This window comes from Streptomyces sp. NPDC059248 (assembly GCF_042753905.1).
Lineage (GTDB): Bacteria > Actinomycetota > Actinomycetes > Streptomycetales > Streptomycetaceae > Streptomyces.
Genome location: NZ_JBHYZV010000065.1, coordinates 1 through 46,696 on the forward strand (window position 1 = coordinate 1; position 46,696 = coordinate 46,696).

Annotated in this window: 44 protein-coding genes, 1 tRNA gene and 1 pseudogene; 20 read left to right on the top strand and 26 right to left on the bottom strand. The window is 71.5% G+C overall.

Annotated features, from left to right (window positions below; genetic code table 11):
• The first annotated feature begins 129 nt into the window (after nt 1-129).
• Complete coding sequence (locus tag ACFXG1_RS24745; RefSeq protein WP_384711696.1) at nt 130-969, top strand: EI24 domain-containing protein; 840 nt, start codon at nt 130-132, stop codon at nt 967-969.
• Between the two features lie 69 nt (nt 970-1,038).
• Here the strand turns inward: ACFXG1_RS24745 and ACFXG1_RS24750 are convergent, their stop codons facing one another.
• The 3 genes from ACFXG1_RS24750 to ACFXG1_RS24760 all read right to left on the bottom strand — a co-directional run bounded on the left by ACFXG1_RS24750 (nt 1,039) and on the right by ACFXG1_RS24760 (nt 4,222).
• Nucleotides 1,039-1,752 (bottom strand): carbon-nitrogen hydrolase family protein, encoded by a 714-nt coding sequence (locus ACFXG1_RS24750; RefSeq protein WP_384711693.1) that lies wholly within the window; start codon nt 1,750-1,752, stop codon nt 1,039-1,041.
• A gap of 14 nt (nt 1,753-1,766) precedes the next feature.
• Nucleotides 1,767-3,050, bottom strand: coding sequence for a pyroglutamyl peptidase (locus tag ACFXG1_RS24755; RefSeq protein WP_384711704.1), 1,284 nt, complete (start codon nt 3,048-3,050; stop codon nt 1,767-1,769).
• Nucleotides 3,051-3,262: 212 nt separating this feature from the next.
• Nucleotides 3,263-4,222 (bottom strand): SGNH/GDSL hydrolase family protein, encoded by a 960-nt coding sequence (locus ACFXG1_RS24760; RefSeq protein WP_384744581.1) that lies wholly within the window; start codon nt 4,220-4,222, stop codon nt 3,263-3,265.
• A gap of 290 nt (nt 4,223-4,512) precedes the next feature.
• Here ACFXG1_RS24760 and ACFXG1_RS24765 point away from each other — a divergent pair, with 290 nt between their 5' ends.
• Entirely contained in the window at nt 4,513-5,007 is a 495-nt protein-coding gene (locus tag ACFXG1_RS24765) for a DUF3145 domain-containing protein (protein WP_384711687.1), read from the top strand.
• Between the two features lie 223 nt (nt 5,008-5,230).
• Here the strand turns inward: ACFXG1_RS24765 and fabF are convergent, their stop codons facing one another.
• The 5 genes from fabF to ACFXG1_RS24790 form a co-directional block, all read right to left on the bottom strand.
• Nucleotides 5,231-6,496, bottom strand: coding sequence for a beta-ketoacyl-ACP synthase II (gene fabF, locus ACFXG1_RS24770; protein WP_384711684.1), 1,266 nt, complete (start codon nt 6,494-6,496; stop codon nt 5,231-5,233).
• Between the two features lie 91 nt (nt 6,497-6,587).
• On the bottom strand, nt 6,588-6,836 hold the full coding sequence (locus tag ACFXG1_RS24775) for an acyl carrier protein (RefSeq protein ID WP_384711681.1): 249 nt from the start codon (nt 6,834-6,836) through the stop codon (nt 6,588-6,590).
• A 126-nt stretch (nt 6,837-6,962) separates the two neighbouring features.
• Nucleotides 6,963-7,967, bottom strand: a complete 1,005-nt coding sequence (locus ACFXG1_RS24780) for a ketoacyl-ACP synthase III (RefSeq protein ID WP_384711678.1) — start codon at nt 7,965-7,967, stop codon at nt 6,963-6,965.
• Between the two features lie 34 nt (nt 7,968-8,001).
• A complete protein-coding gene (locus ACFXG1_RS24785; protein ID WP_384711701.1) occupies nt 8,002-8,925 on the bottom strand; it encodes an ACP S-malonyltransferase in 924 nt (307 codons plus the stop codon).
• Between the two features lie 89 nt (nt 8,926-9,014).
• Nucleotides 9,015-10,199, bottom strand: coding sequence for a PucR family transcriptional regulator (locus ACFXG1_RS24790; protein ID WP_384744584.1), 1,185 nt, complete (start codon nt 10,197-10,199; stop codon nt 9,015-9,017).
• A gap of 83 nt (nt 10,200-10,282) precedes the next feature.
• Here ACFXG1_RS24790 and ACFXG1_RS24795 point away from each other — a divergent pair, with 83 nt between their 5' ends.
• Nucleotides 10,283-10,954: a pirin family protein gene (locus ACFXG1_RS24795; RefSeq protein ID WP_384711672.1), complete on the top strand. Its 672-nt coding sequence runs from the start codon at nt 10,283-10,285 to the stop codon at nt 10,952-10,954.
• A gap of 58 nt (nt 10,955-11,012) precedes the next feature.
• On the opposite strand, the gene ACFXG1_RS24800 is transcribed toward ACFXG1_RS24795, so the two are convergent.
• The 7 genes from ACFXG1_RS24800 to ACFXG1_RS24830 form a co-directional block, all read right to left on the bottom strand.
• Entirely contained in the window at nt 11,013-11,831 is an 819-nt protein-coding gene (locus ACFXG1_RS24800; protein WP_384711669.1) for a serine hydrolase domain-containing protein, read from the bottom strand.
• A gap of 47 nt (nt 11,832-11,878) precedes the next feature.
• On the bottom strand, nt 11,879-13,093 hold the full coding sequence (locus ACFXG1_RS24805; protein ID WP_384744586.1) for an acyltransferase: 1,215 nt from the start codon (nt 13,091-13,093) through the stop codon (nt 11,879-11,881).
• Nucleotides 13,090-14,142: an alpha/beta hydrolase gene (locus ACFXG1_RS24810; protein WP_384744588.1), complete on the bottom strand. Its 1,053-nt coding sequence runs from the start codon at nt 14,140-14,142 to the stop codon at nt 13,090-13,092. Before ACFXG1_RS24810 ends, ACFXG1_RS24805 begins: the two co-directional genes overlap by 4 nt.
• A 246-nt stretch (nt 14,143-14,388) precedes the next feature.
• Entirely contained in the window at nt 14,389-15,066 is a 678-nt protein-coding gene (locus tag ACFXG1_RS24815) for a response regulator (RefSeq protein WP_384719330.1), read from the bottom strand.
• Complete coding sequence (locus tag ACFXG1_RS24820) at nt 15,063-16,370, bottom strand: sensor histidine kinase (protein WP_384719332.1); 1,308 nt, start codon at nt 16,368-16,370, stop codon at nt 15,063-15,065. The genes ACFXG1_RS24815 and ACFXG1_RS24820 overlap by 4 nt, the downstream gene beginning before the upstream one ends.
• A 120-nt stretch (nt 16,371-16,490) precedes the next feature.
• Nucleotides 16,491-17,354 (bottom strand): DUF4429 domain-containing protein, encoded by an 864-nt coding sequence (locus tag ACFXG1_RS24825; RefSeq protein ID WP_384719334.1) that lies wholly within the window; start codon nt 17,352-17,354, stop codon nt 16,491-16,493.
• A 443-nt stretch (nt 17,355-17,797) separates the two neighbouring features.
• A complete protein-coding gene (locus tag ACFXG1_RS24830; protein WP_384716387.1) occupies nt 17,798-18,442 on the bottom strand; it encodes a TetR family transcriptional regulator in 645 nt (214 codons plus the stop codon).
• 283 nt (nt 18,443-18,725) lie between these two features.
• Between ACFXG1_RS24830 and ACFXG1_RS24835 the strand changes: the two are divergent.
• A pseudogene (locus tag ACFXG1_RS24835) lies at nt 18,726-20,376 on the top strand (MFS transporter); the annotation flags it as partial.
• A gap of 268 nt (nt 20,377-20,644) precedes the next feature.
• Here the strand turns inward: ACFXG1_RS24835 and aceE are convergent.
• Nucleotides 20,645-23,392: a pyruvate dehydrogenase (acetyl-transferring), homodimeric type gene (aceE, locus tag ACFXG1_RS24840; RefSeq protein WP_384720051.1), complete on the bottom strand. Its 2,748-nt coding sequence runs from the start codon at nt 23,390-23,392 to the stop codon at nt 20,645-20,647.
• A gap of 526 nt (nt 23,393-23,918) precedes the next feature.
• On the opposite strand from aceE, the gene ACFXG1_RS24845 reads away from it, so the two are divergent.
• From ACFXG1_RS24845 to ACFXG1_RS24870, 6 genes are all read left to right on the top strand, one after another.
• Nucleotides 23,919-24,341: a DUF3052 domain-containing protein gene (locus tag ACFXG1_RS24845; RefSeq protein ID WP_384720049.1), complete on the top strand. Its 423-nt coding sequence runs from the start codon at nt 23,919-23,921 to the stop codon at nt 24,339-24,341.
• Between the two features lie 312 nt (nt 24,342-24,653).
• On the top strand, nt 24,654-25,112 hold the full coding sequence (locus ACFXG1_RS24850) for a peroxiredoxin (RefSeq protein WP_384715644.1): 459 nt from the start codon (nt 24,654-24,656) through the stop codon (nt 25,110-25,112).
• A 137-nt stretch (nt 25,113-25,249) separates the two neighbouring features.
• A complete protein-coding gene (locus ACFXG1_RS24855; RefSeq protein WP_384715647.1) occupies nt 25,250-25,825 on the top strand; it encodes a TerD family protein in 576 nt (191 codons plus the stop codon).
• Nucleotides 25,826-25,987: 162 nt separating this feature from the next.
• On the top strand, nt 25,988-26,563 hold the full coding sequence (locus tag ACFXG1_RS24860) for a TerD family protein (RefSeq protein ID WP_384715650.1): 576 nt from the start codon (nt 25,988-25,990) through the stop codon (nt 26,561-26,563).
• Between the two features lie 109 nt (nt 26,564-26,672).
• Nucleotides 26,673-27,803 (top strand): DUF475 domain-containing protein, encoded by a 1,131-nt coding sequence (locus ACFXG1_RS24865; protein ID WP_384715653.1) that lies wholly within the window; start codon nt 26,673-26,675, stop codon nt 27,801-27,803.
• A 176-nt stretch (nt 27,804-27,979) separates the two neighbouring features.
• Nucleotides 27,980-28,717 (top strand): Tellurium resistance, encoded by a 738-nt coding sequence (locus ACFXG1_RS24870; protein WP_384715656.1) that lies wholly within the window; start codon nt 27,980-27,982, stop codon nt 28,715-28,717.
• Nucleotides 28,718-28,779: 62 nt separating this feature from the next.
• On the opposite strand, the gene ACFXG1_RS24875 is transcribed toward ACFXG1_RS24870, so the two are convergent.
• Nucleotides 28,780-29,610, bottom strand: coding sequence for a TerD family protein (locus ACFXG1_RS24875; RefSeq protein WP_384715659.1), 831 nt, complete (start codon nt 29,608-29,610; stop codon nt 28,780-28,782).
• Nucleotides 29,611-29,822: 212 nt separating this feature from the next.
• On the opposite strand from ACFXG1_RS24875, the gene ACFXG1_RS24880 reads away from it, so the two are divergent.
• The 3 genes from ACFXG1_RS24880 (at nt 29,823) to ACFXG1_RS24890 (ending at nt 34,497) form a co-directional block, all read left to right on the top strand.
• Nucleotides 29,823-30,998: an HpcH/HpaI aldolase/citrate lyase family protein gene (locus ACFXG1_RS24880; protein ID WP_384715662.1), complete on the top strand. Its 1,176-nt coding sequence runs from the start codon at nt 29,823-29,825 to the stop codon at nt 30,996-30,998.
• Nucleotides 30,999-31,117: 119 nt separating this feature from the next.
• Nucleotides 31,118-33,685, top strand: a complete 2,568-nt coding sequence (locus tag ACFXG1_RS24885; protein ID WP_384744604.1) for a phosphoribosyltransferase — start codon at nt 31,118-31,120, stop codon at nt 33,683-33,685.
• A complete protein-coding gene (locus ACFXG1_RS24890; protein WP_384722542.1) occupies nt 33,682-34,497 on the top strand; it encodes an HAD family hydrolase in 816 nt (271 codons plus the stop codon). The genes ACFXG1_RS24885 and ACFXG1_RS24890 overlap by 4 nt, the downstream gene beginning before the upstream one ends.
• A gap of 89 nt (nt 34,498-34,586) precedes the next feature.
• On the opposite strand, the gene ACFXG1_RS24895 is transcribed toward ACFXG1_RS24890, so the two are convergent.
• Nucleotides 34,587-35,234 carry a DedA family protein gene (locus tag ACFXG1_RS24895; RefSeq protein WP_384723384.1) on the bottom strand — a complete coding sequence of 216 codons (648 nt, stop codon included), beginning with the start codon at nt 35,232-35,234 and terminating at the stop codon, nt 34,587-34,589.
• A 373-nt stretch (nt 35,235-35,607) separates the two neighbouring features.
• Here ACFXG1_RS24895 and ACFXG1_RS24900 point away from each other — a divergent pair, with 373 nt between their 5' ends.
• Both ACFXG1_RS24900 and ACFXG1_RS24905 read left to right on the top strand, forming a co-directional pair.
• The gene (locus ACFXG1_RS24900) at nt 35,608-36,693 is read left to right on the top strand and encodes a sensor histidine kinase (protein ID WP_384744594.1); all 1,086 of its coding nucleotides are present in this window, start codon (nt 35,608-35,610) and stop codon (nt 36,691-36,693) included.
• Complete coding sequence (locus ACFXG1_RS24905; protein WP_384713521.1) at nt 36,684-37,328, top strand: response regulator; 645 nt, start codon at nt 36,684-36,686, stop codon at nt 37,326-37,328. The genes ACFXG1_RS24900 and ACFXG1_RS24905 overlap by 10 nt, the downstream gene beginning before the upstream one ends.
• Before the next feature lie 15 nt (nt 37,329-37,343).
• On the opposite strand, the gene ACFXG1_RS24910 is transcribed toward ACFXG1_RS24905, so the two are convergent.
• The 4 genes from ACFXG1_RS24910 to ACFXG1_RS24925 all read right to left on the bottom strand — a co-directional run bounded on the left by ACFXG1_RS24910 (nt 37,344) and on the right by ACFXG1_RS24925 (nt 40,503).
• On the bottom strand, nt 37,344-37,562 hold the full coding sequence (locus tag ACFXG1_RS24910) for a zinc ribbon domain-containing protein (RefSeq protein WP_384713518.1): 219 nt from the start codon (nt 37,560-37,562) through the stop codon (nt 37,344-37,346).
• Nucleotides 37,563-37,592: 30 nt separating this feature from the next.
• Entirely contained in the window at nt 37,593-38,195 is a 603-nt protein-coding gene (locus tag ACFXG1_RS24915) for a DUF4383 domain-containing protein (protein WP_384713515.1), read from the bottom strand.
• A gap of 103 nt (nt 38,196-38,298) precedes the next feature.
• Nucleotides 38,299-39,663 (bottom strand): hypothetical protein, encoded by a 1,365-nt coding sequence (locus ACFXG1_RS24920; RefSeq protein WP_384713512.1) that lies wholly within the window; start codon nt 39,661-39,663, stop codon nt 38,299-38,301.
• A 75-nt stretch (nt 39,664-39,738) separates the two neighbouring features.
• Nucleotides 39,739-40,503 (bottom strand): DUF4097 domain-containing protein, encoded by a 765-nt coding sequence (locus tag ACFXG1_RS24925; RefSeq protein ID WP_384713509.1) that lies wholly within the window; start codon nt 40,501-40,503, stop codon nt 39,739-39,741.
• A 167-nt stretch (nt 40,504-40,670) separates the two neighbouring features.
• Here ACFXG1_RS24925 and ACFXG1_RS24930 point away from each other — a divergent pair.
• Nucleotides 40,671-40,742 (top strand) — tRNA-Val (locus ACFXG1_RS24930).
• A 157-nt stretch (nt 40,743-40,899) separates the two neighbouring features.
• Here ACFXG1_RS24930 and ACFXG1_RS24935 read toward each other — a convergent pair.
• Together ACFXG1_RS24935 and ACFXG1_RS24940 are read right to left on the bottom strand one after the other, a co-directional pair.
• Nucleotides 40,900-41,277 carry a hypothetical protein gene (locus tag ACFXG1_RS24935; protein WP_384713506.1) on the bottom strand — a complete coding sequence of 126 codons (378 nt, stop codon included), beginning with the start codon at nt 41,275-41,277 and terminating at the stop codon, nt 40,900-40,902.
• Between the two features lie 6 nt (nt 41,278-41,283).
• Complete coding sequence (locus ACFXG1_RS24940) at nt 41,284-41,757, bottom strand: DUF6232 family protein (RefSeq protein WP_384713503.1); 474 nt, start codon at nt 41,755-41,757, stop codon at nt 41,284-41,286.
• Between the two features lie 774 nt (nt 41,758-42,531).
• Between ACFXG1_RS24940 and ACFXG1_RS24945 the strand changes: the two genes are divergently transcribed.
• Both ACFXG1_RS24945 and ACFXG1_RS24950 read left to right on the top strand, forming a co-directional pair.
• On the top strand, nt 42,532-42,963 hold the full coding sequence (locus ACFXG1_RS24945; RefSeq protein WP_384713500.1) for a protein phosphatase: 432 nt from the start codon (nt 42,532-42,534) through the stop codon (nt 42,961-42,963).
• A 53-nt stretch (nt 42,964-43,016) separates the two neighbouring features.
• A complete protein-coding gene (locus ACFXG1_RS24950) occupies nt 43,017-43,232 on the top strand; it encodes a DUF2277 domain-containing protein (RefSeq protein WP_384713498.1) in 216 nt (71 codons plus the stop codon).
• Here the strand turns inward: ACFXG1_RS24950 and ACFXG1_RS24955 are convergent.
• Both ACFXG1_RS24955 and ACFXG1_RS24960 read right to left on the bottom strand, forming a co-directional pair.
• Nucleotides 43,216-43,863, bottom strand: coding sequence for a DedA family protein (locus ACFXG1_RS24955; protein WP_384713495.1), 648 nt, complete (start codon nt 43,861-43,863; stop codon nt 43,216-43,218). The genes ACFXG1_RS24950 and ACFXG1_RS24955 overlap by 17 nt on opposite strands.
• Before the next feature lie 421 nt (nt 43,864-44,284).
• A complete protein-coding gene (locus ACFXG1_RS24960) occupies nt 44,285-44,749 on the bottom strand; it encodes a DoxX family protein (RefSeq protein WP_384744599.1) in 465 nt (154 codons plus the stop codon).
• A gap of 275 nt (nt 44,750-45,024) precedes the next feature.
• Here ACFXG1_RS24960 and ACFXG1_RS24965 point away from each other — a divergent pair, with 275 nt between their 5' ends.
• Together ACFXG1_RS24965 and ACFXG1_RS24970 are read left to right on the top strand one after the other, a co-directional pair.
• Nucleotides 45,025-45,786, top strand: coding sequence for an ABC transporter permease (locus tag ACFXG1_RS24965; protein ID WP_384713489.1), 762 nt, complete (start codon nt 45,025-45,027; stop codon nt 45,784-45,786).
• 288 nt (nt 45,787-46,074) lie between these two features.
• Nucleotides 46,075-46,659 (top strand): TMEM165/GDT1 family protein, encoded by a 585-nt coding sequence (locus ACFXG1_RS24970; RefSeq protein WP_384744601.1) that lies wholly within the window; start codon nt 46,075-46,077, stop codon nt 46,657-46,659.
• Nucleotides 46,660-46,696: the final 37 nt, after the last annotated feature.

Here is a 46,696-nt window from a genome sequence, read left to right on the forward strand (position 1 = left end):
CTGGAAGGAGAGCGCGCGCAGGCCGCGAGGAACGAGCGGTCGAGCACGGTCGACTGAAGAACACGGCTGAAGCGCCCCGGAGGCGAACCGAGCCCTCAAAAAAAGGGGCGGCCGGATAGGGTCACGGCCATGAACGATCTCGGCAAGGGCTTCGGCTATCTGATGAAAGGCCAGCGCTGGGTCGCGACCCGCGGCCGCTGGCTCGGACTGGGGCTGCTCCCCGGTCTGGTGACCATGGTCCTCTATTTCGGGGCTCTCGTCGGTCTCTTCTTCGGCGCGGACGACTTCGTTGCCTGGGTTTCGCCGTTCGCCGACGACTGGTCGTCGCCTTGGCTGGGGATCTTCCGCGGCACTCTGACGGCGCTGACTTTCGGGTTCGGTCTCTTCCTCGCCGTGATCACCTTCACCGCCGTGACCCTGCTGGTCGGGCAGCCGTTCTACGAGTCGCTGTCCGAGGAGGTCGACCGGAGCGAAGGCGGTGCGGTCCCCGAGTCCGGCAACTCGTTCTGGGGCGATCTGTGGATCTCCGCCCGGGATTCGGTACGGATCCTGATCCGGGTCGCGTTCTACGGTGTCATCCTCTTCGCCCTCGGTTTCATTCCCGTCCTCGGGCAGACCGTCGTCCCCGTCCTCGGGTTCTGCGTTTCCGGTTTCTTCCTGGCGGAGGAGCTGACCGCCGTGGCCCTTCAGCGCCGGGGCATGGTGCTGAGGGACCGGTTGACGCTGCTGCGCGGTCGGCGGATGCTGACCCTCGGCTTCGGCGTACCGCTCACTCTGGCGTTCCTGGTGCCGTTCGTCGCGGTGTTCCTGATGCCGGGCGCGGTGGCGGGCGCGACGCTGATGGCCCGCGACTTGGCACCGCTGCCGGACCCCGGTGACGTGTCACCGGAAGCGGCGGACGCGGCCGTACCGGAGGGGAACGCGGACCCCGTCCCGTATCACCCGCAGGGACGGAACCCGTACGCCTGACGCGACAACGGTCGCCGCGCCCGGCGGACGACGAGTCCGTCGGGCGCACCGGCACCGGAACCGGCAGCGTCACACCGGCAGCTCGGCCACCACCACACCCGCCGCCGTGTCCGCCCCGGCCAGCCGGACGCCGTCCGGGCCCCAGATGGCGCTCCCGCCCCGGCAGTCGCCGCAGTCGTTCATGCCGAGGGTGTTGGCCAGTACCACATACAGCCCGTTCTCCCGGGCCCGTACCGGATACACCGCGTCGAACGAGTCATTGCCCGACTCCAGGACCGAACTCGCCAGATACACCGCCGCGCCCGACTCCCGGGCCCGCGACGCGACCTCGGGGAAGCGGTTGTCGTAACACGTGGCCAGGGCGAACCGGACGCCGTCGAGGACGAAGGCGCCGTCCGCCGTGCCCACCGCGAACAACTCCTCCTCCACACCGTGCAGATGCCGCTTGTCGTAGCGGCCCAGCGGCGTCCCGTCCGGGCCGACGACCAGCGATGTGATCGCCGGCCGCCCGGCCGCCGTCCGTACGAAACCGTTGACCACGGCCGCCGTCCCGGTCTCCCGGCACGCGTCGCGCACCGGGCCGAGCCGGATGTCGTCCTCGTCGAGGACCGACGAAGGATCCCGGGCGAGCAGATCGAGGTGGTAGCCGGTCGTCGCGGTCTCGGGGAGGACGACGAGCCGGGCGCCGCGCCCCGCGCCCGTACGGATCAGCTCGGCGACGGTCCCGACATTGGCCGTCACATCGCCGGGTACGGGCGCGAACTGGGCTGCCGCTATCTTCATACGGTCATCATCGCTCAGCGCTCCTTACCGGCTGCCACCCGCACGATCTCCGTGACCTGCGCGATGATGTCCAGCCGGTTCCGGACGAACTGCGGGTCGGTCAGTTCGGTGGTGTTGCCCGTGCCGAACGCGAGTACCGGGGTGTGCACATGGCCGCCCGGAGTGGTCAGGCCCAGCCGGTCGCGCAGCAGGGTGGCCCGGTAGGCGATCTCGTTGGACAGGTAGTTGCCGCCGCCGCCCGCACGGGCCGTGGACCCCGGGGTCGGTCCGTCCGGCCGGTCGACGGGCGTGGTGCCGCCCGCCGGGATCTCCGTCACCGAGGTGTTGTCGTACACCGGGAAACGGCCCGTGGGCGCCGCCGTGATCGCGGCCACGGGCAGTGTCGACGAGGTCCACTGCGGCTGGGGTGCCGGGCCGCTCACCGGGACCGTCTCCAGGCGGGACACGTTGTCGTTGTCGCCGAAGCCGCCGCGCCAGGCGCCGTTGGTCCGCTCGATGTCGAAGCGGCCGGGCCGGCCCTGGCTCACCGTGGTGAACAGGTCCACCTTCGACAGATGGGGCCGCAGGGTCCGCTCGACCGTACCGTCGGCGAAATCGGCCCAGCGGACCGGGAAGACGGCGGTTTCGATCCGCGCCCTTCCCTCCGCCGTCTCGATCACCTTGCCGTCGAGGGCGAGGGCCGTGGCGCCCGAGGGGTTGCTGATCCGGATGTCCCGGTCGAGCGTGAAGGGGTCGAACCCGGTGAGCAGGATCCGCTTGACGTCACCGTCGCGCCGGTCGTGCTTCTTCCCGCCCGGCAGCCGGATCGAGTCCTGGCCGCGCGACGACCGCTCCAGCCGGTCGAGCAGCCGGGCGCGCTCCGTGTCGCAGAGGTCGAACGACGGCTGCCACAGACGGAGTTCGCGGACGAGCGCCAGTCGCGCCCAGTACAGCGGACGGTCGTCGTCCCGGGTCAGATCGCCCACGAGCGGCCCCCGGCCCTGCGCCCGGTCCACGGCCCGCTCCCACAGTGCCGCGCCGTGCCGGGCGACGGCCTTCTCCGCGCGATGGTACGAGTCCGCCCCGGCCAGGGCCCGGGCGAGGGCGGGCGCCGCCGTGTCGAAGCCGGAGCGCCGCAGGATCTCCCGCGGCACGGCCCGGTCCAGCCGCGCCTCCTCGACCGTGGCCGGCGCAGGCGCGGCCGAGGGTACGCCCCCGGCCGCCGGGGCCGGGGGAGCGGCCTGGGCGGGCACGGTCAGGGCGACGGAGACCACCACGGCGGTGGCGGCGGTGACCAGGGAGGGGAGGCGCACGGACATCGCGGATATCGAGGACACGGGGGTGATCCTTCCGTTGGACGGGTGGCGGAAGTATCACCTCGGGCCGGTCCCCCTGGCTACGTGATCGTTTTCAGCCACCGGCACGCCACGGCCGCGGCGCCCGGCCATGGCTCCCGGCTCCCGGCCACGGACCCCGCCCCGGGCCGCCACCCCTCCGCCGGGCGCCGGAGGGTCCGGCGCCCGGCCCGGGGTCACTTCGGTACGGACGCCGCCGTGATGTTCCGGTAGGCGATCTCCGCGAGTGCGCTCTGGCCGTCCTTGCTCGGATGGAACCAGTCCCACCGGCTGAGCAGCTCGCCGTCGAAGCGGTACGAGTACACGGCGCCCCCGTCGTAACGGCACCGCTGGTCCTTGCCGCAGACGTCCTTCAGGACCGCGTTGTACTCCTCCACCCGCCGCTGCACCCGGTCGCGGCGCTCCGTGGCCTCCGGGCCCAGGTCCTGGGAGTCCCCGAGCATCGACGAGCAGATGCCGAGCTTCCAGATCTGACGGCCGATCGGGTCTTTCCGCCCGGTCTCCCAGAGCCGCTTGAGGTTCGGCACGCTCGATACGTACACCTGGCTCTTGGGCGAGGTCCGGCGCAGTTCGCGCAGCGCGCCCGTGAACGACGCCCGGAAGTCCGCCACCGGTGTCATCCGGTCGGCGGAATCGCTGCACGCGTCGTTCGCGCCGACCATGACCGTCACCAATTCGGGCTTACGGGCCGCCGCCCGGGTCATCTGGGCCGAGAGGTCTTCGGCCTCGGCGCCCGTCTTCGCGTAGTTCCAGGTCCGCTCGGACACCCCGGCCGCGTTGCCGAGCAGCCGCATCGCCAGGCTCCGTACCTCGGTGTCGGTTCCGGTCGCCCAGGACGACTCCGGACAGTCCGCGAGCACCACACAGGCGTTGAAACTGCGGGTGATGGAGTCGCCCACGGCCGCGATCGAGCCGGGGCTGCGGTCCCAGACGAACTCCGGGGCCTTCCTGGCCGGGGCCGCCTTGCTCTGCGTCTCCGACGAGCCCTCGCAGCCGGTGGCGGCGAGCGTGAGCGCGAGTATCGCGGCGGTCCCGGCGGCGACGCGCCGAGCGCGCGCGCCGCGCCGCCCGCGCCGCTCGGGGGCCGCGGTTCCCCCGCCCCCGGAGCCGGGTCCTCCGGCGTCTGTGATCGTCATGGCTCTCGTATCCGGGTGTTGGTCGCGCATCCCGGTGTCCCCTCCGTGTCGATGCCCCCGAGGTCCTGCCGAGTGAAAGCTTGGTGCGTACAGCCCGCCGGACCGACATTACGTCACCCCGTGGGCACCCACTCACGGTAGCTTTTTCCCCGTCGGTCCAGAGGCATCGTGCCCATAGGCTCCGGTAAATTACATCACGTCACATGCTGTCCCTTTTGTGGAGATTCACTCCTGATGATGTTTACTGAGAGCGCTGGGAAGGCGATCCTCGTCCCACACTGGAGGTCCCGGTGACGACACGCGGCGTTCTCTACGTCCACTCCGCTCCGCGCGCGCTCTGTCCGCACGTCGAATGGGCGGTCGCGGGTGTACTCGGTGTACGGGTACAGCTCGACTGGATCCGGCAGCCCGCGTCCCCGGGCACCTGGAGAGCCGAGCTCTCCTGGCGGGGCGAGGTCGGCACCGCCTCCAAACTGGCGTCCGCGCTCCGCGGCTGGCACCTCCTCCGCTTCGAGGTGACGGCCGAGCCCTGCGCCACCGCCGAAGGCGAGCGCTACAGCGCCACCCCCGACCTGGGCATCTTCCACGCCGTCACCGGCATCCACGGGGACATCCTCATCCCCGAGGACCGGCTGCGCGCGGCCATGGTCCGCTCCGCCGGGGGCGAGACCGATCTGGAGGCCGAGCTGTCGAAGCTGCTGGGCAAGCCCTGGGACGACGAGCTGGAGTCCTTCCGCCACGCGGGCGAGGGCGCCCCGGTCCGCTGGCTCCACCAGGTGGTCTGACCCGGGACGCGACGTGGCTGGTCGTGGGGTTCCGCCCTCTTGGGGTTCGACATTGACAACCGGGCAGCGGCGGAGTTCCAGGGGCGCGGGGAACTGCGCGACCAGCCACTGACGGCCCGCAGTCGGGTACGGCCGGACCGATCGCCTTCTGTTCCGTGCAAACGAGAAAGCTCGTACACCCTTTCAGGGTGTACGAGCCTTTGACTCTTCGAGAAACCTCGCGTCACGCCGAGCGGAACGCCAGCACCACGTTGTGGCCGCCGAACCCGAACGAGTTGTTGATGGCCGCGATCGTGCCGGCCGGCAGCGCCCGCGCCGCGCCGCGGACGACGTCCGCGTCGACCTCCGGGTCCAGCTCGTCGATGTTGATCGTCGGCGGGGCCGTCCGGTGGTACAGCGCCAGCACCGTCGCCACGGTCTCGATACCGCCCGCGCCGCCCAGCAGATGACCCGTCATCGACTTGGTCGCCGAGACGGCCACATGGTCGAGGTCGTCCCCGAGGACCTGGCGCAGCGCCTTCACCTCGGCGACGTCACCCAGCGGGGTGGAGGTGGCGTGCGCGTTGAGGTGTGCGATCTGCTCCGGCTTGAGGTCCGTCGTCGCCAGCAGCGCCCGCATCGCCGCGGCGATGCCCCGGCCCGTGGGCTCGGGCTGGGCGATGTGGTGGCTGTCGGCGGAGAGGCCCTGGCCGAGCACCTCGCAGTAGATCTTCTTCGCGCCGCGCCGGGCGGCGTGCTCGGCGGACTCCAGGATCACGACGCCCGCGCCCTCGCCGAGGACGAAGCCGTCGCGGGCGGTGTCGTACGGCCGCGACGCCTTCTCGGGCTCGTCGTTGTTCTTGGACATCGCCATCATGTTGGCGAAGGCGGCCACGGGCAGCGGGTGGATCGCCGCCTCGGTGCCGCCGGCGACGACGACGTCGGCCCGGCCGGTACGGATCATCTCGACCGCGTAGCCGATCGCCTCCGCGCCCGAGGCGCAGGCCGAGACCGGGGTGTGCACTCCGGCCCTGGCGTTGACCTCCAGGCCCACATTGGCGGACGGGCTGTTGGGCATGAGCATGGGCACCGTGTGCGGGGAGACCCGCCGCGGGCCCTTCTCCTTCAGTACGTCGTACTGGTCGAGCAGGGTGGTGACACCGCCGATACCGGAGGCGATGACCGTGCCGAGACGGTCCGGGTCGAGACCCGTCTCGTCACCGGCGGGGGCCTCGTAGCCCGCGTCCGCCCATGCCTCCCGGGCCGCGATCAGCGCGAACTGCGCCGAGCGGTCCAGTCGGCGGGCCAGCGGCCTGGGCAGGACCTCCGAGGGGTCCACCGCCGCGGTGGCGGCGATCCGTACCGACAGCTCGCCGAAGAGCTCGGGGTCGAGCGCCTTGGCTCCGGAGCGCCCGGAGACCAGGCCTTCCCAGGTCGATGCGCTGTCGCCACCCAACGGTGTGGTTGCGCCGATACCGGTGACGACCACGGTGCGATTGGTCGAGTTCATCGGAATTCTTTCTCCACGTGTAGGGGGTGCTGAATGTCCCGGCGCCACCGGACAGGTGGCGACAAGCGCGCCCGAACCTGAGGCTGGTCGATCAGCCCTGGTGGTCGAGGATGTACTTCGCGGCGTCGCCGACCGTCTTGAGGTTCTTGACGTCGTCGTCGGGGATCTTGACGTCGAAGCGCTCCTCGGCGGCGACGACGACCTCGACCATCGAGAGCGAGTCGACGTCCAGGTCGTCGGTGAAGGACTTGTCCAGCTGGACGTCCTCGACCGGGATACCGGCGATCTCGTTCACGATCTCGGCGAGACCGGCGACGATCTCCTTCTCAGTGGCGGCCATGTGGCGCTCCTTCGATTCTGTGCTGTGTCTGTCTGGCTGTTGTCCGGCACGACTTGCGTCTGGATGCCAGGGGTGGCGGCCCGGACCGTCTGGGACCCGGCCACCGGTCCGGATGATCCGGAGTGACTAGGGGAGGGTAACGACCGTCGCTGCGTAGACGAGACCCGCCCCGAAGCCGATGACGAGCGCCGTGTCGCCGCTCTTCGCCTGCCCGGTCGCCAGCAGCCGCTCCATCGCGAGCGGGATGGAGGCGGCCGAGGTGTTGCCGGTGGTCTCCACATCGCGGGCGACCGTGACGTGCTCCGGCAGCTTCAGCGTCTTCACCATCGAGTCGATGATCCGCATATTGGCCTGGTGCGGGATGAAGACATCCAGGTCGTCGGCGGTGATCCCGGCGGCGTCCAGCGCCTGCTGGGCCACCTTCGCCATCTCGAACACGGCCCAGCGGAAGACCGCCTGGCCCTCCTGCCGGATCGCGGGGAACTTCTCCACCGTGCCGCCGTCGCGGTAGTCCGTCCAGGGCACGGTCTGCTTGATGGTCTCGGACTTGTCGCCCTCGGAGCCCCAGACCGTGGGGCCGATCATCGGCTCGGCCGCGGGTCCTACGACCACCGCGCCCGCGCCGTCGCCGAAGAGGAAGGCCGTCGCGCGGTCCTCCAGATCGGTCAGATCGCTCAGCCGCTCCACCCCGATGACCAGGACGTAGTCGGCGGAACCGTCGGTGATCATGCCCTTGGCCAGGGTGAGCGCGTAGCCGAAGCCGGCGCAGCCCGCGGAGATGTCGAACGCGGCGGGCTTGATCGTGCCCAGCCGGTCGGCGATCTCGGTGGCGACCGCGGGGGTCTGCTGGAAGTGGGAGACGGTGGCGACGACGACGCCGCCGATCTGGTGCGGCTCGACGCCCGCGTCCGCCAGCGCCTTCCCCGACGCCTCCAGGGACATCGCGGTGACGGTCTCCTCGTCGGACGCCCAGTGGCGGGTCGCGATGCCGGAACGGGACCGGATCCACTCGTCCGACGAGTCGATCTTCTCCAGGATCACGTCATTGGGTACGACCCGGACGGGCCGATAGCCGCCGACGCCCATGATCCGTGCGTACGGAGCGCCCTTGCTGGGCTTGATCTTCGCCATGTGTACGGCTCTCCTTGTCCAGATCCGGGTCGCGTCAGGCCGCCGGGCCGGTGTGCTCGGCGATCAGCTCGCGGGCCGCGGCGAGATCGTCCGGCGTCTTCAGCGCGAGGGTCTTCACACCCGGCAGGGCCCGCTTGGCGAGTCCCGTGAGCGTGCCCCCGGGGCACAGCTCCAGCAGGGCGGTGACGCCCAGCTCCCGGAAGGTCTCCATGCACAGGTCCCAGCGGACCGGGTTGGCGACCTGTCCCACCAGCCGGGCGACGACCTCTTCACCACCGGTGACGACGGCGCCGTCCTTGTTCGAGACGTACGACACCTTCGGGTCGGTGACCGTCAGATGTGCCGCCGCCTTCTCCAGTGTGGCGGCCGCGGGCGCCATATGGGCGGTGTGGAACGCGCCGGCCACCTTCAGCGGCACGACACGCCGGACACCCTCCGGCTTGTTCTCGGCCAGGGCGGCCAACTGCTCCGCCGTACCGGCGGCCACGATCTGCCCGGCGCCGTTGACATTGGCCGGGGTGAGACCGAGTCCCTCCAGATGGCCGACGACCACATCGGCGTCGCCGCCGAGCATCGCCGCCATACCCGTCTCGGTCACGGCGGCGGCCTCCGCCATCGCCAGACCGCGGGTACGGACGAACCGCAGCCCCGCCTCCTCGTCGAACACTCCGGCGAGCACGGCGGCGGTGATCTCGCCGACGCTGTGGCCCGCGACGGTGCCCGGGTGTACGTCGCCGAGCGCGTGCGCGGCCACCAGACCGGCGGCCACCAGCAGCGGCTGGGCCACCGAGGTATCCCGGATCTCGTCCGCGTCGGCCTGGGTGCCGTAGTGGACGAGATCGAGGTCGACGGCGGCGGACCAGGCGGTGAGCCGGTCGGCGACGCCGGGGAGGTCGAGCCAGGGAGTCAGGAAGCCGGGCGTCTGGGCGCCCTGGCCGGGAGCGACGAGTACGAGCACTCTCACACTCTCTCTTGTATGCCGTCCCCGACGCCCGTGGGGACAGGGACGAAGAACCGCCAGGGGAATTGTGGGTGTCCAACAAAAGTCTAGGCTTGGGGATCTCCGTGGGCCAAGCGCCCGAGGATGAGGGCGATTCGCAGCGTAAAGGCCGAACGGACATCGGAGGGTGACCATCCGGTGACATCGGTCACACGTCGCAGCCGGTAGCGCACGGTGTTGGGATGGACGAAGAGCATCCGGGCGGCGCCTTCCAGACTGCTCGCCTGCTCCAGATAGACACTGAGAGTTTCCAGCAGGGCGGAGCCCGCTTCCTCCAGTGGTCTGTAGATCTCCTCCACCAGCTGTTCACGAGCCGCCGGATCGGCCGCGATCGCCCGCTCCGGGAGGAGATCGTCCGCCAGTACCGGACGCGGCGCGTCCTGCCAGGCCTGGCAGGCCTTCAGCCCCGCCGCCGCGGCCTGTGCCGAGCGGGTCGCGGCCAGCAGGTCGGGCACCACGGGTCCGGCCACCACGGGTCCGGCCGCGTACGGTCCGATCAGCGCCTTCGCCACCTGTAGCGGGTTGTCGCTGCCGCCCGCGATCACCACGAGACGGTCGCCGAGCACCCCGGTCAGGACCTGGAGCTTGGCATGCCTGGCCGCCCGCCGGATGGCCTCCACGGTCAGCTCGCTGTCGCCGTCGGGGGCGGTACCGAGGACGACGCAGACGTGCTCAGGCGCGTTCCAGCCCAGGGCCGCGGCCCGGGACACCGCGCCCTCGTCGGCCTCGCCCGACAGCACCGCGTTCACCACCAGCGACTCCAGCCGGGCGTCCCAGGCGCCCCGGGCCTCCGCCGCCTGCGCGTACACCTGGGCCGTGGCGAAGGCGATCTCCCGGGCGTACACCAGCAGCGCCTCGCGCAGCACCGCCTCGTCACCGGGGGCCGCGACCTCGTCGATCGCGGTCTCCATCACCTCGATCGTGGTCCGCACCATCTCCACGGTCTGCCGCAGGGTGATGGCCCGGGTCAGCTCCCGCGGCGCCGTCCCGAACACATCCGTCGAGATCGCCTGCGGGGTCTCCGGATGCCGGAACCACTCCGTGAACGCCGCGATACCGGCCTGGGCGACCAAGCCGATCCACGACCGGTTCTCCGGGGGCATGGCCCGGTACCACGGCAGTGTCTCGTCCATGCGCGCGATGGCGTTGGCCGCCAGCCGCCCCGATGACTGCTCCAGGCGCTTCAGGGTCGCGAGATGAGGGTGGGCGTCGTTCGATCCAGGTTCGGGCACGTGGACAAGACTGCCTTATCCGGTGACGGGGAGGGCCCGCCGGGGCGGAACCGGCCCCGTCGGCGCCAGCTACCGTGTCGTCCGTGATCGACGTACGCCGCGCCGCGCAGCGCTACCCGGGCGGGGAGCCCGGCAACGGTATCGAGACCGCCCACGCCTTCTCGTTCGGGGCGCACTACGACCCGGCGAACCTCCGCTTCGGCACCCTCATCGCCTGCAACGAGGAGCGGCTGGCGCCCGGCGCCGGGTTCGCCGAACACCCCCACAGCCATACCGAGATCGTGACCTGGGTCGCCGGGGGCGAACTCACCCACGAGGACGGCACCGGCACCGCCACCGTCGTCCGCCGCGGCGACCTCCAACGGCTGAGCGCCGGGGACGGGGTGCGCCATGTCGAACGCAACGCCGGGGACACGCCCCTGGTGTTCGTCCAGATGTGGCTGATGCCGCTGGAGCCGGGCGGTACCCCGTCGTACGAGGTCGTACGGGGAATCGGCGACACGGCCCCGTACCATCTGCCGCAGGCCGGGGCGGCGCTCCACGTCCGCCGCCCGGCGGCCGGGGAGCGCGCCGGTGTCCCGGACGCCACGGCCGCGTACCTCCATGTCGTCCACGGCGGGATCGACCTGGCGGGGCGGACACTCGGCCCCGGTGACTCGGCCCGCCTCACCGACACCGAGGGCCTGACGCTCACGGCCTCACCGGACGGGCCGGCGGAGGTGCTGATCTGGGAGTTCCCGACCCTGCCCGGATAGGCCGTGTCACGGGTGGTCCGGCGCGGCTTACGGGTGGTCGGGCGCGGCTTACGGGTGGTCAGGCGCCGCGCAGCTCCGCGAGGACGGCGTCCGTGAACCGGGGCCACGCCTCGATCGCCCACGGGCCGAACGCCCGGTCCGTCAGGGCCACACAGGCCGCGCCCGCGTCCGGGTCGACCCACAGGAAGGTGCCCGACTGCCCGAAGTGGCCGAAGGTACGCGGCGACGACGAAGCGCCCGTCCAGTGCGGCGTCTTGCCGTCGCGGATCTCGAAGCCGAGCCCCCAGTCGTTGGGCGTCTGCCGCCCGTACCCGGGCAGCAGCCCCGCGACACCGGGCCAGGCCACCGTCATCGCGTCCCGTACGGTCCGCGCGTCCAGCAGCCGCGGCGCCTGTACCTCCGCCGCGAACCGGGCCAGATCGTCCACCGTCGACACGGCGTCCTTAGCCGCCGAGCCCTCCAGCGCCGTCGCCGTCATCCCCAGCGGTTCGAGTACGGCCTGCCGCAGATACTCCGGGAACGGGATGTCCGTCGCCTTCGCCACATGGTCGGCCAGTACCTCGAACCCGGCGTTGGAGTAGATCCGCCGGGTGCCCGGCTCCGCGCCGACCCGGTGTTCGTCGAAGGCGAGCCCCGAGGTGTGCGCCAGCAGATGCCGCACCGTGGACCCGGCGGGCCCGGCGGGCTCGTCCAGCTCCACCGCGCCCTCCTCGAACGCCACCAGGACCGCGTACGCGGCCAGCGGTTTCGTCACCGACGCCAGCGGGAAACGGTGCCCGGTCGGCCCGTACCGCCCCGCCACGGTCCCGTCGGCCCGCACCACGGCCGCGGCCGCGGTGGGAACGGGCCATGTCTCGGTGATCGCCAGACTCTGCATGCGTACGAGATTAGATGGTGGCTCCCGGGTTCCGCCGGGCGGCACTGCTACCCGGGGACGAGGGCGTAGCAGGCGAAGCCCGCCGCGAGGACTCCGGCCAGGACCCTCGTGGGGCGCGCCGTGCGCCACGGCCGCTCGAAGACCCGGGCGTACCGGCCGATCAGCAGCAGCAGCGCCGCGAACACCGGCAGCCACGCCAGCCGGGCCGCCACCCATCCCAGGGTGTCGGGCGCCGTCGTCAGGCCCGCGAGTTCACCGGCGTACGACGCCGGGACCGCCGCCGCCAGCATCGCCGTCTGGTGCCAGCACAGGATGGTCATCGCCGACAGGTTGATCACGACCACCGGCGCCCACACCTTCGGCCGCGCCAGAAGCCGCCCGATCCGCTCCCGCAGCAGGATCGCCGCACCGCTCTGTGCCGAGGCCAGCGCCAGGACCAGCAGCGACGGCGGATGGGAGTTGGTGCGGGCCTCGCCGGGGACGCCGACCATGGACGCCGGATAGCCGAAGACCAGCAGTAGGACGGCGAACAGCGCCGCACCGCCGATCAGCAGGATCCGGGCCCTGGCCCGGTCGATCCTGCCCTCGCCCCAGCTGACGCCCAGCTGATACGCGAAGAGCCAGCCCGGCAGGATGTTGAGGACGCTCAGCCAGGACGGAACGGCGTCGGCCCCCGGCCCGTACCGCATGAGATCGACGGCGGCGACCGTCAGCAGCAGGGGCGCCGCGGCCCAGAATCCGAACGCCCGTGAGGCCCGGACGCAGTACGGGGTGAGGGCCGTGACGACCGTGTAGACACCGACGAACCACAGCGGCTGGACCACCAGGGTCGACCCGGTGCGCAGGGTCGTCCCGGGGACGCCCGACGCGTACAGGACGGGGATCAGGACCGCCCATACGGCGGTCACGCCGAGCACGGGCCGGCCCAGCCGGGCCACCCGCCCCCGCAGCCAGTCGGCGGTGGAGCCGGTACGGCGGTGGTAGGAGCGGACGGAGGCGTACCCGCCGACGAGGAAGAAGATCCCGAGCATCTGGAGGACCCAGCTCGCGGGCGCGAAGAAGCCGAAGGCGCTCAGCGGGCTGGCGTTGCGCAGCGCGCCGTCGTCGCCGAGGGTGAAGCCGCCGAGCAGCCAGTGCCCGAGCGGTACGGCGAGCAGGGCGAGGGCCCGCAGGCCGTCGACCGCGCGGTCCCGGTCGGCGGGGGTGCGGCGCTCGACGCGTGCGGCGAAGGCGGCGAAGGGGGTGGCGGGGGACGGGTTCATCGGGCCTCTCCTCGGGCGATGGCGGCGAAGGCGCGGAGCGAGTCGGTGCCGGGCTCGAAGTAGCCGTCGTGGCCGCGCGCCCCGTCGGCCGGCACCGCGCGGGCGCCGAACCCGCCGGACGCGGGGTCCTCGCCGTGACCGAGCCCGAAGAAGTGGATGTTGGGTACCCGGGCGATCCAGTCGCTCGGGTTCCGCGCGGCCCATACCCGGGCGTCCGTCTTGAGGTCGGACACGGAGTCCGCGCGCATCCCGGGCGCGCCGAACACGACGATGTCCGACGCGTGGGCCCGGTCCGCGGCGAGGCCGCAGACCACGGAGCCGTAGCTGTGGCAGAACAGGCTGGGGCGGGGCGCTCCGACGGCGGTCAGACCCCGGGTGAACCGGGCCAGGCGCGGGGCGCCGGCCTCGGCGAGATCGCCGGTCGCGGCGTCGAGCCCGACGCCGACGGGGGTGGTGTACCCGGTCCAGGCGATCACGGCGGTGCCGGGGTCGGCGGGTCCGTGCAAAGCCGTGGCGTCCCTGAGGGTCGTCGCCATGCCCGCGACGACGCGGTGGCCCTTGTCCGCCCGGTCGAAGTTGCCCGCGTCGGTGTCCGACCCGGGCACGATCACGGCCACCCGCCGGGCCCGTGTCAGATCCCCGTACACCTCGGCGATCTGGCCCCGGCCGCGCGGATCGAAGGCCAGGATCCGGCGGCCGTCCCGCGTGAGGCGCTCGTACGGTGTCCCGCGCAGGGCCCGCGCGTTGGCCGCGTACCGCAGCTCGACCGGTACGCCGTCGAGGTTGCCGACGACGAGCGGATGACGCTCCACCAGCCGCTGCCGGTCGGCCGGGGCCAGGCCCGCGAAGAACGCGGCGACGCGCTCGGGTTCGGCCCGCGCCGGGTCGGGCAGCTCCCGCCCCAGCGACCGGTCCGCGCTCCATGCGGCGGCCCCCGGCGGCGGCCCGGTGACGGGTGTCTGGGCGTCGCCCGACGCCCAGCCCGCGGTCCCGGCGACGGCGGAGACGGCGAACGCGACCCCGAGCAGAACCCTCTTGAACCGGCGCATCGCCCGTTCCCCCTCCTCCGACCGCCCCGCGGTGTGCGGGTGCGACGGGAGGAAGGTAGGAACGGGACACCGCGCCGGGCGTCACGCCGGGGAGCCAACCACGGCGTCGTACCGGGGTAGGGGGTGTCCTACGCGCCCGTCCCGGGGGCGCCGGGGTCCCCCATCGCCGAAGGCATAGGGGGCGGAACCGCGCGACAAGCCGGCGAAAGCGCGCGGCCGGCAGCTACGCAGAGGCCCCCGGAGGGGCTATGCCTCGCCGGGGCGGACCAGGCCGGACTCGTACGCGAAGATCACTGCCTGGGCCCGGTCGCGGAGGTCCAGTTTGGCCAGGACGCGGCCGATGTGCGTCTTCACGGTCTGTTCCGCGACGATCAGCCGCCCCGCGATCTCCTGGTTCGACAGGCCCCGCGCGATCAGCTCCAGGACCTCCGTCTCACGCGGCGTCAGGCCTTTGAGGCGCAGGGACGGGTCCTTGCGGGGGGCCGGGCGGCGGGCGGCGAAGTCGGCGATCAGGCGGCGGGTCACCGAGGGCGCGAGCAGGGCCTCGCCGGAGGCGACGATCCGGACCGCGGCGATGAGGTCCGCCGGGGGCGCGTCCTTCAGGAGGAAACCGGAGGCCCCGGCGCGCAGCGCCTCGTACACATAGTCGTCGACGTCGAAGGTGGTGAGCATCAGCACCTTGGGGACATGGGTCACCCCCGGCGGCGGGGTCAGGACCGCCCGGGCCGCCGCGAGGCCGTCCATCTCCGGCATCCGGACGTCCATGAGGACCACGTCGGGGTGGGTCGCGCGGGCCACCTCCACCCCGGCCCGGCCGTCCGGTGCCTCGCCCACCACGTCGATATCGGCCTGCGCGGAGAGCAGCGCCGCGAACCCCGCGCGCACCATGGCCTGGTCGTCGACGATGATCACGCGGATCGTCACGCGGTCTCCTCCTCCGTCCCGGGCCCGGTCAGCGGCAGACGCGCGGCCACCCGGAATCCGCCGTCCGGCAGCGGACCGGTGTCCAGCGTGCCGCCGGTCAACCGTACGCGCTCCCGCATCCCCACCAGACCGTGCCCGGTGCCCGCCGACTCCAGCGGCCCGGCGGCGGGTTCCGGCGGCGGCCCGTTGACCACCACCACCGTCAGGTCCGCGCCGTCCGAGACCACCGACACCCGGGTGTGCGCGCCCGCCGCGTGCCGGACCACGTTCGCCAGCGCCTCCTGCGCGATCCGGTACGCCGACAGGTCGACGGCCTGCGGTACCGCCCCCGGGTCGACGCTCAGCGACAGCTCCGCGGGCACCCCGGTCCGTACCGTCGCCTCCACGAGCTGCTGGATCCGGCCGATACCGGGCTGCGGCGCCAGCTCGCCGCCGGCGTCCTCGCTCCGCAGCACCGCCAGCAGCCGCCGCATCTCCGTCAGCGACTCCCGGGCGCTCGCCGCGATCGTCCCGAACTCCTCCCGCGCCTGCTCCGGCAGCCCGTCGATCCGGTAGGGCGCCGAGTCGGCCTGGACGGTGATCACGGACATGTGGTGGGCGACCACGTCGTGCAGCTCCCGGGCGATCCTGGCCCGCTCCTCCAGCAGGGTGCGCCGCTGCCGCTCGGTCTCGCTGATGGACTCCTGCGCCGTCAGCCGCCGCTGGACGTCGCCCCGCTCCCGCAGCGCCCCCGCGGCGACCAGGATCACCCCGGACAGGACGAACAGCAGCACCCAGCCGCCGTCGCTCAGGTCGGACCGGACCAGTTCGAAGACGGCCCCGGCGATCCCGGTCGCCAGCCAGACCGCGACCAGGGTGCGCCGGGACTCCCGCAGGCCGAGGAAGACCATCAGGATCAGATAGCCGATGATCACCGTCGGGGGCCACGGCCAGGGGTTCCCCTGGGTCGCGTCGCCCGTCAGGGCCGCCCCGCCGATCACATTCGCCGCGAACACCACCCACCACGCCTGCAACGGCCGGGCCAGCGCCAGCAGCAGGGGCGTGGTCTGGGCCACCGCCAGGGCGCCGGCCGCCGCGCCGTTCATCCCGTAGTCCCTGCTCAGGACACCCACGGTGACCGGCAGCAGGGCCGCGACCGCCGCGACGGCGACCACGTACGGGGCGTACCGCGCCCAGGCCCTCCGCGAGTCGCCGAGCAGCGGGGTGGCCGGGTGGGAGGGGGTGCGGACGGCACGCACGAGCAGCGCGAGCTGTTCGCGGACGGTGCGCCACAGGGGGGTCTGCGGTGAGGAGGGGCTGGTCACCCCGACAGCCTAGGCAGCCCGCCGGGTACCGGCGTCGTACCCAGGGGTGCGATCCCGTGTCGTACCGGGGTACGACATCGCGGCGATACGGGACCGGGGGCGCCCCGGATCGCGGCCGGATCACAGCTCCGCCAGCAGCTCCGTCTTCTTCGAGGTGAACTCGTCGTCCGTCACCAGACCCGCGTCCCGCAGCTCGCCCAGGTGCCGGATCCGTTCGGCGATGTCCGCCGGGTCACGGCGGGCGGTGCTCAGGACCAGTGCCGGGGCGGGTCCCGAGCGCTGGACGGACTCCAGTACCGCGGCGGCGAACGGCAGCGATTCGTGTACCGGGCCGTTGCGCAGCCCGAAGACGACCGCCGCCGGGTCCTTGTCGGCGGCGATCTCGGCGGGCGGCGCGTGCTCCGGTATCCGGCGCAGCAGCCGCAGATGCCCGTCGAGGCCCTCGGGGGCGCGCCACTCGACGCCGCTCAGCTCGCCCACCGCGAAGCTCTGGTCGCCCGCCTTCCACTTGGCGGACGACGCGCCGGTGCGCGACCAGCGGAAGTCCACATACCGGCCGTCGAAGGACGCCCGGCCGTCGTACGCCTTGAACGCGATGGGGGAGTCGGGCGCGGCGACGACATACCGTACGGCCGGCTGGTCGGCGTCGGCGGGCAGCGCGGCGCGCAGCGCGTCGAGATAGTGGACGGCGGCGCTCTCCCGGTCCGCGGGGACCACCACCCGATACGGGTCGTTCCCCTCCTTCAGCTGACCCGCCGCCGCGGCCATCAGCGGATCCGCGCCGGGGCGCGGCCGTGCTCGCAGGACATAGGTCCCCCGCTTGCCCGGGGTGAGTGTCACCGACGCCAACGCCTCGTGGGGGATGCGGCGTTCGCGGAGCGCCTGGAACAGCTTCGGCGTGCGGTGTCCCCGTTCATAGCGGATGAGCACGGAGTCGGACTCGAACTCCCATGTGGCTTGAATTCCGGCCAGTACATCACCCATACGCCTCATCGTAGGGGTCGGGCGCCGTCACGTCGCCCCTTTGGAGCGGTGGGCTTCCCCTGATGTTCTACGCGCGTCAGGCCGCCCGTTTACCGGAGAACCGGCGGCGGATGAGCGCCCCGGCGCGGGAAACGGCTCGTGCGCCGGGATCTGATGGCGATGTGTGACCCGCTGTCCAGTCCGGCCTCCGATTTTGGCGTGAAAGCGCCGTCGTGGCCGATTGCCCGCGTCGGGCGGCTCCTGGTGCGGGAGCCGCCCGGCGTTCCGGTTCGGGGTCCGGACGGGCTCCGTGCACGGGTTCCGCGCGCCGGGGCGGCCTCCGTACGAACGTCCGTGCCCGGCGCCCGGATCCGGCGCGTACGCGGGGTTTCGCACCCCGGTCTCCCGGCGCACCCCCGGTCCCGGCGAGCCCTGTGGGCGGCGCGTGCCGGTTCCGTCGTACGTCAGGTCCGCCAGGGGGCCGCCAGCGACGGCACCAGGTGGTCCATGTAGCGCGATGTCAGATCGCGGATCGCCCGGGTGCTGTGGTCGTCGCCCGCGCTCCACCGCTGCCCCGCGACCCGCATGGCGCCCCCGAACGCCGCGACCGCGATCCGTACCCGCGGGTCCTCTTCGAAGTCGACCCCCTCACGGGCGGCGATGATCCGGCCGATCTGCTCCTCCGTCGCCAGCGACCGGCGGATATGGACCGCCAGCAGCGACGGGGTGGACTCCACGACCAGATACATCCGCATATGGAGCTGGAGCGGCACGATGTCCCCGATCGCGCTCGCGATGGTGTCCCACGCCGTCGCCACCGCCCGTCGCATCGCCTCGAACGGCGGCTCCTGCGACGGCCTGGCCCGCAGCGCGTCGAGGAAGTGCCGCTCGGTGAGGTCCTGGACCGCGAAGGCGACCTCCAGCTTGCTCGCGTAGTACCGGAAGAAGGTCCGCTGGGAGACCTCCGCGGCCTCGGCGATCTCGTCGACCGTGGTCTCGTCGAACCCCTGCGTCGTGAACAGCTCCAGCGCCGCCCGCGCCAGGGTGTCCCGGGTCCGCCGCTTCTTGCGCTCGCGCAGTCCGCCGGCCTCCGCCGGCCCGACCGTCACTTCATGCCCTCGCTCGGTGGTCTTCGGTCGTCTCCGTGGCCCGACGACCGGATGGGCCCGGGCCGGCGCCCGCGGTCACGGGCCGGGTGTGCCCCCGTCGGACCTCTTTCACCGCCGTCCCGTAGTGTCCGCACCGCACACGGCGGGGCGGACGGTCTTCGAGTCCCGTCGCTCCGGTGTGCCCGCGGGGCGGACGCGGTCAGCGTACCTGTGACCTAGTTGACAGTAACCGACTAATAAAATCCTTGGTCAAGTGTCAGTCGCTGTCACTACGCTCTCCGGTATGACTAGTCAGACCACCGTCGAAAAGGCGCCGAAGGAACCCGAGGGCGCTCTTCCGGCCCAGTCCGGGGGGCTGCGCGGCCACCCCTGGCTGACGCTCTTCGCCGTCGCGATCGGCGTGATGATGGTCGCGCTGGACGGCACGATCGTCGCGATCGCCAACCCCGTCATCGCCGACGATCTCGACGCGACCTTCGCCGACGTCCAGTGGATCACCAACGGTTACTTCCTCGCGCTCGCCGTGACCCTGATCACCGCGGGCAAGCTCGGTGACCGCTTCGGCCACCGGCAGACCTTCCTCGTCGGTGTCGTCGGCTTCGCCGCCGCCTCCGCCGCGATCGGCTTCTCGGACAGCATCGCCATGGTGATCCTGTTCCGTGTCTTCCAGGGCCTCTTCGGCGCCCTGCTGATGCCCGCCGCGCTCGGACTGCTGCGCGCCACCTTCCCCGCCGAGAAGCTGAATATGGCGATCGGCATCTGGGGCATGGTCATCGGCGCCTCCACCGCGGGCGGGCCGATCGTCGGCGGTCTGCTGGTCGAGAAGGTCAGCTGGCAGTCCGTCTTCTTCATCAATGTGCCGGTCGGGATCCTCGCGGTCGTCCTCGGTGTCCTGATCCTCAAGGACCACCGCGCCGAGAACGCCCCGCGCTCCTTCGACGTCCCCGGTATCGCGCTGCTCTCCACCGCGATGTTCTGCCTCGTCTGGGCCCTCATCAAGGCACCCGAGGCCGGCTGGGGCTGGGGCGGCGTCAAGACCTGGAGCTTCATCATCGGGGCGATCGTCCTGTTCGCCGCGTTCGCCTTCTGGGAGCAGCGCGTCGCGGAGCCGCTGATCCCGATGAAGCTGTTCCGCTCGGTACCGCTGTCCGCCGGTACGGTCCTGATGGTCCTGATGGCCATCGCCTTCATGGGCGGACTGTTCTTCGTCACCTTCTACCTCCAGAACGTGCACGGACTCGGCCCGGTCGACGCCGGTCTCCATCTGCTGCCGCTCACCGGAATGATGATCGTCGGCTCGCCGCTGGCGGGCGTGATCATCACCAAGACCGGTCCGCGGATCCCGCTGGCGGGCGGCATGATCTTCACCGCCGTCGCGATGTTCGGGATGTCGACCCTCGACAAGGGCACCAGCAGCGGTGTGATGTCCATCTGGTTCGCCCTGCTCGGCCTGGGCCTCGCGCCGGTCATGGTGGGCGCGACCGAGGTCATCGTCGGCAACGCGCCGATGGAGCTGTCCGGGGTGGCCGGTGGTCTCCAGCAGGCCGCCATGCAGATCGGTGGCGCGCTGGGCACCGCGGTACTCGGCGCGGTGATGGCCTCCAAGGTCGACAACGACCTCGCGGGCAACTGGGCGGACGCGGGGCTGCCGCCGCTGGCCGGGCACGATCTGGACAAGGCCGCGGAGGCCGTTCAGGTCGGGGTGCCCCCGGTGGCGCCCGGTACCCCGCCGGAGGTCGCGTCGACGATCGCGGACGTCGCGCACGAGACGTTCATCTCGGGCATGGGCCTGGCGTCCCTGGTCGCGGCGGGCGTCTCCGTGGTCGCCGTCTTCGTCGCCCTCCTCACCAAGCGCGGCGCCAACGCCCAGGCGGGCGCCGGAGCGGCCCACATCTGACGGGTCCCCGTGCCCCGTCGCCCCCAAGGGGCGGGGCCCGGCCCCGAGAGCCCGTCGCCCGTCCACCGGCCGGTGGGTGGTTGCTCGCGCAGTTCCTCGCGCCCCTTGGGTCTCCTGCCTGCCCCGGCGCGAAAAGTGGCGACAGGCCGGAGTACCTAGGGGCGCGGGGAACTGCGCGACAAGCCCATCACCGGGGCGCGCCCGGACGACAACGCCCGGCGGCAGGACGGACCCCGCCCCCCGGGGCCCCGCCACAAGACGAGGCCCAGGGGCGCGAGGCCCTTCACCAGTGCCCGAGCCGGAGGCTACGCGTCGCCGCCGGCCGGTCCCGGGTCCGCCGCCGCGACGTCGAGGAGCTGGTAGCGGTCGACGGCCTGCTTCAGGACCGAGCGGTCGACCTTGCCGTCCGCCGCCAGCTCCGTCAGGACCGCCAGCACGATCGAGGGCGCGTCGATATGGAACCAGCGCCGCGCCGCGCCCCTGGTGTCGGCGAAGCCGAAGCCGTCCGCGCCCAGGGACGTGTACCGGCCGGGGATCCAGCGGGAGATCTGGTCCGGTACCGACCGCATCCAGTCGGAGACCGCCACGAACGGCCCTTCCGCGCCGCCGAGCTTCCGGGTGACGTAGGGGACGCGCTGCTCCTCCTCCGGATACAGCAGGTTGTGCCGTTCCGCGTCGACCGCCTCGCGCCGCAGCTCGTTCCAGGACGTCGCGGACCAGACGTCGGCCCGTACGTCCCAGTCCTCGGCGAGCATCCGCTGCGCCTCGATCGCCCACGGCACCGCGACCCCGGACGCCAGGATCTGGGCCGGGATCCGGCCCGCGTCGCCCGCCCGGTAGCGATGGACGCCCTTGAGGATGCCCTCGACATCGACGTCGTCGGGCTCGGCCGGGTGCCGGATGGGCTCGTTGTAGACGGTCAGGTAGTAGAAGACGTCCTCGCCGTTCGGGTGCTCGGCGTCCCCGCCGTACATCCGGCGCAGCCCGTCCTCGACGATATGGGCGATCTCGAAGCCGAACGCCGGGTCGTAGGCGACACAGCCCGGGTTCGTCGAGGCCAGCAGCTGGGAGTGGCCGTCGGCGTGCTGGAGCCCCTCACCGGTCAGGGTCGTCCGCCCGGCGGTGGCGCCCAGGACGAAACCGCGCGAGAGCTGGTCGGCCATCTGCCAGAACTGGTCACCGGTCCGCTGGAAGCCGAACATCGAGTAGAAGACGTAGACCGGGATCAGCGGCTCGCCGTGGGTCGCGTAGGACGAGCCCGCCGCGATCAGGGACGCCGTACAGCCGGCCTCCGAGATCCCGTCGTGCAGCATCTGCCCGGTCGGTGACTCCTTGTACGCGAGCAGCAGCTCGCGGTCGACGGACTCGTACTGCTGCCCCAGCGGGTTGTAGATCTTGGCGCTCGGGAAGAACGAGTCCATTCCGAAGGTGCGGTACTCGTCCGGGGCGATCAGCACGAAGCGCCGGCCGATCTCCTTGTCCCGCATCAGGTCCTTCAGCAGCCGGACGAAGGCCATGGTGGTGGCGATCGACTGCTGGCCCGAGCCCTTCTTCACCGAGGCGTACGTCTTGGCGTCCGGCAGCGCCAGCGGCTTCGACCGCACCACCCGGCTCGGTACATAGCCGCCCAGCGCCCGGCGCCGGTCGTGCATGTACTGGATCTCCTCGGATCCGGGACCCGGGTGGTAGTACGGCGGCAGCCCGTCCTCCAGCGCGGAGTCCGCGACCGGGATGTGCAGCCGGTCCCGGAACCCCTTGAGGTCGTCGACGGTCAGCTTCTTCATCTGGTGGGTGGCGTTACGGCCCTCGAAGTTGGGGCCGAGGGTCCAGCCCTTCACCGTCTGGGCGAGCACCACCGTCGGCTGGCCCTTGTGCTCCTTCGCCGCCTTGAACGCCGCGTACACCTTGCGGTGGTCGTGGCCGCCCCGCCCGAGGTGGAGGATCTGCTCGTCGGTCATGTTCTCGACCATCGCGCGCAGCCGCTGGTCGCCGCCGAAGAAGTGCTCCCGGATGTAGTCGCCGGTCTCGGTGGCATAGGTCTGGAACTGGCCGTCCGGGGTGGTGTTCAACTTGTTCACCAGCAGCCCGGAGCGGTCCTGGGCCAGCAGCGGGTCCCAGGAACGGTCCCAGATCAGTTTGATGACGTTCCAGCCCGCCCCGCGGAACTGGGACTCCAGCTCCTGGATGATCTTGCCATTGCCCCGGACGGGGCCGTCGAGGCGCTGGAGGTTGCAGTTCACCACGAAGGTGAGGTTGTCCAGACCCTCGCGGGCGGCGATGGAGAGCTGGCCCAGCGACTCGGGCTCGTCCATCTCGCCGTCGCCGAGGAACGCCCAGACATGGGAGCGCGAGGTGTCCGCGATGCCCCGGGCGTGGAGATAGCGGTTCATCCTGGCCTGGTAGATCGCGCTGATGGGGCCGAGGCCCATCGACACGGTCGGAAACTCCCAGAAATCGGGCATCAGCCGGGGGTGCGGATAGCTGGAGAGGCCGTTCGGGGCCTTGGACTTCTCCTGCCGGAAGGCGTCGAGCTGGGCCTCCGAGAGCCGGTCCAGCAGAAACGCCCGGGCGTAGATGCCCGGCGACGCGTGGCCCTGGAAGAAGATCTGGTCCCCGCCGTCGCCGCCGTCCTTGCCCCGGAAAAAGTGGTTGAAGCCCACGTCGTAGAGGGAGGCGGAGGAGGCGAAGGTGGCGATGTGGCCGCCCACGCCGATCCCGGGGCGCTGGGCGCGGGAGACCATCACGGCCGCGTTCCAGCGGGTGGCGTTGAGGACCTTCCGCTCGACCTCCTCGTTTCCGGGGAAGAACGGTTCGTCCTTGGTGGCGATCGTGTTCACATAGTCCGTGCTGCGCATCTCCGGCACGGCCACACGGCGCTCACGGGCCCGCTCGATGAGCCGCAGCATCAGATAGCGGGCCCGTTCCCGGCCCCGCTCGTCCACGGCCGCGTCGAGTGAGTCCAGCCACTCCTTCGTCTCCTCGGGATCGAAGTCGGGGACCTGGCTGGGAAGGCCGCCAATGATGATCGGGTTGCGATCTGATCCGGAAGCCACGCTGTTCCTTCGCTGCTCGGAGGGTCGACGGACCGGAGTTCCCGCGGGGACCCCTGTCCACCCCCGGGGCCCCGGGATTCCGGGCGGTGCCGACGGTGCCGGGAGGCGTCTCGCGGCCGCCCCGGGCGCGCCGCACCGCCTCCCATCGTGTACCTCGGGGCGGGAAACGTCATCTCTACCCCGAGGTAACCGGCTTTTATACAGCTCGATTCGCAAGGTTGTACAAATACGAACCATACGCCCGTGGTGAACGGACGTCCCGTTCGGGTGGCCGGGACCGAGGTCGTCGGGAACGGGGCGGGAATGCGTCGTATGCTGCAAAGGCGGCCGAATGCTCCGGAGCACGGCGCGGCCCCCCGGCCGTATGTGTCGGGAGTTGCGTCGAGACGGGCGCAAACGTCACCGTTTCGGCGGTCCGGGCGGCCGGGTACTTGCGCGATCCGTCCCGCCCGTGTGGACTACGGCCAACACGCCGCGCGCCCGCGCGCGGCCGCAGCATCTACCGAACATGATCAGGAGGCAAGCCGTGAGCGCGACCGCGGACCACGCGGAGGAGCGGACCAACCCGGCCATCAGGCTGGGGTTCGAGCCCGGACAGGTGGTCCAGGAGATCGGCTTCGAAGACGATGCCGACCAGGATCTCCGCGAAGGCATCGAGTCCGTAATCGGTCAGGAACTGGTGGACGAGGACTACGACGACGTCGCCGACGTCGTCCTCCTCTGGTTCCGTGACGAGGACGGCGACCTGACGGATGTCCTGGTGGACGCCATCGGCCTGCTGGACGAGGGCGGCCGGATCTGGCTGCTCACTCCCAAGACCGGCCGGGACGGCTATGTGGAGCCCAGCGACATCAATGACGCCGCCCAGACGGCAGGGCTGTCGCAGACCAAGAGCATCAGCGTCGCGAAGGACTGGGTCGGCACCAAGCTGATCGCCCCCAAGCGCTGACCGGCGCGCTCCGCGCGCCGCTTCGCCGCCCTGCCCGGGCGGCACCCCCCGGCCCCCCCGCGGCGATGCCGCGGGGGGTCCGCCCGTTCCGGCCCGGAGAGCCGCCGGGAGGCCCGCCGGGGGAGTCGCCGGGAGAGCCGCCGGGAGAGCCGCCCGGAGAGCCGTCGGGAGGCCCGCCGGGGGAGTCGCCGGGGGGTCCCGGTCCGCGCCCCGGGGGTCCGCTTAGGGTGGGAGGGTCGCCGGGCGGCGGATCCGCCCGCCCGGTCGGCACCCGAACGACCGAACGGGACCGGCGGAAGGAACCCACACGTCATGGCCATCGAGGTCGGCACCAAGGCCCCCGATTTCACCCTCAAGGACAACCACGGCCGGACCGTGCGGCTCGCCGACTACCGGGGCGAGAAGAACGTGGTCGTCCTCTTCTACCCGTTCGCCTTCACCGGGGTGTGCACGGGTGAGCTGTGCGCCCTCCGGGACGAGCTGCCCCGGTTCGTCAACGACACCACCCAGCTGCTGGCCGTCTCCAACGACTCCATCCACACCCTGCGCGTCTTCGCCGAGCAGGAGGGCCTGGAGTATCCGCTGCTCTCCGACTTCTGGCCGCACGGCGAGGTCTCCCGGGCCTACGGCGTCTTCGACGAGGAGAAGGGCTGCGCCGTACGCGGCACCTTCGTCATCGACACCGAGGGGATCGTCCGCTGGAGCGTCGTGAACGCCCTGCCGGACGCCCGCGACCTGAACGAGTACGCCAAGGCGCTGGCAAGCCTCTGACGAACGGCGGGAGGACCGGACGGCCGCCCGGCCGAAAGTCTGTTTCCCCCGGGACGCGGTCACTAGGATCGCCTCGTTGATCCGACACATGAAACGTATGACGGGGGCGCTGCCCCTGAACACCAATGGAGGGACTCGTGGGAGTCAGCCTCAGCAAGGGCGGCAACGTCTCGCTGACCAAGGCCGCGCCCGGACTGACCGCCGTGACGGTCGGCCTTGGCTGGGACGTTCGTACGACCACCGGTACGGACTTCGACCTGGACGCCAGCGCCCTGCTGACGAATGCCCAGGGCAAGGTCGCCGGGGACGGGAACTTCGTCTTCTTCAACAACCTCAAGAGCCCCGACGGCTCCGTGGAGCACACCGGTGACAACATCACCGGTGAGGGCGAGGGCGACGACGAGCAGATCAAGGTCAATCTGGTGGGCGTGCCCGCCGATGTCGACAAGATCGTGTTCCCGGTCTCGATCTACGACGCCGAGACCCGCCAGCAGTCCTTCGGCCAGGTGCGCAACGCGTTCATCCGCGTCGTCAACCAGGCCGACAACAACGAGCTGGCGCGTTACGACCTGACCGAGGACGCCTCGACGGAGACCGCCATGGTCTTCGGCGAGCTGTACCGCAACGGCGCGGAGTGGAAGTTCCGCGCCATCGGCCAGGGCTACGCCTCCGGGCTGCGCGGTATCGCCCAGGACTTCGGCGTCAACGTCTGAGACCCGGTTCCCGGGCGGAACACTCCGAACAGAGCGACAACCGTCCGGCGCCGCACCCTTCCGTGCGGCGCCGGACGTGCCTCACGCGGCCCGGCGGTCCCTGGGGCATCCGACGACGACACAGGTCATTGCGACACAGGTCATTGCGGGGAGGACCAGATCATGGGCGTCACACTCGCCAAGGGAGGCAATGTCTCCCTCTCCAAGGCCGCGCCGAATCTCACCCGGGTGCTCATCGGCCTCGGCTGGGACGTGCGCTCCACCACCGGAGCCGACTTCGACCTCGACGCCAGTGCGCTGATGTGCGGGAACGGCCGCGTACTGGGCGACGAGTACTTCGTCTTCTACAACAATCTCAAGAGCCCCGAGGGTTCCGTCGAGCACACCGGTGACAACCTCACGGGTGAGGGCGACGGCGACGACGAGTCGCTGATCGTGGATCTCACCCTGGTCCCGGCCGTCGTGGACAAGATCGTCTTCCCGGTCTCCATCCATGACGCCGAGAACCGCGGTCAGACGTTCGGCCAGGTCAGCAATGCTTTCATCCGAGTGATCAATCAGGCCGACGGCCAGGAACTCGCCCGCTACGACCTCAGTGAGGACGCCTCCACCGAAACCGCGATGATCTTCGGCGAGCTCTACCGCTACGGCGGTGAGTGGAAGTTCCGTGCAGTGGGCCAGGGATATGCGTCTGGCCTGCGGGGGATCGCCCTAGACTTCGGGGTCAATGTCTCGTAAAGCCGCACACGGGGCGGGGGTTGACCCCCGCCCCGGTTGTGCGGGGTGAACCCTCCCACGGACTGCCCGGGGGACTTCGGGGAACCCCACCTAACAGGATTGGGTAGCAGTGGTTCTGAAAACCTTCGGCTGGTCGTTCGCGGTCACCGCGCTCGGCCTGGTCGCGGCGGTGTTCTACGGCGGCTGGACCGCTTTCGGGCTCGTCGCGATCCTCTGTGTGCTGGAGATCTCGGTCTCCTTCGACAACGCGGTGGTCAACGCCGGGATCCTGAAGAAGATGAATGCCTTCTGGCAGAAGATCTTCCTCACCATCGGCATCCTTATCGCCGTCTTCGGTATGCGGCTCGTCTTCCCCGTCGTCATCGTCGCCGTATCGGCGAGTCTCGGTCCCATCGAGGCGGTCGAACTGGCCTTCAACGACAAGGAGAAGTACGAACAGCTGGTCACGGACGCCCATCCGGCCATCGCCGCCTTCGGCGGCATGTTCCTGCTGATGATCTTCCTGGACTTCATCTTCGAGGACCGGGAGTTCAAGTGGGCCGGCTGGCTGGAGCGCCCGCTGTCCAAGCTGGGCAAGGTCGACATGCTGTCGGCCTGCATCGCCCTGATCCTGCTGCTGCTCAGCGCGCTCTACCTCGCGCCTGATGCCCACACCCACAGCGGCCCCCAGGACAAGACCGAGACCGTGCTGCTGGCCGGTATCGGCGGTCTGATCACCTATCTCGTCGTCGGCGGTCTCTCCGGCTACTTCGAGAAGAAGCTGGAGGAGTCGGAGGAGCGGCAGCACGAGGTCGAGGAGGCCGCCCGCAAGAGCGGCAAGAAGGTCACCGCCCTCCAGGTCGGCGGCAAGGCCGCCTTCTTCATGTTCCTCTACCTGGAGGTCCTCGACGCCTCGTTCTCCTTCGACGGGGTCATCGGCGCGTTCGCCATCACCAACGACATCGTTCTGATGGCCATAGGGCTCGGGGTCGGCGCGATGTACGTCCGGTCGCTCACGGTCTACCTGGTCCGCGAGGGCACCCTCGACGACTACGTCTACCTGGAGCACGGCGCGCACTACGCCATCGGCGCCCTCGCCGGCATCCTGCTGATCACCATCCGGTACGAGATCAACGCGTTCATCACCGGATTCATCGGTGTGATCCTGATCGGCTGGTCCTTCTGGTCCTCGATCAAGCGCAACAGGGCCGTCGCCCTCGAGGACGAAAAAGCCCGGCCACACTCCGAAGCCGGGGTGTGACGACCGGCTGATTGAGGAACGCTCTCTGCGGGGCGGTTACGGGGCAGCAGGCTCCGGAGCCGCCCCGCGCGGCGCGCCCACGCGCCGCCGACCACGGGGAGAGCGGGGACGGGGGATCCATCGGACGGCCCGGGGACCACGGTCCACCGGCAGACCACTTTGGGGGTGGGCGACGCATGGCCTTCTGGGACGGTCTCCTGCGGGGCAGGACGAACCAGTTCGACGTGAGCACGGCGGCGGCGAACACCATCTCACTGACGAAACGGCGGCCGACGGTCTCCCTGATGGAACAGGGCGCCGCCAGCGGACATCTGCGGGTCAATCTCTCCTGGCGGATGCGCACATCGGACATCGAGGGCCGGTCCCGGCAGAGCGGCCAGCTCCTGCGGCGCCCCCTCCAGCTCTTCAAGCCCGAGGTGGTCCAGGCCCATACCCAGGGCATGGTCAACGTCGACCTCGACCTCGGCTGCCTCTACGAGCTGGCCGACGGCTCCAAGGGCGTCGTACAGCCCCTCGGCGGCTTCCTCGGATCCACCCACGAGCCGCCCTATGTGAAGGGCAGCGGCGACGACCGCTTCGGCTCCGGCTCCGGGGAGACGATCTACGTCAATCTGGACCATCACGAAGAAATAAAGCGCCTGCTGTTCTTCGTCTACATCTACGACCAGACCCCGGCCTTCGACCGTACGCACGCCGTGGTCACGCTCTATCCCAGCAGCGGCCCCCGGGTCGAAGTCGAACTGGACGAACGGGCTCCACAGGCCCGCTCCTGCGCGGTGTTCAGCATGGACAACACCAAGGGGCAGCTGATCGTCCGCCGTGAGGTGAAGTTCGTCTACGGCTTCCAGGCAGAGCTCGACCGCCTGTACGGATGGGGCCTCCAATGGGGCCGCGGTTACAAGACCAAGCTCTAGCGGCCCCGACCCCGGCCCCGGCCCCGACCCCTGAGCCGTACCGGCACCACCCGGCGGCCGGCTCAGGAACGGACGAACTGCGGACCCATCGGCGGCATCCGGAATTCCCGGCCGGGGGCGGGAGCGCCGGACGGCTGCGGCAGGGGATAGCCGTCGGCACCCGGTCCCGGCCCGGCGTGGGCGGGAACGGCGGCGGGCGGATGAGCCGGGGGCGGCGGTACCCGTGCGCCGGTCGCCACGGGCGCGGGCGGAGCCGCGGACGGCGGTACGGAAGCGGTGGCGGCGGACGCGGAGGTGGCGGCGGCGCTCGGGTCGGTCCCCTCGGCCCCGGCCTCCGGCTGGGCCTCGTCCACGGAGATCCCGAACGCCGTCGCCAGCCCCACCAGACCGGTCGGATAGCCCTGCGCCACCGCCCGGAACTTCCAGGCGTCCCCGCGCCGGTACAGCTCGCCGCAGATGATCGCGTTCTCCTCGCCCGTCTCGGGCCGCACGTCGAAGACGGCGAGCGGCTCGCCGTCCGCGGCCCCCGCGTCGTACAGCGCGATCCGCAGATCGGTCACCAGCCGGAAGGTGTCGCCGTCCGAGGAGGCGGCGAGCACGATCTGGTCGACGGAGGCGTCCAGCGCCGCGAGGTCCGCCTCCACGGTGTCCGTCAGCTGCTCCCCGACGCGCTTCTTCGACAGCCGCCGCACCAGTCCGGACGGGTGCCGGGGCTGGTTGTAGAAGACGAAGTCCTCGTCGAAGCGGACCCGGGCGTCCGCGCCCAGCAGCAGCGCCGACGCGTCCACGTCGGGGACGCCGGTCCCGGGCGTCCATCGCAGCACCGCCCGTACGGCCGTGGCGTCCAGAGCCACGTTCGAGCCCTTCACCATCGCGTGCGTCATGTCCGCCATCCTGCCCTCCCCGGGGGCGGACGGACAACGCGGACCCACGGCCGGGCGGGCGGCGCCCGGACCGCCGGGCCCGCGCCCCGGTGGCGTACACCGGGATTACGCGTCCGCGTAACCCGGTGTTCATCGGGGCGGGGCGCCCCAGCCATGCTGTCCTACGTACTATTACCGGCCACGTCAGTCGGGCAGGCCGCCATTCGTCTCGGGGGATCCACATGCGTCATTTCGGACAGCTGTCTCCTGCCGTCCGGCAACGTCTGTTCCACCGGGAGCCCATCGAGTTCTCCGCGGGCTCCTCCCCGCGCGTGCTCGCCGCCGCCCTCGGGGCCACCCTCTACAGCCCGGCCACCCGCCCCCGGCTCGCCGACGACGTCCTCAAGCAGGTCGCCCTGGGCGTGGTCTCCATGGTGGTCTGCCTGGAGGACTCCATCGACGACGCCGAGGTCCCGGCCGCCGAGGAGAACCTGGTCCGGCAGTTCGCCGACCTCGACGCCCGGGCCGCGGCCGGGGTCGAGCTACCGCTCCTCTTCATCCGGGTCCGGGACCCCGGACAGATTCCCGACCTGGCGCGACGGTTCGGAGAATCGATTCGCCGGTTGTCCGGTTTCGTACTGCCGAAATTCACCGAGGAACGCGGCATCCCCTTCCTGGAGGCCCTCACCGCCGCCGAGGCGGCCAGCGGCCACCGGCTCTTCGCCATGCCCGTCCTCGAATCCCCGGAGCTGCTCCATCTGGAGACCCGCGGCCGGACCCTGGCCGGAATAGCGGCCACCGTCGACAAGTACCGCGACCGCGTCCTCGCGCTCCGCCTCGGGGTCACCGACTTCTGCTCCGCCTACGGGCTGCGCCGCTCGCCCGACATGACGGCGTACGACGTCCAGATCGTCGCCGCCGTCATCGCGGACGTCGTCAACGTCCTGGGCCGCGCCGACGGCACCGGCTACACCGTCACCGGGCCCGTCTGGGAGTACTTCCGGCTCCAGGAGCGGATGTTCAAGCCCCAGCTGCGCCGCAGCCCCTTCATGGAGGGCCGGGCGGACGAGCTGCGGACCACCCTGATCGAGCACGACCTCGACGGACTGCTCCGCGAGATCGAACTCGACCGGGCCAACGGGCTCACCGGGAAGACCTGTATCCACCCCTCGCACGTCCTGCCCGTCCACGCGCTCTCCGTGGTCAGCCACGAGGAGTTCAGCGACGCCCAGGACATCCTCCGCCCCGAACGGGGCGGCGGCGGGGTGCTGCGTTCCGCGTACACGAACAAGATGAACGAGGTGAAGCCGCACCGCGCCTGGGCCGAACGCACCCTGCTGCGCGCGGCGGCCTTCGGGGTGGCCCGGGAGGACGTCGGCTTCGTGGAGCTGCTCCGGGCCGGGCACGCCGCCTCATGACCGGGGGTACGGCACCGGGCGCCCGCTGGGTATCCGGCCCACCCGACCCACCCGGCACACCGAGCACATCGAGAGACACAGGGACCGCAGTGACGGCAGTGACGGAGGGAACGGACGCGATGGTCTGGTCGGGACGATGGGTCGCCGAGCGGCTCGGCGTCGGTCTGGAGGGGGACGAGCGGCTGCGGTCCCTGCTGGGACTGGCGCTGCGCCGCAACCCGAAACGGGCCCATCTGCTCGTCTCCAATGTGCTCGGCAAGCACGTCCCCCGCTCGCCTGCCGTCGTCTACGGCGCCGGGCACGACCTGGGCGTCCGGGTCCGGGAGCTGATCGGAGACGAGGAGGCGGCCCGCGCGGTCGTCCTCGGATACGCCGAGACCGCGACCGGACTCGGCCACGCGGTCGCCGACGGGGTGGGCCTCGCGCCCTATCTGCACTCCACCCGCCGCCCGGTCCCGGGGGTCGCCACGGCCGGCGGCTTCGAGGAGGCCCACTCCCACCACTCGTCGCACCTCCTGCTGCCCGAGGACCCCGGCCTGCTGGCGGCGCCGGGACCGCTGGTCCTCGTCGACGACGAGTTCTCCACCGGCAATACGATCCTGAACACCATCCGGGCCCTCCACGAGCGCTTCCCCCGCGACCGCTACGTCGTCGTCGCCCTCGTCGACATGCGCTCCCCGGCCGACCGCGACCGGCTGACCGCGTTCGCCGCCGACCTCGGCGCCCGGGTCGACCTGATCGCCCTCGCCTCCGGCACGGTCACTCTCCCGGACGGGGTGCTGGAGAAGGGCCGCGCGCTGGTCGAACACTGGTCGGCCCCCGAGGCGCCCGAGGCGCCCGAGGCCCCCGAGGCCCCCGAGGCCCCCGAGGCCCCCGAAGCCTCCGAAGCCCCGGAGGCCTGCGAAGCCCCCGAGACCCCCCGGGGCACCGCGATCCCCGCGCCCCGGGCGGCCGGAGTCCACCGGGTCGAGCTGCCCTGGCCCGCCGGGCTCCCCGACGGCGGCCGGCACGGCTTCCTCCCCGCCCACCGGGAGACGCTGGAGGGCGCGCTGCCCGCACTCGCCGGAGCCGTCGCCGCCGCCCTGCCCGACGCCGTACGCGACACCCTGCCCGACGGCGTACGCGGCACCGGAAACGGCACCGGACGCGGCGGAACCGTGCTCGTACTCGGCTTCGAGGAGCTGATGTACGCCCCGCTGCGTCTGGCGACCGAGCTGGAGACCATGATCGCGGCCGATGTGCGGTACTCCACCACCACCCGCTCGCCGGTACTCGCCGTCGACGACCCCGGCTACGCGATCCGTACCCGGATCACCTTCCCTGCCCACGACGACCCCGCCGACGGGCCCGGCGACCGCTACGCCTACAACGTGGCCGGCGCCGGATTCGACGCCGTCGTCGCGGTCGTCGACTCGGTCGCCGACACCCCGGCGCTGCACGCCCCCGGCGGACTGCTCGCGGCGCTCGCCCCGCACACCCCGCATATCGTGCTGGCCGTGGTGCCCAGCCACGTACCGCCGCCGCATCCCACCCCCGGAAGGGCCGCCATGCTGTCCGAGCCGCTGCGCGGCCCCGCCTTCTCGTCCTACCCGCCCGAGGACGTCGGCTGGCTGCTGCGCGACCTCTCCGACGTCCCCCTCGAAGCCCCCACCGAGGAGCGGGAGGAGGCGATCCAGAGCGGCGGCGCGCACTACGCCGAGTCGCTGCCGGTCGAGTACCAGCCCAGCGCCGAGTACCAGCGGCTCTTCCAGCGCGCGCTGGACGATTCCGCCGCCCGGGTCGCCCGCGCCGTCGGCGCCGTCACCGAGACCGTGCTCGCCGAACGCTCCCCGCGCCCCGTGCTGGTCTCCCTCGCCCGCGCCGGTACCCCCGTCGGTGTCCTGATGCGCCGCTGGGCCCGGCGGCACGGGCTCGATCTGCCGCACTACGCCGTCTCCATCGTCCGCGGCCGGGGCATCGACGCCAACGCCCTGCGCTGGCTCGCCGACCATCACGACCCGGCCGATGTCGTCTTCGTCGACGGCTGGACCGGCAAGGGCGCCATCACCCGCGAACTGGCCGCCGCGATCGGAGCCTTCGACGGCTTCGACCCCCGGATCGCGGTCCTCGCCGACCCCGGCGGCTGCGTCTCCACCTACGGCACCCGGGAGGACTACCTCATCCCCTCGGCCTGCCTCAACTCCACCGTCTCCGGGCTGATATCGCGTACGGTCCTCCGCGCCGACCTCGTCGGCCCCGACGACTACCACGGCGCCAAGTTCTACCGCGAGCTGGGCGCTTCCGACGTCTCCCGGCACTTCGTGGACACCGTCGCCGCCCGCTTCGACGAGGTCGCCGCGGCCGTCGCCACCGACGTCAAGGAGCTGCTGTCGGCCGACCGCAGCCCCACCTGGGCGGGCTGGGCCGCCGTCGAGCGGATCAGCCGGGAGTACGGCATCGACGACGTCAACCTGGTCAAGCCGGGCGTCGGCGAGACCACCCGGGTCCTGCTGCGCCGCGTCCCGTGGAAGATCCTCGCCCGCGCCGGGGCCGGCTCCGACCTCGACCACGTCCGGCTGCTGGCGGAGCAGCGGGGGGTGCCCGTCGAGGAGGTCGGCGATCTGCCGTACAGCTGTGTCGGACTGATCCACCCCCGCTACACCCGGGGCGCCACCGGCTTCGGCGGTACGGCGGTGACCGCGCCGTGAGTACGAGCCCCCGCGCCGTCCGGCTGGTCGCCAGCGACCTGGACCGTACGCTGATCTACTCCGCCGCCGCCCTCGGACTCACCGGCCCGGACGCCCACGCGCCCCGGCTGCTCTGTCTGGAGGTCTACCAGTCGCAGCCGCTGTCGTACGTCACCGAGACCGCTGCCCGGCTGCTGGCCAGGCTCGCCGCCGAGACCGTGTTCGTGCCCACCACGACCCGCACCCGTGAGCAGTACGGCCGGATCAGGCTGCCCGGGCCGCCGCCCGCGTACGCGGTCTGCGCCAACGGCGGGCACCTCCTGGTCGACGGCGTCTCCGACGACGGCTGGCGGCGGGCGGTCGACGCCCGGCTCGCCGACGAGTGCGCGTCCCTCGCCGAGGTCCGCGCCCATCTGCTGGCCGTCGCCGACCCGGGGTGGCTGCTGAAGGAGCGGATCGCCGAGGACCTCTTCGCCTATCTCGTGGTCGACCGGGCGAAGCTGCCCGACGGCTGGGTCGCCGAGCTGTCCGACTGGGCCGGGCCGCGCGGCTGGTCGGTCTCCCTCCAGGGACGGAAGATCTACGCGGTCCCGCGACCGCTCACCAAGAGCGCGGCGGTACGGGAGGTGGCCCGGCGGACCGGGGCGACGGAGATCCTCGCGGCCGGGGACTCCCTGCTCGACGCGGACCTGCTGCTGGCGGCCGACCGGGCATGGCGGCCGGGACACGGCGAACTGGCGGACACCGGGTGGACCGGGCCGAAGGTCGAGACGCTGACGGAGACCGGGGTCGCGGCCGGGGAGGAGATCCTCCGCAGGTTCCTCGCGCCGTAGCCGGTAGCCGGTAGCCGAAAGGGCCGCTTCCCCCGGCGAATTCCCGGGGAAGCGGCCCTTTCTCGTCTTTTCGTCGGTGCGCGGTGTCGCTACGCCCGGCGGTTGCCCGAACCCGACTTCATCATCCGGACGACGAAGAAGCCGATCACCGCGAGCACGGCGAAGACCAGGACGACCTTGGAGTAGGTGGAGACGTACCCCGTCACGGACTCCCAGTTCTCACCCAGCAGATATCCGGCCATCACGAAGATCGTGTTCCAGATCGCGCTGCCGACCGTCGTCAGCACCAGGAACAGCGGGACGGACATCCGCTCCACCCCGGCCGGTACCGAGATCAACGACCGGAAGATGGGGATCATCCGGCCGAAGAAGACCGCCTTCGGGCCGTGCTTGGCGAACCAGGCCTCCGTCTTCTCGATGTCGGAGACCTTCAGCAGCGGCAGCTTCGAGGCGATCGCGACCGTCCGGTCCCGCCCCAGGGCCGCCCCGACCCCGTACAGCGCCCAGGCGCCGACGACCGAGCCGACCGTCGTCCAGATCAGGGCGGCTATGAGATTCATCTGCCCCGTGCTGGCGGCGAAGCCCGCCAGCGGCAGGATGACCTCGCTCGGCAGCGGCGGGAACAGGTTCTCCAGGGCGATGGCGATGCCCGCGCCCGGGGCGCCGAGAGTGTCCATGAGGCTGTTGATCCAGCCCGGGGCACTGCTCTGCAGCGGCTCGGCGGCGTTCACGATCATGGGGTCCATGCCTTCGAAGGTAATGACCCCGAGCTGAAGGGAGACTGAAGCCTCCCTCACACTGACCTGCGGTTTACCGCAGTGTGCCGATCGGTCGCGACGATTAGCGTGATCGGGCGGAAGCGGGTCACCGTGAGAAGACGGGGACGGGAGGGTGGGCGGAGACGTGGAAGATCATACCGGCTCGGGGGGTGTGGGGGGCGTGAGGGACGGTACCGGGGTCCGGGACGCCCGGGATATCCGGGACATTCGAGATGCCCGTGATATCCGGGATCCCGGGGGTTCCCGAACCGTCCGGCGAGCCCGCGGAACCCCGCTGAGGGCCCTCGCCGTCCGCGGCGGCCGCGGTACGGCCGGCCTCGCGGCCGGAGCGGTGACCGCCGTCGCCGGAGCGCTCGCCGCGCTCGCCGCGGCCCCGGTGCTCGCCGCCGCCCTGGCCCGGCCGCCCGCCCGCCGCACCGTCCCGGCCGCGCTCTCCGGCCTCGCCGTCCGCGCCGCCCGGATCGAGCTGCGCCGGCTGGAACGGTGCTGCGGAGTCCGGCCGCCGGTGGACCTCCCGCCGGACCGGGCGCTGCGATACGTCGCGTGCCGCGTCCCTCTCGGGCTGCTCGGCGGGCTGATCCTGGGGGTGATGGCCGTCGGTCTCTTCTGGCTCTCCGTCGGCCTCCTCGGCTGGTTCGTGATCTCCGTCGACTACCCCGTCGAAGTGGTCGGGACCGGGCTGCTCGGCGCGTTTCTGCTGGTCCTCGGCGCCCAGGGGGTGTACGGCACGATGCTCATGGAGGAGCGGCTGGTCCGGCACGTCTTCGATCCCGAGCCCCACGAGGCCCTGCGGCGGCGGATCGACCAGCTCGCCACCAGCCGCTCCGACGTCGTCGACGCCGTCGACGACGAGCGCCGCCGGATCGAACGCGATCTCCACGACGGGGTGCAGCAGCGCCTGGTGGCCCTCGGGATGCTGCTGGGCCGCGCCCGCCGCAGTACCGACCCCGAGCGGGCCGGACGGCTGCTCCTCTCGGCGCTGGAGGAGAACCGGCGGGCCCTGGCCGAGCTGCGGGAGGTGGCCTGGAGGGTCCATCCCGCCGTCCTGGACGAGGCCGGGCTCGGCGCGGCGCTGGAGAGCGTGGCCGAACGCACCCCGCTCCCCGTCGGCCTCGGCTACGACGACGGGGGCGCGCCGCCCGGACGGCGCGCGGCCACGGTGGCGTACTTCGTCGTCTCCGAGTCCGTCACCAATGTCGTCAAGCACGCCGGGGCCACCAGGATCGGCGTCCGCGTCCACCGGGACGGCGACCGGCTGCGGCTGGCCGTCGAGGACGACGGCCGGGGCGGCGCCGACCCGGCGGGCGGCGGACTGACCGGTCTCGCGCGCCGGGTCGCCGCCCTCGACGGCCGGTTCGGGGTCCACAGCCCGCCGGGCGGACCCACCACGATCACCGCGGAGTTGCCGTGCGCATAGTCGTCGCCGAGGATTCGACCCTGCTGCGGGAGGGGCTCGTCCGGCTCCTCGCCGAGGAGGGCCATGAGGTCGTCGCGGCCGTCGGGGACGGCGAAGCTCTGATCGCCGCGGTCGCGGCCGGACCGCCGGACGTGGTGGTCGCCGATGTCCGGATGCCCCCGACCCACACGGACGAGGGGCTCCGCGCGGCGCTGGAGATCCGCCGCCGCTGGCCCGGGGTGGGGGTGCTGGTGCTGTCGCAGTACGTGGAGCGCCGGTACGCCAATGAACTCCTCAGCGGCGAGTCCCGGGGCGTCGGCTACCTCCTCAAGGACCGGGTCGTCGAGATCGACGAGTTCCTCGACGCGCTGGAGCGGGTGGCACGGGGCCGCGCCGCCTTCGACCCGGAGGTCGTACGGCGGCTGCTGGCCCGCAGCAGCCGTACGGACCCGCTGGCCCGGCTCACCGGCCGGGAACGGGACGTCCTCGCGGAGATGGCGCAGGGGCACGCCAACGGCGCCATCGCCCAGCGGCTGCACGTATCGCAGAGCGCGGTCGAGAAACACATCAACGCGATCTTCGACAAGCTGGAGCTGACCCGGACATCGGGCTACTCGCGACGGGTGATGGCCGTACTGCGCTTCCTGGGGACCTGATCCGGAAGGAAGGACCTAGCCGCAGCAGCCACCGCCGCAGCAGCCGCCCCCGCCCCCTCCGGAGGGCGCGGGCGCCGACCCGGAGGCCGTACCGCCGACGGCGACGGCGGAGAGCAGCTTCACGGTGTCGGGATGGCCCTCGGGGCAGTCGGCGGGCTCGCCGGAGCGGGCCATGGGGCGATCCACCTCGAAGGTGTCGTCGCAGGTGCGGCAGCGGAACTCGTAACGAGGCATGCCCCAAGATTAGGGCCTGTCGCACGGACCCTACGCGCCGCCGCCGGAATCGTGGACGCCGGTGGAGACCGCCGAGCCCCGGGCCCGCGCGGCCCGTTCCTCGGCCTCCGCCTCCCGGGGATGGCGGGCCTTCCAGTACGGGTTGTCGTGCGGCAGCGTCGAGCTGACCCGCCCGTACATCCCGAAGAACATCAGCAGCAGTCCGACGACAAAGCTGAACAGCACATTCTGGATCTTGAACGCGAAGGGGTTGAAGCTGCTGTCCAGCAGCGCCAGATTGATGAAGCCGCTGGCGATGAAGAGGACCCCGAGCACCATGTTCAGCGTCGAGGCGAAGTTGCCGCCCCTGACCATCCCGAAGAGGAGCAGCGCTCCCACGCAGATGGACAGGACGCTCAGCGCGCCGTTGGTGTTGAGGCCGGCGACGGTGGCGCCCGCGGTATTGAAGAAGCCGATCTTGTCGATCAGCCCCAGGATGCCGAAGACGAGCAGGAAAGCCCCCATCACGCCCGCGCCGATCCGGTAGACGAGACTGAGCCGGTGGTCGACGGGCAGATGCTCGTCCAGCACCGTCCGCGGACGGTTCTGTCGCTGCCGGGAGGGGTGCTTACGGGGCAGTGCGTGTGCGGCCATGAGTGGCCTCCTCGGGTACGAGACGTACTCGTACCTCCCAGCATCCGCCCGTCGCGCCGTCCCTACAAACGCACACCCGCGCGCCGGTGCGGCGCGGGCCCGGTCACTGCTGGGCGCGGTCCTCGCGGATCCGCTCGACGACCCGGGCGGCCGCCCGCCGTACGGCCTCGGTCTCGGTCAGGAAGTGCCAGTAGTCCGGGTGCCGGCCGTCCAGGGACGCCACGGCGCGGTCGAGCCGGGCGACGGCGTCGTCCAGTGGCCGGGCGTGCCGGGGGTCGGGCCGGTCGCGTCCGGCCATGGCGAGGCGCTGGGCGTCGCGCAGGGCGAACCGGGTCCGGTCGATCTCCGGCCGCCGGTCGGCGGCGACGGCGTCCAGCCTGGTCAGCCGGTCCCGGGCGGCGGAGACCGCCTCGTCGGTGGTGTTCAGCAGGGCACGGACGGTGCCCAGGAGGGCCGTGACATCGGCCCAGCGCTGTTCGTCACGGGCCGTGGCGGCCTCGGCGAGCCGCCGCTCCGCGAGAGCGACATCGGTGGCGGCCTGGTCGGGCACGGCCTGAAGGTCCTGCCAGCAGGCGGCGGTGTAGCGGCGGCGCAACTCGCTCAGAACCGGCTGGACGCCCGCGGCCCGGGTGGTCAGGGCCTGGGCGCGGGTCCGCAGGGACACCAGCCGCTTGTCGATGTCGGCGGCGAGGCCGGGCAGCCGCTCGGCCTCGGCGCGTACCGCCTCGGCCTCCCGCAGGACCTGGTCGGCGCGGTGCAGTGTCTCGGTCACCCCGTGCCGGCCCGCGCCCTGGTTGAGCTTGGTCAGCTCGGGGGCGAGCCGGGCCAGCCGGGCGGCGAGGTCGTCCGCGCGCATCCCCGAACCCCGTACGGCGTCCAGCGCGTTGCTGGCGGCGAGGAGGGCGGCGCGGGCCCGCTCCACGGCGGGCACCAGCCGGGCCAGCCGGCTCTCGGCCTTGTCGAGCAGCGGCCCGAGCCCCTCCCCGAACCGGTCAAGCTCCCCCTTGACCGAGACCAGCTCGTCCCGGGCCCCGTTCAGCTCGGTACGGGCCCGGGCGGCGACGGAGCTGTCGAGATCGTCCCGGTCGAGATCATGGGTGTCGACGGCGGTGATATAGCGCCCGCTGACCTCGTCGATCCGCCGTCCGATGGCGGCGAACCCCGCGACGGCCTCCCGGGTCCGCGGCGAGTCGTCGGCCGCGGTGATCGTCTCGATGGAGATCCGCAGATCGCGCTGGGCGCTGTCCAGCTCGTAGAAAGCGGCGGCCGCGGCGTCCTTCGCGGCCTGTGCCTCGGCCCGCTGGCTCTCGCCGCGCCCGCCGAACCAGCGCCGCGTCCCGCCGCCCGCGAAGGCCGCCGGTGCGACGGCGGCGAGCAGCGGAACGGGCAGGGACATCAGCCGGAACACATCCACGGCGGCGCGCACCGCCGCTGCCGCCGCCCGCAACCGCGTGTGTGTCGCCGTCACATCCCTCTCCCGTGCCGCGTCGCCGTGTCCCGGACCATTGTCCCATCCGGTACGGACACACACACGGGCCGTTTGTCACCCGGCGATGCGGACGGTCACATTCCCGTTCTCGTTGATCGCCCGGACCACCCGCGGACTGGTGCCGTCCTCGGGGACGTCGACCTTGCTCGATCCGTTGTCGCTCCGTGCCGTGACGTCGTACGGCGCCTGCCCGGCGGGCAGCTCGACCACGACGCTCCCGTTGTCGCTGCTGGCCTCCAGCTGATCGGCGGCCTTCTTCATCCGGACCTTGAGATCGCCGTTGTCGGTCTCGGCCCGCACCTTCCGGGCGGAGATCCCCTCGGCCCGCACATTGCCGTTGTCGGAGGCGAGCCGCAGTTCACCGGTGGTGTTCCGGACGACCACATCGCCGTTGTCGGTGGAGAGGTCCAGCTTCTCGGTGAAGTCGGACGCGGTGACCTTCCCGTTGTCGCTCTTCACCGTCACCGCGATCCCCCGGGGCACCTCGACCGTGTGCCTCGCCTCGCAGTTCCCGACCGCGCCGCAGCCCGTCCGCAGGGTCAGCCGCCCGCTCTCCATCCGCCACACCGGACTGGGCCCGTCCCCGAACAGCTCCCACCCGTCCACCTGCCGGGTGACCTTCACCTCGGTGACATCGGCGGGTACGAGCGTCACATCGGAGTCGTCGACGTCCACGGTGAGCACCTTCCCTGTCAGCGCGAAGGCCCTGCTCTCCGGCTCCGCGTCCCCGGCGTCCGCGCTCCCGCACCCAGCGAGCCCGGCCACCGCCGCACCCCCGACCCCGATCGCGACGATCCCCCGGACGGTTCGGCGGTTCATAACGTGTCCCTTCCCCCTGCCGGCTCCCCTGACGTCCTCCAAACTAGGTCGCCCCGCCCCACCTCTCGATCCGGCGGCCCACCCCATCCTTGGTGGGGCTTTCCCCCCTACCCGGAACGGGTTTGCGACCGTCCCGGGTCGGCCATGTACGCTGGTGCCTCATCCACGGGTGCGTAGCTCAGGGGTAGAGCGCTGCTCTTACAAAGCAGATGTCGGCGGTTCGAAACCGTCCGCGCCCACCGGTAGGAGTACGGCGAAAGCCCGGGTCGGCGACAACTCGTCACGGACCCGGGCTTTCGCCGTATCCGCTCTCACGGCGGCGTACGAGGAGCGGGGCGTCGTGCCGCGAGCCCGCCGCGAGCCCGCCGCGAGGCCGCGACGAGCCCGCGACGAGGCTCAGCGGAAGAGGCCGGAGATCTGCTCGCCCAGCGATGTCAGCTCCGTGACGCCGGGGAGCGCCGCGAGGATGCCCAGCCAGAGGGCCTTCAGAACGGCCTTTTTCGGGGGCTCGGCCGCGAGTTCGGCGGAGAGCGCGTTGAAGTTCTCGGCCGCTTCCTCGTTCTGCGAGTCGGCGACGATCTCCCCGATACGCAGCAGGGCTTGCGACACATCCGGTCCGTGATCGGACTGCACGCGATTGAACGCGTTGCTCAGCACGCTCTTGTTGATGACCGTCGCGCCCGCTCCGATGTGTTTGAAAACATCGCCCATGATCTTGTCCCCCATTACCTTGTCGCCGCCGACGATGTCACCCACGTGATGGTATTCCGTCATGTTCGGTCAGTCCTTCGTCCTCTTGTCTCCCATTACCTTGTCGCCGCGGATGACATCTCCCACGTGCTTGAAGTTGGTTACCGTCTGCTGGAAGGTGATGGCGGGGTCGTTGATGGCCGCCATGATCATTCCGGCGATATCGGCAATCACTTTCGGATCGTCGTTCACCAGGGCGGCGTGCGGATCACCTGCCGTTTCGATGACCAGGCAGTAGTAGGGCCTTCTGCGGGTGATCTGGAGTACTCGGTATCCGGTGAGCACCGTCGCGGCGACGGCCAGCAGGCCGACCACCACTCCTGCCTGGGCGGACCCGGCATCGGCTATCGCGGCACCCACCCAGAGCACGATCGCCAGGGCGAAGGCCTTGACGGCCGACCAGATCATGGTGCGCAGTCGGGCGATCCACTCCACCGTGCTCACCCGCGCCACGCTCTGCAGCGGATAGAAGGACGATCCGATCGTCAGGATCTGTTTGCTCACAGAGACAATGACGACGGAGCTCTTCCTCTTCATTTCTCCCCCGATGGCGTTCGGTGCTGCATACTTGAAGTCGTTCCTTTGAGCCCCGCCGCGGAAGCGGGTTCGAGGGGGTGACGTGATGGTGCCGAATGAGGCTGTCGGGCCGGCCGGGCAGGGCTCTGATGGGCAAGTGAATCTTAGGTCAGCACCTCTACTTATGCGGATGGCCGTCGGCTTGATCACGAAGGGGAAGGAGGGGGCTGTTGGCCGAATCGATACCTGCCGGCCCCGTCATGGCTCATGGGTGATATCCGCGATCAGTACTGACGGGTGCGCCGCATCGAAAGGCCGACGACCTCATTCCACCTGCGGAGAAGCGAGATGGTCGACCATGGGCGACATATTTGGATTGCGTCGTCTTCGGTAGTGACGGCGGCCGTCCGGGGGGACTCGACCGGGCGGATGTCGTCGGCGCGGTCGGCCCGTGAGCGCAGACGGACCGCTTCGTGTGCCGCCCGGTGGCCGCCACCGAAGTACGAGGCGATTTCCGAATCCATCCGCATCCCCGCGCCGGGTCGCTACGGCGGAGTGCGTAGCCCACCCGTGAGGCGGGCCCGGACCGATCAGGAGACCCGGGCAGCACCGGCAGGCCGTCCAGCAGGCGCTCAAGGGGTGGGTGCGGGGGACCGCGGTCGGGGACGCGGCGGGGTGAGGTGATAGCCCCGGATACCGGTGATTCCCGGGTCGGCGGCGCGCGGCGGGCATAGCGTCGGGTCGGAAAGGGAGGGTGGGTCCATGGGGATGTGGGACGTCGGGGCTCCGGGAGTGCTGGAGCTGCCGTCCGGGCGGCTGGTACGGGGCCGGGGGCTGCGCAGGCCGCTGCCGGAGGGGCCGGAGCCCGAGGTGGGGGTCTATCTGCTGGGTGAGCCGCCGCCCGCCGTGGCATGGGAGAGCGGGTGGATCCGCTGGCCCGATTTCCGGCTGCCGGCCGACCGGGAGCGGGCCGCGGGCCTGCTGCGGCGGACGCTGGAGCGGTGCGGCGGGGAGCGGGTCGAGTTGGCGTGCGCCGGCGGGCGGGGACGTACCGGTACCGCGCTGGCCTGCCTGGCCGTTCTCGACGGGGTGCCCGCGGCGGAGGCCGTCGCCTATGTGCGGGCGCGCTACGACCGGCGGGCCGTCGAGACGCCCTGGCAGAAGCGGTACGTCAGGCGGTTCGGGGCGGGCTGACGCGCGGGCTCCGGTCCGAGGGCGTTGTCGGTGGGCGGAGGCACACTGGAGGCATGTGCCGCAGTATCAAGACTCTCCGCCCGCCCGTCCTGCCCGAAGAGGCCACCGAGGAGGACATCCGTGCCGCCGCGCTCCAGTACGTACGGAAGGTGTCCGGTTTCCGGGCGCCCGCCGCGCACAACCAGGAAGTCTTCGACCGGGCCGTGGACGAGATAGCCGAGGCGACGGCCCGGCTGCTCGACGGGCTGGTGGTCAGGGGGCGGGCGTAGCCGGGGCCGCGGCCCTCGGGGGCGCCGGGCGGCGGCGCATCACATAGGCCGCCAGGGCGCCCGCCCCGAACAGGGCGAAGACCGAGACCGCGGCGCCCACCCAGCTGGCGCCCAGCCACTGGCCGCCGAAGTAGCCCAGGCCGACGCTGTAGCCGGCCCAGATCACCCCGGCCAGGGCCGACCAGGGGAGGAACTCCCGGACCCGGCGGCGGGCGGCGCCCGCGCCGAGGGAGACCACGGAACGGCCGGCCGGGGCGAAGCGGGCGATCACCACCAGGGCGCCGCCACCGCGGGCGAGCGTCGATCCCAGTCTGTCCTGGGCCTTGGTGAGTCTGCGGGACCGGGCGATGGCCCGGTCGAAGCGGTCGCCGCCGCGCCGGGCGAGCCGGTAGGCGAAGAGGTCGCCCAGGACGGACGCGGTCGCCGCGCAGAGGATGAGGATCAGCAGGGACGGCACCTCGCGGGGCACCTGGCCCGTGACGGTGGTCGAACCCGCGGCGGCGGCGGTCGCCGCCGTGATCACCAGAACTCCGCTCGGCAGAACCGGCAGAAAGACGTCGAGCAGCACGGAGAGCGCCACGACGGCATAGATCCAAGGGCTGCCGACCAGCGGCCCCAGACTCTCCAGCACTGTGTACTCTCCCCGTTGCCCCGTGTGATGACAGTGCTGTGTCGGTCTGGTTCGGTCGTGTTCGGTAGACGATGGCACTGACAGCTGTACAGCGTACGCGCGGTGTCCACCGGAAGTGGGTCCGGGGTGGCGGATGTTGTGATCATCACCCTGCCCGCCGATGGGCCCGCGCTTCCGTCCGCGCCCGGGAAGCCCCCGTACGGTCCGGACCCGTCGACGGTACTCGTCCCCGCCGACCACGGGTAACGCCCGAACCCTCCAAAGAGGGGCCGGGCGCTCCGTTGTGTATCGACACATACCTGTTGGGTGATGCATCGGTTGTCGCCGGACGCCCGATGGGGCGGGCAGCTCGGCGGCGGGCCGTGTGGGGCGGTGGCGTTGGTCGCGTTGGCGGCGGTGGTGCCTGCTTGGTCGGGGTTCCTCAGCGCGTCGCCGACGCCTGGGCGCGGGGCCGCGGCGCGTCGGCCGTCGCCGGGCGCCCCCGGCCGAACAGGGAGTCCAGCGCCGCCGCGCCGGGTCCCGTGAAGACCAGCAGCAGGAAGGCCCAGCAGAACATCGCCGACGCCTCGCCCGAGTTCTCCATCGGGAAGAGGCCGTCGGGCTGGTGCACCTTGAAGTACGCGTACGCCATCGACCCCGAGGAGACGAACGCCGCCGAGCGGGTGCCCAGGCCCAGCATCACCAGGGCGCCGCCGACCAGCTGGATCACCGCCGCGTACCAGCCGGGCCAGGTGCCGGCCTCGGCCGTGGCGCCGTCGGGCACGCCCAGCAGACCGAAGAGCGACGCGGCGCCGTGGCAGGCGAACAGCAGGCCGACCACGATCCGGAAGGCGCCGATGGCGTACGGCTGATATCGCGTGAGGGCCTGAGTAAGCGTTGCGGGCATGGGGGACTCCTGGGGTGTGGGGGGAGCGCGGGACCGGCCTCGGCCCCGAGCGGTCGTCCCGGACAGGACGCTTTCAAGTTAGGTACCCCTCAGATGTGCTTGCAAGTTCAAGTAAAGATTCCGGGGTGATTTTCATGCGACTCTCATCGAGCGTCCCGGCTTTCTCGTCGAGCGTCCCGGCTCCGGCGCTCCGGCGCCATAGCGGGCGCCGTATCCGCCCCGCGTGACGCATGCGCCGATGCCGGCCGCGCCGGGGCCGCGCGTAGGGTTGGCGCGTGCTGCTGAAGGTCGATGTCACTTTCGGTGCGGTGCTGGCCGTACTGCTCGCCACGGCGGCGACGGTGGCCGCCGTCGCGCATCTCGGACGGTCCCGGGAGATCGTCGTCGCGGGCGTCAGGGCAGCGGCCCAGCTCGCCGCGGTCTCCCTGGTCATCGGCTGGGTGGTGCACGCGCTGCCGCTGCTGTTCGGCTTCGTCCTGCTGATGTACTCGGTCGCCGTCCGTACCGCCGGACGGCGGATCACCCGCAACGCGACCTGGTGGTGGGCCGCCCTGCCGATCGCGGCGGGGGTCTTCCCGGTCCTCGCGGTGCTCCTCCTGACCGGGCTCGTACCGGTGAAGGGCATCGCGCTGGTCCCGGTCGCCGGGATCCTCATCGGTGGCGCCCTCACCGCGACCGTCCTGGCCGGGCGGCGGGCCCTCGACGAGCTGCGGCTGCGGCACGGGGAGATGGAGGCGGGACTGGCGCTCGGTCTCCCGGCGCGGGACGCCCGGCTCGAAGTGGCCAGGACCTCGGCGTCGGACGCCCTGCTGCCGGGGCTCGACCAGACCCGTACGGTCGGTCTGGTCACCCTGCCCGGGGCCTTCGTCGGGATGCTGCTGGGCGGGGCGTCCCCGCTGCTCGCCGGGGCCGTACAGCTCTTCGTCCTGGTCGCGCTGATGGCGGTGCAGGTGGTCGCCGTCGCGGTGGTGCTGGAGCTGGTGGCGCGCGGGCGGCTGCACAGGACCGGGGACGGCGGGCCCGGCGACCGGCCTTGATCCGCCTTGATCGTTTCCGGATGGGCTACCCTGGACGGAGCAGAAGGGGAGTAGCTCTTCGCCGGAACGTCGACATACTGCCGCATCCGGGTCTCAGGACCTGATGGGGCCGGCGCCCGGAGGCCGTGGACAGTTTTCATCCGTTCCGGCCAGCGAGACCTTCGGCCGCAGTGTCCTGTTGACGCTGCCGTGCCGAAGCGACCCCTTTTCCGGGTAAACGGATTCGTAAGGATCCCGGACCCGCGGTCTCTCGGTACGGGCAGCCCGACCGATAGAGGAATCCTTTCCGTGATCAGCTTCACCGTCATGGCGATCACCTTCGGCGTCGTCTTCCTGGCCGAACTCCCCGACAAGACAGCCCTGGCCGGGCTGATGCTCGGCACCCGCTATCGCGCCTCGTACGTCTTCGCCGGGGTCGCGGCGGCTTTCGCCGTCCATGTCGCGCTCGCGATCGCCGCGGGCAGCGTGCTCACCCTGCTGCCGCACCGGCTGGTGCAGGGCGTGGTGGGCGCGCTGTTCCTGGGCGGCGCGCTGATCCTGCTGCTGCGCAAGCCGGACGGCGACGACGACGGCATCAAGCAGCCCGAGGACCAGTCCTTCTGGAAGGTGTCGGGGGCCGGGTTCATGCTGATCCTGGTCGCCGAGTTCGGCGATCTGACCCAGATCATGACCGCCAATCTGGCCGCGCGGTACGACAACCCGGTGTCGGTGGGGCTCGGCGCGGTGCTGGCGCTGTGGGCCGTGGCCGGTATCGGGATCCTCGGCGGCAAGACGCTGATGAAGTACGTACCGCTGCGGCTGATCACCAAGGTCGCCGCCACGCTGATGCTGGTCCTGGCCGGGTTCAGCTTCTACGAGGCGGTCACCGGCTGAATCGGGGGCCGGAGACGGGTCGGGCGGCGTACAAGAC

Coding starts and splice junctions, on each gene's coding strand:
- ACFXG1_RS24745 (WP_384711696.1), top strand. CDS start 130: ATGAACGATCTCGGCAAGGGCTTCGGCTATCTGATGAAAGGCCAGCGC.
- ACFXG1_RS24750 (WP_384711693.1), bottom strand. CDS start 1,752: ATGAAGATAGCGGCAGCCCAGTTCGCGCCCGTACCCGGCGATGTGACG.
- ACFXG1_RS24755 (WP_384711704.1), bottom strand. CDS start 3,050: ATGTCCGTGCGCCTCCCCTCCCTGGTCACCGCCGCCACCGCCGTGGTG.
- ACFXG1_RS24760 (WP_384744581.1), bottom strand. CDS start 4,222: ATGACGATCACAGACGCCGGAGGACCCGGCTCCGGGGGCGGGGGAACC.
- fabF (WP_384711684.1), bottom strand. CDS start 6,496: ATGAACTCGACCAATCGCACCGTGGTCGTCACCGGTATCGGCGCAACC.
- ACFXG1_RS24775 (WP_384711681.1), bottom strand. CDS start 6,836: ATGGCCGCCACTGAGAAGGAGATCGTCGCCGGTCTCGCCGAGATCGTG.
- ACFXG1_RS24780 (WP_384711678.1), bottom strand. CDS start 7,967: ATGGCGAAGATCAAGCCCAGCAAGGGCGCTCCGTACGCACGGATCATG.
- ACFXG1_RS24800 (WP_384711669.1), bottom strand. CDS start 11,831: ATGCAGAGTCTGGCGATCACCGAGACATGGCCCGTTCCCACCGCGGCC.
- ACFXG1_RS24805 (WP_384744586.1), bottom strand. CDS start 13,093: ATGAACCCGTCCCCCGCCACCCCCTTCGCCGCCTTCGCCGCACGCGTC.
- ACFXG1_RS24810 (WP_384744588.1), bottom strand. CDS start 14,142: ATGCGCCGGTTCAAGAGGGTTCTGCTCGGGGTCGCGTTCGCCGTCTCC.
- ACFXG1_RS24825 (WP_384719334.1), bottom strand. CDS start 17,354: ATGGGTGATGTACTGGCCGGAATTCAAGCCACATGGGAGTTCGAGTCC.
- ACFXG1_RS24850 (WP_384715644.1), top strand. CDS start 24,654: ATGGCCATCGAGGTCGGCACCAAGGCCCCCGATTTCACCCTCAAGGAC.
- ACFXG1_RS24860 (WP_384715650.1), top strand. CDS start 25,988: ATGGGCGTCACACTCGCCAAGGGAGGCAATGTCTCCCTCTCCAAGGCC.
- ACFXG1_RS24870 (WP_384715656.1), top strand. CDS start 27,980: ATGGCCTTCTGGGACGGTCTCCTGCGGGGCAGGACGAACCAGTTCGAC.
- ACFXG1_RS24875 (WP_384715659.1), bottom strand. CDS start 29,610: ATGGCGGACATGACGCACGCGATGGTGAAGGGCTCGAACGTGGCTCTG.
- ACFXG1_RS24880 (WP_384715662.1), top strand. CDS start 29,823: ATGCGTCATTTCGGACAGCTGTCTCCTGCCGTCCGGCAACGTCTGTTC.
- ACFXG1_RS24885 (WP_384744604.1), top strand. CDS start 31,118: ATGGTCTGGTCGGGACGATGGGTCGCCGAGCGGCTCGGCGTCGGTCTG.
- ACFXG1_RS24895 (WP_384723384.1), bottom strand. CDS start 35,234: ATGATCGTGAACGCCGCCGAGCCGCTGCAGAGCAGTGCCCCGGGCTGG.
- ACFXG1_RS24910 (WP_384713518.1), bottom strand. CDS start 37,562: ATGCCTCGTTACGAGTTCCGCTGCCGCACCTGCGACGACACCTTCGAG.
- ACFXG1_RS24915 (WP_384713515.1), bottom strand. CDS start 38,195: ATGGCCGCACACGCACTGCCCCGTAAGCACCCCTCCCGGCAGCGACAG.
- ACFXG1_RS24925 (WP_384713509.1), bottom strand. CDS start 40,503: ATGAACCGCCGAACCGTCCGGGGGATCGTCGCGATCGGGGTCGGGGGT.
- ACFXG1_RS24935 (WP_384713506.1), bottom strand. CDS start 41,277: ATGACGGAATACCATCACGTGGGTGACATCGTCGGCGGCGACAAGGTA.
- ACFXG1_RS24945 (WP_384713500.1), top strand. CDS start 42,532: ATGGGGATGTGGGACGTCGGGGCTCCGGGAGTGCTGGAGCTGCCGTCC.
- ACFXG1_RS24950 (WP_384713498.1), top strand. CDS start 43,017: ATGTGCCGCAGTATCAAGACTCTCCGCCCGCCCGTCCTGCCCGAAGAG.
- ACFXG1_RS24960 (WP_384744599.1), bottom strand. CDS start 44,749: ATGCCCGCAACGCTTACTCAGGCCCTCACGCGATATCAGCCGTACGCC.